General features: G+C 46.2%; 42 protein-coding genes (1 of these 42 running past the window's edge). 21 read left to right on the top strand and 21 right to left on the bottom strand.

All coding sequences use genetic code 11. The annotated features are described in order from the left end of the window. On the top strand, window positions 1–379 hold the 3' end of the coding sequence (gene guaA / locus HMPREF0670_RS02295) for a glutamine-hydrolyzing GMP synthase (protein ID WP_009229546.1). Its footprint begins 1166 nt before the window's first position; 379 of the gene's 1545 nt are visible here — the last part of the coding sequence; the start codon falls outside the window, past its left edge; its stop codon occupies window positions 377–379. A 703-nt stretch (window positions 380–1082) separates the two neighbouring features. Here the strand turns inward: guaA and HMPREF0670_RS02285 are convergent. Next, window positions 1083–1955 (bottom strand): RNA polymerase sigma factor RpoD/SigA, encoded by an 873-nt coding sequence (locus HMPREF0670_RS02285; RefSeq protein WP_009229544.1) that lies wholly within the window; start codon window positions 1953–1955, stop codon window positions 1083–1085. Window positions 1956–1979: 24 nt separating this feature from the next. On the opposite strand from HMPREF0670_RS02285, the gene HMPREF0670_RS16145 reads away from it, so the two are divergent. From HMPREF0670_RS16145 to HMPREF0670_RS02270, 4 genes are all read left to right on the top strand, one after another. After that, window positions 1980–2204: a hypothetical protein gene (locus HMPREF0670_RS16145; protein WP_157579527.1), complete on the top strand. Its 225-nt coding sequence runs from the start codon at window positions 1980–1982 to the stop codon at window positions 2202–2204. 215 nt (window positions 2205–2419) lie between these two features. Further along, the gene (locus tag HMPREF0670_RS02280; protein WP_009229543.1) at window positions 2420–3484 is read left to right on the top strand and encodes a mannose-1-phosphate guanylyltransferase; all 1065 of its coding nucleotides are present in this window, start codon (window positions 2420–2422) and stop codon (window positions 3482–3484) included. Between the two features lie 14 nt (window positions 3485–3498). Then, window positions 3499–4584 (top strand): GDP-mannose 4,6-dehydratase, encoded by a 1086-nt coding sequence (gene gmd, locus HMPREF0670_RS02275; protein ID WP_009229542.1) that lies wholly within the window; start codon window positions 3499–3501, stop codon window positions 4582–4584. A 27-nt stretch (window positions 4585–4611) separates the two neighbouring features. Next, window positions 4612–5784: a GDP-L-fucose synthase family protein gene (locus tag HMPREF0670_RS02270; RefSeq protein WP_009229541.1), complete on the top strand. Its 1173-nt coding sequence runs from the start codon at window positions 4612–4614 to the stop codon at window positions 5782–5784. A gap of 693 nt (window positions 5785–6477) precedes the next feature. Here HMPREF0670_RS02270 and HMPREF0670_RS02265 read toward each other — a convergent pair. Continuing rightward, window positions 6478–6939, bottom strand: a complete 462-nt coding sequence (locus HMPREF0670_RS02265) for a copper resistance protein NlpE N-terminal domain-containing protein (RefSeq protein WP_009229540.1) — start codon at window positions 6937–6939, stop codon at window positions 6478–6480. Between the two features lie 161 nt (window positions 6940–7100). Here HMPREF0670_RS02265 and HMPREF0670_RS02260 point away from each other — a divergent pair, with 161 nt between their 5' ends. The 4 genes from HMPREF0670_RS02260 (at window position 7101) to HMPREF0670_RS02240 (ending at window position 13213) form a co-directional block, all read left to right on the top strand. Beyond that, window positions 7101–7997 (top strand): DsbA family protein, encoded by an 897-nt coding sequence (locus HMPREF0670_RS02260; RefSeq protein WP_009229539.1) that lies wholly within the window; start codon window positions 7101–7103, stop codon window positions 7995–7997. A gap of 1446 nt (window positions 7998–9443) precedes the next feature. Next, on the top strand, window positions 9444–9764 hold the full coding sequence (locus HMPREF0670_RS02250; protein WP_232213842.1) for a hypothetical protein: 321 nt from the start codon (window positions 9444–9446) through the stop codon (window positions 9762–9764). A gap of 206 nt (window positions 9765–9970) precedes the next feature. Beyond that, window positions 9971–12133 carry a TonB-dependent receptor gene (locus HMPREF0670_RS02245; RefSeq protein ID WP_009229538.1) on the top strand — a complete coding sequence of 721 codons (2163 nt, stop codon included), beginning with the start codon at window positions 9971–9973 and terminating at the stop codon, window positions 12131–12133. Between the two features lie 45 nt (window positions 12134–12178). Further along, window positions 12179–13213, top strand: a complete 1035-nt coding sequence (locus HMPREF0670_RS02240) for a hypothetical protein (RefSeq protein ID WP_044077614.1) — start codon at window positions 12179–12181, stop codon at window positions 13211–13213. A 129-nt stretch (window positions 13214–13342) separates the two neighbouring features. Here the strand turns inward: HMPREF0670_RS02240 and HMPREF0670_RS02235 are convergent, their stop codons facing one another. The 4 genes from HMPREF0670_RS02235 to HMPREF0670_RS02220 all read right to left on the bottom strand — a co-directional run bounded on the left by HMPREF0670_RS02235 (window position 13343) and on the right by HMPREF0670_RS02220 (window position 19208). Continuing rightward, window positions 13343–14269, bottom strand: coding sequence for a hydrogen peroxide-inducible genes activator (locus HMPREF0670_RS02235; protein ID WP_009229536.1), 927 nt, complete (start codon window positions 14267–14269; stop codon window positions 13343–13345). A gap of 265 nt (window positions 14270–14534) precedes the next feature. Continuing rightward, window positions 14535–15950, bottom strand: coding sequence for a glycoside hydrolase family 57 protein (locus HMPREF0670_RS02230; RefSeq protein ID WP_009229535.1), 1416 nt, complete (start codon window positions 15948–15950; stop codon window positions 14535–14537). A 24-nt stretch (window positions 15951–15974) separates the two neighbouring features. After that, window positions 15975–17243: a glycosyltransferase family 4 protein gene (locus HMPREF0670_RS02225; RefSeq protein WP_009229534.1), complete on the bottom strand. Its 1269-nt coding sequence runs from the start codon at window positions 17241–17243 to the stop codon at window positions 15975–15977. An 18-nt stretch (window positions 17244–17261) separates the two neighbouring features. Next, entirely contained in the window at window positions 17262–19208 is a 1947-nt protein-coding gene (locus HMPREF0670_RS02220; RefSeq protein WP_009229533.1) for a glycogen debranching enzyme N-terminal domain-containing protein, read from the bottom strand. Between the two features lie 254 nt (window positions 19209–19462). Here HMPREF0670_RS02220 and HMPREF0670_RS02215 point away from each other — a divergent pair, with 254 nt between their 5' ends. Next, complete coding sequence (locus HMPREF0670_RS02215; RefSeq protein WP_009229532.1) at window positions 19463–20167, top strand: Crp/Fnr family transcriptional regulator; 705 nt, start codon at window positions 19463–19465, stop codon at window positions 20165–20167. Here the strand turns inward: HMPREF0670_RS02215 and HMPREF0670_RS02210 are convergent. From HMPREF0670_RS02210 to gap, 3 genes are all read right to left on the bottom strand, one after another. Continuing rightward, the gene (locus tag HMPREF0670_RS02210; RefSeq protein ID WP_009229531.1) at window positions 20164–21096 is read right to left on the bottom strand and encodes a diacylglycerol/lipid kinase family protein; all 933 of its coding nucleotides are present in this window, start codon (window positions 21094–21096) and stop codon (window positions 20164–20166) included. The two genes, HMPREF0670_RS02215 and HMPREF0670_RS02210, sit on opposite strands and share 4 nt — an antisense overlap. Window positions 21097–21100: 4 nt before the next feature. Beyond that, the gene (gene miaA, locus HMPREF0670_RS02205) at window positions 21101–22051 is read right to left on the bottom strand and encodes a tRNA (adenosine(37)-N6)-dimethylallyltransferase MiaA (protein ID WP_009229530.1); all 951 of its coding nucleotides are present in this window, start codon (window positions 22049–22051) and stop codon (window positions 21101–21103) included. An 82-nt stretch (window positions 22052–22133) separates the two neighbouring features. Beyond that, entirely contained in the window at window positions 22134–23153 is a 1020-nt protein-coding gene (gene gap, locus HMPREF0670_RS02200; RefSeq protein WP_009229529.1) for a type I glyceraldehyde-3-phosphate dehydrogenase, read from the bottom strand. A 196-nt stretch (window positions 23154–23349) separates the two neighbouring features. On the opposite strand from gap, the gene mscL reads away from it, so the two are divergent. From mscL to HMPREF0670_RS17415, 4 genes are all read left to right on the top strand, one after another. After that, complete coding sequence (mscL, locus tag HMPREF0670_RS02195; protein ID WP_009229528.1) at window positions 23350–23739, top strand: large conductance mechanosensitive channel protein MscL; 390 nt, start codon at window positions 23350–23352, stop codon at window positions 23737–23739. 194 nt (window positions 23740–23933) lie between these two features. After that, a complete protein-coding gene (locus HMPREF0670_RS02190; protein WP_009229527.1) occupies window positions 23934–26474 on the top strand; it encodes an endonuclease MutS2 in 2541 nt (846 codons plus the stop codon). 510 nt (window positions 26475–26984) lie between these two features. Further along, window positions 26985–27452: a hypothetical protein gene (locus HMPREF0670_RS02180; protein ID WP_009229526.1), complete on the top strand. Its 468-nt coding sequence runs from the start codon at window positions 26985–26987 to the stop codon at window positions 27450–27452. Between the two features lie 1378 nt (window positions 27453–28830). After that, a complete protein-coding gene (locus tag HMPREF0670_RS17415) occupies window positions 28831–28962 on the top strand; it encodes a hypothetical protein (protein ID WP_255346254.1) in 132 nt (43 codons plus the stop codon). 380 nt (window positions 28963–29342) lie between these two features. Here the strand turns inward: HMPREF0670_RS17415 and HMPREF0670_RS02175 are convergent, their stop codons facing one another. The 5 genes from HMPREF0670_RS02175 to HMPREF0670_RS02155 form a co-directional block, all read right to left on the bottom strand. Beyond that, on the bottom strand, window positions 29343–31274 hold the full coding sequence (locus HMPREF0670_RS02175; RefSeq protein ID WP_009229525.1) for an ATP-dependent DNA helicase RecQ: 1932 nt from the start codon (window positions 31272–31274) through the stop codon (window positions 29343–29345). Window positions 31275–31280: 6 nt separating this feature from the next. Then, window positions 31281–33029 carry a single-stranded-DNA-specific exonuclease RecJ gene (recJ, locus tag HMPREF0670_RS02170; protein ID WP_009229524.1) on the bottom strand — a complete coding sequence of 583 codons (1749 nt, stop codon included), beginning with the start codon at window positions 33027–33029 and terminating at the stop codon, window positions 31281–31283. A 149-nt stretch (window positions 33030–33178) separates the two neighbouring features. Then, entirely contained in the window at window positions 33179–34690 is a 1512-nt protein-coding gene (locus HMPREF0670_RS02165; RefSeq protein WP_009229523.1) for a DUF5687 family protein, read from the bottom strand. Window positions 34691–34732: 42 nt separating this feature from the next. Next, window positions 34733–35344 (bottom strand): LolA-like putative outer membrane lipoprotein chaperone, encoded by a 612-nt coding sequence (locus HMPREF0670_RS02160; RefSeq protein WP_009229522.1) that lies wholly within the window; start codon window positions 35342–35344, stop codon window positions 34733–34735. Window positions 35345–35430: 86 nt separating this feature from the next. Continuing rightward, window positions 35431–37914: an FtsK/SpoIIIE family DNA translocase gene (locus HMPREF0670_RS02155; protein WP_009229521.1), complete on the bottom strand. Its 2484-nt coding sequence runs from the start codon at window positions 37912–37914 to the stop codon at window positions 35431–35433. A gap of 112 nt (window positions 37915–38026) precedes the next feature. On the opposite strand from HMPREF0670_RS02155, the gene HMPREF0670_RS02150 reads away from it, so the two are divergent. The 5 genes from HMPREF0670_RS02150 to HMPREF0670_RS02130 all read left to right on the top strand — a co-directional run bounded on the left by HMPREF0670_RS02150 (window position 38027) and on the right by HMPREF0670_RS02130 (window position 43816). Continuing rightward, window positions 38027–38650, top strand: coding sequence for a 3'-5' exonuclease (locus HMPREF0670_RS02150; protein ID WP_044077611.1), 624 nt, complete (start codon window positions 38027–38029; stop codon window positions 38648–38650). 56 nt (window positions 38651–38706) lie between these two features. After that, the gene (locus tag HMPREF0670_RS02145) at window positions 38707–39894 is read left to right on the top strand and encodes a class I SAM-dependent rRNA methyltransferase (RefSeq protein WP_009229519.1); all 1188 of its coding nucleotides are present in this window, start codon (window positions 38707–38709) and stop codon (window positions 39892–39894) included. A gap of 35 nt (window positions 39895–39929) precedes the next feature. Continuing rightward, a complete protein-coding gene (tilS, locus tag HMPREF0670_RS02140; protein ID WP_009229518.1) occupies window positions 39930–41291 on the top strand; it encodes a tRNA lysidine(34) synthetase TilS in 1362 nt (453 codons plus the stop codon). A 246-nt stretch (window positions 41292–41537) separates the two neighbouring features. Further along, on the top strand, window positions 41538–42266 hold the full coding sequence (locus HMPREF0670_RS02135; RefSeq protein ID WP_009229517.1) for an SDR family NAD(P)-dependent oxidoreductase: 729 nt from the start codon (window positions 41538–41540) through the stop codon (window positions 42264–42266). Between the two features lie 125 nt (window positions 42267–42391). Beyond that, window positions 42392–43816 carry a threonine/serine exporter ThrE family protein gene (locus HMPREF0670_RS02130; RefSeq protein WP_044077610.1) on the top strand — a complete coding sequence of 475 codons (1425 nt, stop codon included), beginning with the start codon at window positions 42392–42394 and terminating at the stop codon, window positions 43814–43816. Between the two features lie 1083 nt (window positions 43817–44899). On the opposite strand, the gene HMPREF0670_RS02125 is transcribed toward HMPREF0670_RS02130, so the two are convergent. Genes HMPREF0670_RS02125 through HMPREF0670_RS02115 form a run of 3 tightly spaced genes read right to left on the bottom strand, consistent with a single transcriptional unit; the run spans window position 44900 to window position 46439 of the window. Beyond that, window positions 44900–45244 carry a DUF5056 domain-containing protein gene (locus HMPREF0670_RS02125; RefSeq protein ID WP_044077609.1) on the bottom strand — a complete coding sequence of 115 codons (345 nt, stop codon included), beginning with the start codon at window positions 45242–45244 and terminating at the stop codon, window positions 44900–44902. Then, window positions 45228–45779, bottom strand: coding sequence for an RNA polymerase sigma factor (locus HMPREF0670_RS02120; RefSeq protein ID WP_009229514.1), 552 nt, complete (start codon window positions 45777–45779; stop codon window positions 45228–45230). The genes HMPREF0670_RS02125 and HMPREF0670_RS02120 overlap by 17 nt, the downstream gene beginning before the upstream one ends. After that, window positions 45780–46439, bottom strand: coding sequence for a DUF6249 domain-containing protein (locus tag HMPREF0670_RS02115; RefSeq protein ID WP_009229513.1), 660 nt, complete (start codon window positions 46437–46439; stop codon window positions 45780–45782). 163 nt (window positions 46440–46602) lie between these two features. Between HMPREF0670_RS02115 and uvrA the strand changes: the two genes are divergently transcribed. Further along, window positions 46603–49434 carry an excinuclease ABC subunit UvrA gene (gene uvrA, locus HMPREF0670_RS02110; protein WP_009229512.1) on the top strand — a complete coding sequence of 944 codons (2832 nt, stop codon included), beginning with the start codon at window positions 46603–46605 and terminating at the stop codon, window positions 49432–49434. 400 nt (window positions 49435–49834) lie between these two features. On the opposite strand, the gene HMPREF0670_RS02105 is transcribed toward uvrA, so the two are convergent. Next, window positions 49835–50791: an NAD-dependent epimerase/dehydratase family protein gene (locus HMPREF0670_RS02105; RefSeq protein WP_009229511.1), complete on the bottom strand. Its 957-nt coding sequence runs from the start codon at window positions 50789–50791 to the stop codon at window positions 49835–49837. Between the two features lie 183 nt (window positions 50792–50974). Between HMPREF0670_RS02105 and kbl the strand changes: the two genes are divergently transcribed. After that, window positions 50975–52162 (top strand): glycine C-acetyltransferase, encoded by a 1188-nt coding sequence (gene kbl / locus HMPREF0670_RS02100; RefSeq protein WP_009229510.1) that lies wholly within the window; start codon window positions 50975–50977, stop codon window positions 52160–52162. Window positions 52163–52343: 181 nt separating this feature from the next. Here the strand turns inward: kbl and HMPREF0670_RS02095 are convergent, their stop codons facing one another. The 3 genes from HMPREF0670_RS02095 to HMPREF0670_RS02085 all read right to left on the bottom strand — a co-directional run bounded on the left by HMPREF0670_RS02095 (window position 52344) and on the right by HMPREF0670_RS02085 (window position 56254). Further along, window positions 52344–54017, bottom strand: a complete 1674-nt coding sequence (locus HMPREF0670_RS02095) for a peptide MFS transporter (RefSeq protein ID WP_009229509.1) — start codon at window positions 54015–54017, stop codon at window positions 52344–52346. Between the two features lie 104 nt (window positions 54018–54121). After that, window positions 54122–54868 (bottom strand): porin family protein, encoded by a 747-nt coding sequence (locus HMPREF0670_RS02090; RefSeq protein ID WP_044077608.1) that lies wholly within the window; start codon window positions 54866–54868, stop codon window positions 54122–54124. A gap of 3 nt (window positions 54869–54871) precedes the next feature. Continuing rightward, the gene (locus HMPREF0670_RS02085; protein WP_044077840.1) at window positions 54872–56254 is read right to left on the bottom strand and encodes a LysM peptidoglycan-binding domain-containing protein; all 1383 of its coding nucleotides are present in this window, start codon (window positions 56252–56254) and stop codon (window positions 54872–54874) included. Window positions 56255–57671 lie beyond the last annotated feature (1417 nt).

The following is a 57671-nucleotide window of genomic DNA, read 5'->3' as shown; positions in this document are numbered from 1 at the left end:
GCTTGCCGTCCGCATTCTTGGCGACATCACACGCGAAAAGGTACGCATACTACAAGAGGCCGACGACATCTACATTGAGAACATGCACAACTATATTTGCGAAGATGGAGAGGAACTATACGACAAGATTTGGCAGGCCGGAACTGTTCTGCTTTCTTCGGTTCGCAGTGTAGGCGTAATGGGCGACGAACGCACTTACGAACACCCTGTGGCCTTACGTGCCGTGACAAGTACCGACGCCATGACCGCCGACTGGGCTCACCTGCCCTACGACTTCATGGCTAAGGTGTCTAACGAGATTATAAATAAGGTGAAAGGCGTAAACCGCGTATGTTACGACATATCGTCGAAACCGCCTTCGACTATCGAATGGGAATAGAAATGAAGGCATTAGACTAACCTTTTACATACTCCAATAGAGAAGTCGTTTTGCCTTTTAATACTTTTCTTTAAATTGAGAGGAGTGTTTTATCTTTGTGTGTCAAAACCAAGATAAACACTCCTCTCCATGTATGCAGCACAGAACAAAGATGCGATAAAACCAGAGAGTTAGCCCCTTTTGTCCGTGGCAAAAGGCGGTTATGTATCAAAAAAGTACCCAGGCTGAAGTTATTCAATCTCTTTTCCATAAGCCGAAACAGTCTGCCAACGGCGGGTTACTTCTGCGTTTCTACAATTCTGTCGCCGTGGGTCGTGGGCTGCATGCCTTGCAACCGCTCGCGCAGATGGCAGTAAGCGCACGTGCTTTTCGTACCGTTTACCCACGTGCGTGTTTGCGATACAGTTGTTCTTTTGTATAGTTTTCGGCAAGAATTTTAACATTATGAGTGCCTTTCTCGTCCGCCAATCGTCCACTTGCCGCAAAAAATCGATTCTCGCGAGGGTTGTTTTTGATGCAAAAAGCGGTTAGTTGTAAATGCAGCCAAAATGAATTTTTATTAAAAAAAAACGCCATCTACCCCATTTGGAGAGCCATTTGTTGCTAAATGAAGTGCAATATGGGCAAATTGGCCACTGCTTATAAAAAAACATCCCACCAAGCAAATGGCGGGATGTTCGTAATCATTGTTAAGGGCAATGTGTTAGCCCAGATATTTCATTAAAATCTTTGCGTTGCCGCTGTCGCGCAGTTTGGCAATGCTCTTTTCACGTATTTGTCTTACGCGTTCGCGTGTCAGACCTAGTTGGTCGCCAATCTCCTCAAGTCCTTTTTCGTGGCAGCCTATACCGAAACACTCTCGGATAATGGTTATTTCCCTATCTTTAAGCACCTTTGCCAAAACGCTATTCAGTTCAAGTGCCATCGACTCGTGGTCGGCTTGCTTGTCTGTTCGGCTATCGTCGCCAGAAGCCATCACGTCGAGCATGCAATTGTCTTCGCCATCTTGGAAAGGCGCATCAATACTCACGTGGTGTCCGTCTGCCATCAGGCTCTGTCCGATTTTCTCCTCGTCGATGTTTGTTGCATCCGACAATTCCGAAACGGAAGGATGACGTTGGTTTTCTTGTTCAAACTTATTTATCTCGTGATTGATTTTGTTGAGCGAGCCAACTTGGTTGAGGGGTAGCCTCACAATACGACTTTGTTCAGCAATGGCTTGAAGGATGCTTTGACGTATCCACCAAACGGCGTACGAGATGAACTTGAAACCACGTGTCTCGTCGAACTTCTGTGCAGCCTTAATTAAGCCAATGTTACCCTCGTCTATCAAGTCGGTGAGCGTCAACCCCTGATGCTGATACTGTTTCGCAACAGACACAACAAAGCGTAGATTGGCCGTAACCAGCTTGTCTTTTGCCTTCTCGCCCTCGGGGCCACCCTTCCTTATCTTTTGGGCAAGCTCTATCTCCTCGTCAATTGAAATCAATGGAGCCCTTCCTATTTCAACAAGGTATTTGTCAAGTGCCTCACTAGAACGATTGGTAATGCTTTTTTGAATTTTTAATTGCCTCATTTTTTAACCTCACATCAATTTTAAATGTCCGTTAACTTGTTTTTAAAACATGCCGTAAAACCTTGCAAAGTTAATGAAAAAAAACTAGATATGCAAGTTTTTGCCAATGTATTACTACCAAGAAGTGTGCCAAGCCGTACATCTTGCAAAAAGAAATGCCAAAATGTTTTTGTTGGCTTAAAAAAAAACGCTAACTTTGCCTGCGGTGAAAGCTTGGAAAATAAGCACACAGCACTTAATGAACGATAAAAACGATTTGTCATTATATGGTCTTCACCGATAAAACGATGAACAACAGGCAAGAAGCGTTATGCCTTGTTTCAAACAATTAACAATCAGCACAATTCAAGGGAGCGTGCAGGCACAATAACCGCTCATCTACAAGCGTATGCCGCAAAACAAAACAAAGAATAGCCTGTTTTGCCTGCCGCCAAACCCTGCAAGGATATAAATATAACGATTTTATGAGCACGAACAATTTTAATCATCTCGTCATCATGGCAGGTGGAGTTGGCAGTAGGTTTTGGCCAATGAGCACCGAAGAGAAACCCAAGCAATTTATCGACGTGCTTGGCACTGGGCGTTCGTTGTTGCAACTCACGCTCGATAGGTTCGCAACAGTATGCCCTCCGTCGAACGTATGGATTGTAACCAACAAGAAATACCAAAGCGTGGTGGCCGAGCAGCTGCCAGAAATCGACCCAAGCCACATCTTACTCGAACCATGCAGGCGCAACACTGCCCCCTGCATCGCATACGTCAGCTGGCGAATAAAAAAAGAATGCCCCGGAGCTAACGTCATCGTCACCCCTAGCGACCATGTGGTAACCGACGTACAGGAGTTTAGACGCGTGGTTAATTCATGCCTTAAATTCACAAGCGAAACAGATGCCATACTCACATTAGGTATGAAACCCACACGCCCCGAAACGGGATACGGATACATTCAGGCCGACCTCAGCGTCAATTCGGCACGCAATACCGAGGTGTTCAGAGTCGATTCTTTCCGTGAAAAGCCCGACTTGCCCACGGCAACAGAATATATCAGCAAAAACAACTACTTCTGGAATGCAGGCATTTTCATTTGGAGTGTTCACACCATTGTTAACGCTTTCAGGGTTTACCAGCCTGCAATGAGCAAGCTTTTCGAAGGATTGATGCCCTATTATGGAACCCCTGAAGAGCAAGCGAAGATTGACGAGACGTACCCTCAGTGCGAAAACATCTCGGTAGACTATGCCATCATGGAGAAAGCAGAAGAGATTTTCGTTTGCCCTGCCGAGTTCGGATGGAGCGATTTAGGCACTTGGGGCAGTCTTTGGGAACAGTCTAAGCGCGACCTTTACGGCAATGCCTGCATCGGAAACAACATTAAGCTCTTCGATTCGCACAATTGCATCGTGCACACCACCCAAGAACAACGTGTGGTGATACAAGGGCTTGACGATTGCATCGTGGCCGAACAAGATGGCATTTTGCTTATTTGCAAGCGAAGTGAAGAACAACGTATAAAACAATTCAGTGAATAACAAACATAATTAACATGGAAAGAAAAGTTGCGCTCATCACAGGCATCACCGGTCAAGACGGCAGTTACCTGGCTGAGCTCTTAACTGAGAAAGGCTACGACGTACATGGATTGCTCAGGCGTTCGTCGTCGTTCAACACGGGGAGGATAGAACATCTCTACCTAGACGAATGGGTTAGGGACATGAAAAAGCAGCGCCCCGTCAACCTGCACTGGGCCGACATGACCGATTCGTCGTCGCTTATCCGCATCATTGGCGAAGTTCGCCCCACCGAAATATACAACTTGGCTGCACAAAGCCACGTGAAAGTGTCGTTCGAAGTACCCGAATACACCGCCGATGTTGACGCGACGGGCGTGTTGCGACTGCTTGAGGCCGTGCGTATCTGTGGACTAGAAAAGCAATGCCGCATCTACCAGGCCTCCACTTCCGAACTTTATGGCAAGGTGCAAGAGGTTCCGCAGAAAGAAACCACACCCTTCTACCCACGTTCGCCCTATTCGGTGGCCAAACTATACGGCTATTGGATTGTGAAAAACTATCGCGAAAGCTACGGCATGTATTGCTGCAACGGCATCTTGTTCAACCACGAGAGCGAACGAAGGGGCGAAACCTTCGTTACGCGCAAGATAACGCTCGCCGCATGCCGCATCAAACAGGGATTTCAAGATAAGCTTTATTTGGGTAACCTCGATGCCAAGCGCGATTGGGGATATGCCAAAGACTACGTGGAATGTATGTGGATGATGCTGCAACAAGAGCAACCCGAAGACTTCGTTATAGCCACGGGCGAAATGCACACCGTACGCGAATTTTGCGAGTTGGCCTTTAAAGAGGTGGGAATAGACATCCGCTGGGAAGGTCAGGGCGTGAACGAGAAGGGTATCGACGTTCAAACCAACCGTGTACTCATAGAGGTAGACCCCAAATATTTCCGCCCATGTGAGGTAGACCAACTTCTTGGCGATCCCACAAGAGCAAAAACGAAGTTGGGATGGAGTCCTACCAAAACGTCTTTCAAGCAATTGATTGAAAAGATGGTGGAACACGACATGCTGTTCGTTAAAAAACTATATATCAAGGCGCAGATGCCCGAATAGGCCTCACAACCCCATTAAACCTGCGAAATGCTACATAAAGATACGAAAATATATGTGGCCGGACACCGAGGACTTGTTGGGTCGGCCATTTGGAAGAACCTCCAAACAAGGGGGTACCACAACCTTGTGGGGCGCACACACAGCGAACTAGACCTTACCAACCAAGCGCAAGTGCGCGCCTTCTTCGACGAAGAACAGCCCGAGGCCGTGGTTTTGGCCGCTGCACATGTGGGAGGCATCATGGCCAACTCGCTATATCGGGCCGACTTCATCATGCTGAACATGCAGATGCAATGCAACGTAATTAGCGAATCATTTCGCCACAACGTTAAAAAGCTACTCTTTTTGGGTTCAACATGTATATATCCTAAGAACGCAACCCAGCCAATAAAGGAGGATGAGCTGCTTACTTCGCCCTTGGAATACACCAACGAAGAGTATGCACTAGCCAAAATATCGGGCCTAAAAATGTGCGAGAGCTACAATTTGCAGTATGGTACGAACTATATTGCCGTGATGCCCACCAACCTATATGGGCCAAACGACAATTTCCACTTGGAAAACAGCCACGTTATGCCTGCCATGATGCGAAAGATTTACCTGGCCAAGCTTATCAACGAAGACAATTGGCAGGCTATTCGCGCCGACTTAAACAAACGCCCAGTGGAAGGTGTTGACGGCACTGCCCAAGAGCAACGCATTTTAGAAGTGCTCTCTAAATATGGTATTGCCGACAATGCGGTGCAACTGTGGGGTACGGGCAAACCACTTCGCGAATTTTTGTGGAGCGAAGACATGGCCGATGCCAGCGTACACGTACTGCTTAACGTGGATTTCAGCGACATCATCGGCATTGAGAAATACTCTTCGGTGTTCTATGGGGCTGAAACCAACGGCCAAAACGACCGAAACTCGAACGCAGGACGTGGTGGTGCCATTCCCGCATTGGGCGAAATAAGGAACTGCCACATCAATGTTGGTACGGGAAAGGAGATTACAATCAAACAATTGGCGCAACTTATAGCGCAGGCTGTCGACTTTAAGGGCGACATTCAGTTCGATTCCACCAAACCAGACGGCACTCCACGCAAACTCACCGATGTTACAAAGCTGAACAATCTTGGCTGGAAACACAAGGTGGAGATTGCCGATGGTGTTGCAAAACTCTTCGCTTGGTATCAAAACGACCTGAAAGCATAGCGACAGACATTCCCTACGTTCAGTTGCGCAGAAATGATGTTTTCTTAGATATCTATTTGTAGACATTTGAATGAATGTTGCATTTTAGCATTACGACAAACGGGTTACAATTGGACAACTCTCCCAATTGTAACCCGTTTTTTATCCCTAACACGGTTATCAAGACATTTATTAATCTCTTTCAAACGCACCCTCTCCGTTAAGCCCCAATCAGTCTTTAGGGCATGTTCAGGTTTTGTTTGCTTGCCGGCATGTTGTCTGTCTTATCCTTGAAGGCATGGTGGTCTACGTAGAGCGAATAAGACAGACAACATGCCGGCAAGCAAACGAATGATGAACCCGAAACGATGGAAACAACCTAAAATAATTGATAAGCGGTGTGACTACCGATTGGGGTTAAAACTTTCTTCGTCAAGAACTGCTGAATTCAATCCGTGTTCCAGCCGAAGACCACTTACACGGAAGAACTTTTAGGGTGGATGATGGTCTGAAAGGGGCTTACCTTTCGAAAACAAAATCCGCAATGCCTATTCAAGAGCATTGCGGATAGAGCAATCGAGCCGATTTGAAGTTTGCAGTCAGCGAGATAAAAAATAACATAAGCAATATGGCTAAACGAATTCATCCCGCACGGAGAGGCATACGCCCCAACCGTACGGGATGATAAAATTGTTTTACTTCTTAATGCTGTAATTACTTAACCAGCTTCAAGGTGTAGTCGTTGCCACTGGCAGCCTCTTCCAATTGGTCGTTAACAACGCTCAAAGTAGCGTCGTCTTTAACGAGCAGATAAAGAGCGTTATCCTTGTCCATAGGTAACTTGTAAGCCGTTACAGCCTTGCCCTTAACGTCTTTCTTAATCATTTCAACGTTGCCGGTGTAGGTCTTCACGTCGTCTTTGCCGTCCTTAGCCTGCAAGTAAACCTCTTCCATCGTGAAGGTCTTTGCAGAGTCGCCAGACAAAGTTACAGTATACTTGATACCAGGACCGTCTGCTGCGGGGATAGTTCCGCTATAAGTCATGCCTGTTGCAGCATTTGTTGTGTCAACAGCCATAACCGAGTCCTTAGGATTTTCTGCCTTAGCGTTCTTGCCCGTTTGGTTACAAGAAGCGATAACTGCGCAAGCAGCTACCATCATAAATAACTTTTTCATGTTTCTCTTTTTATGTTTTAATTAAATCGGATGCAAACTTAGAACAAAAAACGCATAAAACAATGATTTGTATTCATAAAAGAGTTTAAAATGATGGATAAAAGTTGTTTTATGAGTAACTTTGTGCTTAACAACATAAACCAAATCATAAAGACAACACAATGAGCAAAGTAATCATAACCAACGTTACCGACCCAGTTTGCCCTTGGTGCTGGGGCGAAGAACCCTTTTTCAGAAAGTTAGAGACCCATTTCCCAAACCTTATAAATTGGCGAAACGTTATGGGCGGCCTTGTTGAGGATATGAATAAGAACAAACCAGCCGACATGGACGTCCGCTCCTATTATAATAAGGAGAACAAAGACTTCATAGCCCACTGTTTGGAAACGGCCGATAAACACCACATGCCCATCAAAGCGGAAGGATTCAACCTCTTTTCTGAAACAGAAAACTCATCTTTCCCCCTTTGCATCGCCTTTAAAGCGGCGCAAATGGCCGACACAGAAAAGGCCGATCTCTTTCTGTATAACTTGCGTGCGGCAGTTATGGCCGAGGCCAGACAAGCTATATCCGAAGCCGAACTTATTGCCATTGCCGACGAAAGTGGCATCGACATCGCCGCTTTTCTCGACCCATTGAACGATGGTTCGGCCGAAAAAGCTTTTTGGCAAGACGTAGAAGAGGCCATAAACCTCAAAGTTGAGGTGTTTCCCACCTTTGTTTTCGAGTACGAAGGCAAAAAGATGGCTCTTAAAAGTTTCCGTGATTACAACACGATGGCTGCCATGATAAAGGCTGTTAGCGGTGGAAAGCTATTGTCACAAGACGTTAGTTTCTCGCCAGAGACTTTGTTCGAGCTAATGGAAACGCATCCCCGACTAGCTGCCGAAGAGGTGAAAGAGGCTTTCGACTTTGCTGACTTGCAAACTATGGAGGATGCTATTGCTCCACTTTTGGCCACGGGTGACCTGATAAAACAACCTGCCGACAACAGCTATTTCGTAAGAAAGCCTGCCAAAGGCATGGCATGCGACCTAACAACAGGCATCTGTAAATAATATCATTCGGCGAGGAACGTATCCTTGTTTGCAGGAGATAAGAGAACAGGGGGGAGTATTGCATAGGTAATACATCCCCTCTTTCTTGCTGCGAACAAGCTCTCACCCCACTCCACTCCTACAACTAGGAGTAGAAACGGCAAACCGCATATCCGCTATTAACTGCTTAGATAAAACTCCTAACCTCCCCAAACTCACAAACACCATCAACCCACAAACTAACCAACTCCATTAACTCACAACTAGTCAACTCACAAACTCATTAACCCACAAACTAACCAACTCCATTAAATTACAACTAGTCAACTCACAAACTCATTAACCCACAAACTAACCAACTCCATTAAATCACAAACTCATCAACTCATCAATTCATCAACCCATCAACTCACAAACTCGCAAACGCATCAACTCAAAATCTTAAAATATTATCTTTTATTTTGCAAAACCGCTCTTTTTCTCGCTCTGTTCTAGCGAAAATCAGAGCCATAAAGTAGGTAAATCGCCCCTTTTTCTAACCTTTCACGCTATTTAATTTGTCTATTTTTAAGAATAAAACCTGCATTTTGCACCATTTAGCCTTTCTAGTTTGGTTGCCGGCGCGTAATTTTTCAAGCTCAATTACCCACTTTTAGCCCCTAAAATCACACTTTTGGACGACTATTTCGCACTTTCGGGTCATATTTTAATGCCTCAAAAACGGTTTGTTTATACCATTGCGACGTATATTTATGCTTTTTGCCCTACATTTTGTACTGCGTTTAGCCCCCCTTTACCTTGCATTTTGCACCAAAACGCAGTGTATTTTGCACCAAAACGCACTGCGTTTTGCACCATATTGCACTACATTTAGCACCAAATAGCCCCAAAATGGCTGCAAATGGCGGTTCTTTATAATAAATATTCATCTTGCCAGCATTTACAACTACCCCCTTTTGCACCAAAACCAACCTTCGCGAGAATCGATTTTTTGCGGCAAGGTGAGCGATTGGTGAACAGAAAGGGCACTCATAATGTTAAATTTAATACCGAATAGTTTACAAATATTCGGGGACCGAGTTGCCTTTTAAACAAGACAAAGTTGGAATGGACATCGTTCCCACCAACTAACACCGTAGCAGTTGTTACACAGTAAGCGGCAAAGGGAGTGGTCTAGGCAATTGCAGGAATGACTCCTACCAAAAGACCTGTGAAAAGGAAAGCACTAATCTCAAAACCATGTTGGCCTAGGCACCCCATCACTTACAGAACGGCGGTTATGGTGGGCTGCAACAACTAGCATAAACCTCATGAAGATTGTGGTTAAGCGTTAAATAAAACTAACAATCAGGGTGTTTAGAAACAAGGTTCGTTCTTTTGTCGTATTTTTGCAAGGTGAATAGTTGTGCGCCGTAAACAGGGGTGCACATACTTGGTTGCCGGTAGGCACAATCAATGGTTTAGCACATGAACAAAAACAAACACATCAGACGTTTTCTTGCATGGATGTTCATCGTAACATTCATGTCGGTGTTTGTTATCAAAGACTTTCATGCACACGAAGACCATTCTTCGAAGGTGCATCTCGCATGCGACGGCACGACAAAAGCCCTAAAATCATCGTGTTTCATCTGCGACTTTGTCATGCACAACGCTGGCGCGCCCATACTACAGGTCTATCAGCCAGCAGTGTTTGCCACCATCCTCACACCTTACATTTTCACCCAACAAGTTGTTTACCGCCATGTTGAAGCGGTAAATAGCCACTCGCCGCCTACACGCGCTTAACTTTTCCAGCCATTACACCCCCATTGCATCCATATCAGTGGGACAAATGCGCCTTTTCGGATAGGGTATAATGGGCTGCATTTACATTTTAATCACTGGCGGCCGAACAAGGTTCGGCCGACTCCTCCAATCAGTAATTGTACACTGTTTGCTTGACGTGCCGAAACGATAAATCGCTATGCACGCAAGCTAACACACATTGACGTATGGGTAAAAGAACTTTTCTTTGCGTCGCACTCGTTGCGAACATTGCGCTATGGGCTACAGCAAAGGTGCAAAGCACCGCACAACCCAACTTGTTAAGCCAACAAACCGACACGACGACAAACATAAACAAAAAGAGCAACAAGTCGGTTTTTGGCAAGGAACACAACATCAAGGAGGTTGTTGTAACAGGCGTGCGCCAACAAGCCAGCATCAACAGCGTAAGCGACAGGATAGGCGAAAACCTTATCGATCGCTCTATGGGCAAATCGCTTGCTTCCATTCTCGAACATGTTAGTGGAGTAAGCTCCATTCAGACAGGGACAACGGTGGCCAAACCCGTTATCAACGGCATGTATGGCAACCGAATACTCATCGTTAACAATGGGGCGCGGCAGACTGGACAGCAATGGGGAGCCGACCATGCACCCGAAATTGACCAAAACAGCAGCGGTTCTATCGAGGTTATCAAAGGGGCAGAGTCTGTAAGGTATGGCTCTGAGGCTTTGGGCGGAATAATCGTGATGAACCAAAAGGCACTGCCTTATGGGCTAAGTGGCGTTTCAGGCCACTTACGAACGCTCTATGGCAGCAATGGCAAGCGCTATTCTGTTGTGGCACAAGCAGAAGGGACGATGCCTTTCAACAATAGTTTGGCTTGGCGACTGCAAGGGACCTACGCCAATTCGGGCGACCAAAGCGCAGCCAAATACTTGCTTAACAACACCGGCTATCGCGAACACGACTTCTCCGCATCATTGGGCTATAAGTACAACAACCTTAAATTGGAAGGCTATTACAGCATGTACAACTTAAAGTTAGGTGTTATGCTAAGCGCACAAATGGGTAGCGAAGACTTGTTAAAGCAGCGTATAGAACTGGGGCAACCCGTGGAAGTATCGCCATACACCAGGCATATCGACTACCCTTTCCAGCATGTCGTTCACCATACGGCCATTGGTAAGGCCTTTTTCGATGCAGGCAAGTATGGCAACTTTCAATGGCAGACTGCCTTTCAGTACGATGACCGCAAAGAAAACCGCATCCGAAGGATGAACCTTTCGGATATTCCCGCCGTTAGCCTGTTCCTTACATCATTTCAAAACCAACTGAAATGGAATTTGGCCTACAACAGATGGAACACCGAGGCCGGCGCATCTTACTTGCACATTCGTAACCGCAACCAAGCGGGAACGGGCGTTGTGCCCCTTATCCCGAACTACACCGAGTACGACTTAGGCATTTATGCCATACAGAAGTATCGCCACGAGAATTGGACGGCAGAGGCAGGCATACGCTTTGACAACCAAGAAACGCATGCATCGGGCTACGACTATACGGGTAAGCTCTATGGCGGGCACCACATTTTCAGTAACTTCTCGTACAATCTTGGTACGAGCTATCGTTTGAACGAGCAGTTGAAACTAACTTCTAACTTAGGTTTGGCGTGGCGTGCACCACACGTGCACGAGCTTTACAGCAACGGAAACGAGCTGGGTTCGGGCATGTTCGTCATGGGCGACTCAACCATGCACTCGGAACAGAGCACAAAATGGGTCACTTCGCTATCCTACCGCTCTGCCTTTGCAGAGGTTAGGGTAGATGCCTACCTGCAATGGATAAACGGTTACATCTACGACGAACCAGAAAGAGGCAAGTATGTCACAGTGATTTCAGGTTCATATCCGCTTTTCCAATACAAGCAAACCGATGCCTTCCTCCGAGGGGTAGACTTCGATGTGCGGCTAAAACCCATGCAACACTTGGAATACCACCTGCTTTCAGGCCTTATCTGGGCCAACGAAAAGCGGACAGGCAACTATCTGCCCTATATCCCATCGGCGCGTTTCGACCACGACTTGACCTGGGAAGACATTCGCGTGGGTAAGGGCAACGCATGGTTACAATTAAAGCACAGGCTGGTTTTAAAGCAGACGCGCTTTAACCCCGCAAGCGACCTCATCGACTTTACACCTCCCACATACAACCTCTTCGGGTTTGAGGCTGGCATAGAATGGCCGCTTAGCGATCGGAATAAATTGCGTGTGCTGTTGGCTGCCGACAACCTCTTTAACAAAGAATATAAGGAATACACCAACCGCTCGCGTTATTACGCCCACGATATGGGGCGCGACATACGGCTCTCCCTCGGCTGGTTCTTCTAAAAAAACAACAAACATTGACAATTAAACAACAAAACTAATAAGGTTATGAAAAAGAATTTTTTCAAATCAATGTTGGCACTATCTTGTGCTGCATTATTCGCACTAGCATTCACCGCTTGCGACAACAAAGTGGACACACCGGTTGACGAAACGAAAAACAAGTTACACGAAGACCCCGTGAAGGTAACTGTGCAGCTGGTTCAAGGCCACATGCACGCCAATTGGCTTTACGTTGACACGGAGGGAGGATTCCACCAAGACTCTGAATCGAAAGCAAAATACCTGAAACGCATCCAAGAAATAACCTACGAGGTAAAGCCCGGCAAAGGTTGGACGCTAGCAGAAGGCAGTGCCGACAAGTTTTATGTGGTGAAAGCCCACGATTATAGTACAGAAAAAGGGTTCGAAAATCCCGCCCCTGTTTATCTCTTGTTCATCAAATACTATAACGCCAAAGGCGAATACATAAACGGACAATTTGTGAAAAATGGTCAGGACGCCATTCACCAGCACTTCTTTACGGTTGAAAACGTGAAAGAACTGATGAGCGGAAGGGACGTATCCAGTAAGCCCAACACCCCAGATTACATCGCTTACAAATACACAGACACCACACCCTGGGACAAAACGGTGAAATACGACGGTGCCAAACTGACTGGCACCACCAATCCCATCGGGCTTAAAGGGGTGATGAAATTTTTGAAAGACGATGTAACGATGGACCTCCGCATTAGGCTATATCATGGATTTCAAGGAAAGAAGGACCCTCGCACGGGTAAATTCAGTCCCTATTATCGATTCTCGCCCATGCAGTTGCAACAGGGAACCTGGGACATAAACTTCACCGTTCCTGTGGTGGTGTATGCAGATAGGGAAGATTACATCGGAGAAGATACCTTTAAGGAGGACATGGACATTGACAATTTCCCAGAAAATGGTTTTAAAGAAGATGTAAGCAACAAACTGATTCACCGCATTATGAAAGCCCTTAACCTTTCATGGACAGAGGCTCTTCGCGATTATCACAAGTCCATCTTCACAACAGCACCACACGACTTAGGCAAAGGTATTTGGTTGTAAGGCTTTTACAAGGGGCCATACAGAACTGTCCATTAAAACGAACAACGTGCGTTTCGATACAAGCGAAACGCACGTTGTTCGGTTATTGTTCTCCGCTACATCAGAACATGCAATCGGGAGAAACGTATTCTAGATCTTTTTCTGCGTCTGCCTCAACGTCAGCATGTCCTTAGGTACGCTCGCTTGTATCTCTTCAACAAGCAGGCTGCGCAGTGTTTTGCGAATAAAGTTCTTGCCGGTTATCATCACAATCTCGCGTGTTGGCACAGGGATGGCAAAGGGGCGCACAAGGCGTTTGTGGGTTTCGTCTAGCTGGTGCACGGCCAATTCGGGTATGAAGGTGATGCCCTTGCCGCTTTCAACAATACGCATGAACGTTTCGATGCTGCCTAAGGTATAGGCTTTCTTGGCAGCCGATGCTGCTTTAAGGTGGCAAAACTTCACCAATTGGTCGCGAAAGCAATGCCCTTCATCAAGCAACCACAGATATTCGCCCGTTAGGTCGGCTGTTTTTATGCTCTCTTTGCTGAACAACGGGTCGCCATCGGCCACGTATGCAAAGAACTGTTCGTAGAACAACGGCAGGCTATCAAACTCGTCCAATCCCTCTAATTGTGCCAATATGCCCGCATCTACATCGCCCCGAACCAAGGCCCGTTTCAAGTCTTCGGTCTTCATCTCCACGATGCGCACATCCATATCGGGATATTTGTTCATTAGTTGAGGGAAGAAACGTGGTATAAGATAGGGGGCGATGGTGGGTAAGATGCCGATGGTGAAAGTTCCGAGCAAGGAATGTTTCTCCTCTTCCACCGTCTCTTTGAGCTTTCGCGCACGCAGCAACACTTTCCATGCCTGTTCCACAACCAATCGTCCAGTGGAAGTTGGGGCGATGGGCTGACTCTTTCTGTCGAATATTTTCAGTCCTAACTCGTCTTCTAACTTCTGCACCATCGAGCTTAATGTTGGCTGCGTAACGCCACAATATTCGGCAGCCTTGGCAAAATGGCGGAACCTAAACACCGCCATCACATATTCTAGTTGTTGTAAAGTCATTCTATCTATATTGTTTTGCGTGATACAAAGTTACAACATTAAAGCAACAACACCAAAGTTTCTTGATAATTAAGATTTGCAGATGGGCAATGGCGTAAACAAGTAAGTGCCAACCGTATTACATCTGGCAGTAGACAGAATGCAAACGCGAGCCTAGGCTAGGGCCTAAGCTCGCGTAACTAATAATTTACCTGGCAATTGGGAACATAAAAATAATTTGTTGCACCAACAACACTTGGTAAAAAGTATGTAGGAAGAATGTAGGCTATCCTATTGCCCTTTTACTTGCCTTCTGTTTTTGGGCAACCTTCTTGGCAGTGGCACGCTTTGCCTTTGGTTTCACCTCTCCCTTATCCAGCATGGCGCGGAGCTTATCGTCTTCGGCCTCAATCTTGGCAATTTTGGTTTGCAAACGAACAATCTCCTTTTCTTTCATTTCTATTTCATCGCCTTGGTTCTTAATGGTTGTGAGTAAGCCATTCAGTTCTTCGTTGCCGATGTCTTCGGGATAAAGGCTGTTTACCCTGTTGATGAAGTCGCCAAGGATATTCATATAATTGGTGAAAGCGTCGAACGGACTGCTGTAAATGCCGCGGTCGATAGCCACTCCCGTATTCTTGGTGGTCATAAAGCGGAAGTTGTTAGAGGCTTGCAGATAGTCCCAATCTTGATTGATGCGCGAGTCGTTGGCAATTCTCACCCTATCAGCCACGCTATATAGCTTGTTGAAAGCCTCGCGTTGCATGGGATTACCCAGCCAACTGCTCACATCGCGTTCTTCGTCAATCCACGACAGGGCATACGGAACGTCTAAAGCGGCCACGCTTTTCATCTTTGCACATATCTCGGAGGGTGTTGAGAAGTTTATTCCTGCTTGTTTGGCACAAACGGGTATGGCTTTCAGGAACTCTAAGATGTTGCTTGATAAGGGCTGCGCAATACCCAAAGCCGAAAGTTCCATAAAGATGTTGATAACTTGTTCCTCTTCGGGCAAAGCTGCTATCTTGCCAACATACCTGTCTGCGAAGAGTGGATACTCGTCCCACTCGCTGTTGTTAAAGCGCAACGACACGTCATCGCTTAAACGGATGTCGCGCAAAAGCAGTTTCAGATTGGGTGCCATGTTGCAATGGTAGAGGTAATGGGGCGACTTCCAACCCAATACGTGCTTAGCTCCCTCGGTTAACATGCCCTTAAAGCCCATGTGCGAAGCCTTCAACCCAATGTCGTCGTTATAGATGAGCGAAGAGTTTCTCAACACCTTGGGCACTTGTCCGAAATATTCCTTTATCTTTTGGCATTGTTTCTTCACTTCGGCCTCAAAACTGTCTTCGTTGATGAGTGATGCCAAACCATGCGAATAAGGCTCGGCCAAGAATTCGACACAGCCTGTGTCGTTTAGTTCTTGCAGCTTGTCCAACACTTGCGGTGCGTGCATTTCCAATTGTTCGATGCCCACGCCCGAAAGTGAAAAGGCCACCTTGAAGTACTGGTCGTTGGCCTTAATCATGTCGAGTAGCGCATTTAGCGCAGGCATGTAGGAGCGTTCGGCAATGTCGGTTATGGTTCGTTCGTTCTCGAAGTCATCGTAATAGTAGTGATCTGTACCGATATCGAAGAATCTGTACCGTTTGAGATGGATAATTTGGTGTATCTCAAAATATAAACATATCGTTTTCATCGTTTTATTGTTTTAAAGGCTGCATTAGTTCTTGTTAATTGTTCTCTCGTAAAGCGTGCGTATCCAAAGTCCAACTTTCTCCCAAGTAATTTGGTCTACCTCGTTTTTTCCCTCTTCTTGAAGGTAATGGAACAGGCTATCGTTGTGGCAAATGGAGTAAATGGCGTCGGCCATGGCGTGTATGTCCCAATAGTCTACCTTGATGCAATTGGTCAATATCTCTGCGCAACCGCTTTGTTTGGAAATGATTGAGGGCGTGCCGCATTGCATGGCCTCGAGAGGCGAAATGCCAAAAGGTTCGCTTACAGACGGCATCACATACACATCAGAGGCTTTGAGGCACTCGTAAACCTGCTTGCCGCGCATAAATCCAGGGAAGTGGAACCGGTCGGCAATGCCGCGGTTGGCAGCCAGATAAATCATTTGGTCCATCATGTCGCCCGAGCCAGCCATACAGAAACGCACGTTTCGGGTGCGGTGCAACACCATAGTGGCCGCCTCAACAAAGTATTCGGGTCCCTTTTGCATGGTGATACGTCCAAGGAAGGTAACAACCTTTTCCTTATTATCGTGATTAGGGCGTGGAATGTCTTGCAGTTCTTGCGCCAAGGGATATACGGCGTTGTGCACGGTAAAACACTTACGCGGGTCTTGATGGTACTGGTTGATAACCGTTTGGCGAGTAAGTTCAGACACGCACATAATGCAGTCGGCGTTGTCCATACCATCTTTCTCGATTGAATAAACCGTTGGGTTTACCTTTCCGCGCGAACGGTCGAAGTCGGTGGCATGTACATGGATGCAAAGCGGCTTGCCCGACACCTGCTTGGCATGAATTCCCGCGGGATAAGTGAGCCAGTCGTGTGCGTGAATGATATCGAACGACTGCTGCCTAGCCACTACGCCTGCAACGATTGAGTAGTTGTTAATCTCTTCGTGCAGGTTGTCGGGGTAGCGTCCGGAAAACTCCACGCAACCCAGGTCGTTCAAGTTCATGTAGTTGAAGTCGGCATATATGTGGTCTCTCAATTCATAATAGTATTCGGGAGACATTACGTTGCCTAACCTTTCTTTAAGATAATCGTAGTTTACGTCGCGCCATGCCACGGGAACGCAGTTCATGGCCACGATGTTGGCGGCGTTCTTGTCTTCGTCGCCCCAAGGTTTGGGCAGGCAGAAAGCTATTTCCATGTCGCCTTGGGCATGCAACCCTTCGGTGATGCCAAAGCTTGCCGTACCAAGACCGCCTAAGATGTGAGGAGGATACTCCCAACCAAACATTAGTACTTTCATTATTCAGTTCCTCCGTTGTTATTGATATGAGTATTTTTCAAGTAGTTCTAAAGTTCTCAGTATTTCGCCTACGTTCATGGCGAACGATATTGCGCCACGACCATGGAAAGGAGGGTTGCCATCGAATAGTTCGGGAATGGTTCCGAGACAATGGTAGAACATCTCATCTTCGTAGCCAACCATCTGTCTTTCGATAAAGCTTAGGCGCGTACGCTTATAGAGTTTGAGGCACGCTTCCATGTAAAATCCGCCCAACCAAGGCCATGCGGTTCCCTGATGGTAGGCATAATCGCGTTGCAGCTGCGACCCTACGTACATGGGATTGTATCCTCCACTCTTGGGCGACAAGGTTCTAAGTCCCTTGGGGGTGAGCAACTCCCGCGTGCAGACATCAAGAACGCTCTTCTTTTGGTTCAACTCTAATGGCGAATAGTCTAACGCAACGGCGAAAATCATGTTCGGACGCACGCTCCAGTCTACCATATTGCCGTCAACAAAGTCGTAAAGGTAGCCGTATTCGTTCAAGAACGTGTCCACAAAGGCTTTCTTACACCGTTCGGCCATCTCTTCCAAGTTCTCTGTTTCGTGGGGTTCGCCCATGTCGGTGGCGATGGTTGCAGCGAATTTCAGTGCATTATACCACAGGGCATTGAACTCTACGATGTATCCGGAGCGAGGAACTGCGGGCTTGCCATTGATGGTTGAGTTCATCCAAGTTACGGCTTTGTCTTTTCCGTTGGTCCTAATAAGTCCGTTGTCGTCGAGTGTAAGGTTTGGATGCTTGTTACTCCTTATATATATAATGATGTCTTTAACCAGCTGTCCATACTTTTCAATGCACCGTTCCTTGCCAGTTTCTCGTCCATATTGCTGTATGGCCCAAATCGCCCACAACAAAACGTCGGGCTGTTCTATCTCTGCAATCTTGACAGTTAGGGGCTTGTCGTCCATAAACTCGCGCAATCCTCTTTCCGCCGTGCGCATAACCGCCTCGAAATAACTTTCTTCTTCAATGGCTAATGTTAAACCAGGCAAAGCGACGAAGGTGTCGCGTGCCCTGCACTTGAACCAAGGATATCCGGCTAGGATGTACTCGTCACCATCTCCCTCACTGATATGGAACTGGTGAGCAGCATTTATCAAACAGTGGAGAAAGTTGTCGCGAGGGCTTCTCTCATTCACCTCATCTTCAAACAATTGACAGAGGCCTTTTGTTGTAAACTCTTTGATGGAGGCAGAGAACACGATGCTTTCGCCCTTTTTGATGTTCATCTCGAAGTAACCAGGCACATAAAGATCCTCGTTGGCATCGTAACCGCGTTCTTGTTCCTTTGGATATTCTAAGCCACGATACCAATTTGGTTCGAACACAAACGTATTCTTCTTACTGAACTGCATGAACAAATCAGGATAACCTGCATACATGCAAGTCTTTATGCCGTTCTCCACTTCGTGGTACTCGCGTGACGCCACGGTGTTTTCGTGAGTGTACTCTCGCACGCTCCTAAATGCGAGGAAGGGTTTGAAACGCAGAGTGGTGGCTGAGTGCGCATCTTCTAAGGTGTATCGAATAAGTATCCGGTCCTCGAAGTGCTGGAAAACCATTTCCTTTCTCAGCAGCACTCCCCCAACCCTATACAAGGTTGTGGGCACTTTATCGCAGTTGAACTCGCGGATGTATTTGTGTCCGTTAGGACTGTACGTGTTTCCGCGGTACTTATGCACCCCAAGATTGAACACTGCGCCGTGTTGAACCACAGAGACATCGAGTGCAGAGAGCAGCACATGATTGTCGTCATCGATTTCAGGAATTGGCAGAACGAGTAAGCCATGATACTTCCTCGTATTGCAATCCAGTATAGACGAACAAGCATACGCTCCCGACCTGTTAGTCCGCAGCAACTCTTTAGGTAATGTTTCCTCAAGATTGGTCATGAGGGATTTTTCAAATCGTATATAACCCATATAGCTATACTTTAAGGTTTAATTGTTAGTCATCAAGTTCAGAAGATTGGTTAGGATGTCAACTCTTCATCCGCCAAAAGTACAAAAATATCGGCTTTAACACAAATAAAAGCCGATGAAATTGCAAAAATAACCTTTTTTCTACTTCATTCAGATAAAAAAGAGAACAACAAACCCGCTCCTTAGAAGAAAAATGTGTAATTTTGTATGCAATTCTGTTAATCACTACAAGACTGAGTAAAGCCAGGAAAATTATGACAGCTAAAATTCTAGTATCAAGGGAGGAAGTGATTGGTATCATTTCCGAACACTGGGCTCCCCTTTCGAAAGCCCAACAAGAACTGTTGGCCGACAATGTGCGGATTGTTACATTTACAAAGAACGACATCATATATAGAGGAGGTGAATCTCCACACGAAGTGATGTGCCTTGTGTCGGGTAAGGTTAAGGTATATAAGGATGGCGTTAATGGTAGAAGTCAAATTATCCGCGCTATTAAGGCTGTGGAATTTTTCGGTTATCGGGCTTTCTTCGCAGGCGAAGAATATAAAACTTCGGCTATGGCCATCGACACGTGCGTCGTTGCTTTCATACCTATCAAATTGGTGGTGAAGTTCATTCACGAAAACACGGCCGTCTCGTCTTTCTTCATTCGGCATTTGGCAAGATTGCTAGGCTCGTCTGATGAGCGAACGATAAATCTTACACAAAAGCACATACGAGGGCGACTAGCCGAGACGCTGTTGTTCTTAAAAGACAGCTATGGAGTGGAAGAAGACGGCTACACACTAAACATATATCTCAGCAGAGAAGATATCGCGAGCATGTCAAACATGACAACAAGCAATGCCATACGCACATTGTCCTCGTTTGCTGCCGAAAACATGGTTGCAATAGATGGCCGCAAGATACGCATCATGCAAGACGAAGAGTTGCGCAAAGTTAGCAAACTGGGTTAATCGGGTATCAAAAAGTTTATCACTTCTTGCTCTACCAAAATCTTAAACTCGCCAACGGGCGTGTTCATCGGCCTTCCATCAATGCCAACCAAGGCGTGATTGGCATCCATGAATTCAACCATGCGTGTGCGATAAGGGTGCACGCTACGATGATTTAAGAATTTACCACGCAAAAACAAGTAAATACCTTCAAACAATTTCATCATCTTAGGATGATACACCACCGACACATCCAATAATCCGTTGTAGGGAACTGCATTGGGCGTTTGACCGTACCCCAAAGCGTTTCCAACGCAGATGGTCATTATCTTGCGGTTCAGCACTTCTTCATTAATTTTCAAACGCATCTTATATTCTAGTCGTTGGAAGGCCAGAAGTACGAAAGAAAAAAGGAAAGACAAGGTACGCGACCCAAAAAGGCGTCGTGTTTGCATGCGCAAGTTCATGATGGTGGCAATCAGCCCAACGTTTACACAATTCAGAAAGTACCGCCGGCAGTTCTTCCCCTCCTTATTAATATAGCGAATGAGACCCAAATCTATCTTCCTTACGCGTCTTTTCTTCAACCATTTCACGATAGAGTCCACATCGCCGTCCTTCATTCCCCAGAAATGAGCAAAGTCGTTCATCAGCCCGTTGGGTATAACGCCCAACGCTATGCCGTCTCTCGTTTCTTTGTCAGCGCGCATCAGACAGTTTACAGCATCGTTAAGAGCCGAGTCGCCCCCAACAACAACAATGGTTTGATAACCATTCTCAATGAACATGGTTATCAGTCGCTCAACGCTATTGGCGTTTTCGCTCTGCACATAGTCAAAGTCGATTCCGTTGTCCATCAGGCTTCGCTCCACCCTACTCCAACGCACTCCCCTGCTGTACATCCCTTTCTTGGGACAGTACAATATTGCCCATTTCTTGTTTGCTGCCATACTATTATCTTCTCTTTCCGTAAATAGTTTCGTCTTCTTGTTCCATCCACCTTTCAATTTGCGCTAGCTTGTCGGCCATTGGCATGCTAGCGTTTAACCAGTGGATGTTAAACCCACGCCGTTCCATGCCTCTAAACCACGTCATCTGCCGTTTGGCAAACTGGTGAATGGCTATCTCCAACTGCTTGAACATTTCATCGTACGACATTTCTCCAACCACAAAGGCCGTAACGTACTTGTATTCCAGTCCATAGTACATCAGGTCTTCTTTCGCAATGCCGTTCTTTTCAAGCAGTCCACGCACCTCTTCTACCATCCCTTCTTCCAATCTGGCTTTCAGTCGAGCAGTTATTCGCTCTCTGCGTACGTCTCTGCCAACGTCTAATCCCACGATGAGCGAACTCACGGCTGGCAGCCTTCGTGTATCAACGGGACGGCGTAAGTTGTGAAATTCAATTTCTATTGCCCTTATGGCACGACTTACCGTATCAACATCCGTTTCGTTGTGCATTACCGAACCGTTCCTTGCCTTCAACCATACCAACAGCTCTTTTAACTCGGTTAACGTTCGTGCGGATAGTTTTTTGCGCAAGTTGTCGTCTTGCGGAACAGGCGACAAGGCGTAACCTTTCAGCACCGCCTCCATATAAAGACCCGTTCCGCCGCACAATATGGGCAGCACTCCCCTATGGGTAAGGTCTTCGTATGCGGCGTTGAAGTCTTCTTGAAACCTAAACAGGTTATACTTCTGCCCAGCATCCTCTATATTTATAAGGTGGTAAGCAATTTGTTTGCCGTCCACATTATATTCAGACAGGTCTTTACCTGTACCAATATCCATGCCCCGATACACCTGTCTACTATCCGCGCTGATAATCTCGCCACCCGTTTTGGCGGCAAGATTAACAGCCAAGGCAGTTTTGCCACAGGCAGTTGGACCCAATATCGTTATCATCTTCACAAAGGCAAAGGTAATAAAAAAAGCCGTCCTAACTTATAGGACGGCTCGTTTTTGTTCAGTTTAACGCTAAAAATAATTAGCCGTTAACCTTTGCCATGTGCTTAATCAGCTCAACAACCTTGTGCGAGTAGCCAATTTCGTTGTCGTACCAAGAAACAACCTTCACGAAGGTATCGGTAAGAGCAATACCTGCTTTGGCGTCGAAGATAGAGGTGCGAGGGTCGCCCAAGAAGTCAGAAGAAACCACAGCATCCTCGGTGTAACCCAGAACACCTTTGAGTTCGCCCTCAGAAGCTTCCTTCATGGCAGCACAAATCTCCTCGTACTTAGCAGGCTTAGCCAAGTTAACGGTAAGGTCAACAACCGAAACGTCGAGTGTAGGAACACGCATAGACATACCCGTGAGCTTGCCGTTCAATTCGGGGATAACCTTACCTACGGCCTTAGCAGCACCAGTAGAAGAAGGAATGATGTTACCCGAAGCGGCACGGCCACCACGCCAGTCTTTCATAGAAGGACCGTCAACAGTCTTTTGTGTAGCAGTGGTTGAGTGAACCGTCGTCATCAAACCATCGGTGATACCCCATTTGTCGTTCAACACCTTAGCGATAGGAGCCAAGCAGTTGGTGGTGCAAGAAGCGTTAGAAACGAATTGCGTACCCTTTACGTAGGTCTTGTCGTTTACACCAGTTACGAACATGGGCGTATCGTCCTTAGAAGGAGCCGACATAACAACATACTTAGCGCCTGCATCAATGTGTCCTTGCGACTTTTCCTTAGAAAGGAACAAGCCGGTAGATTCAACAACATATTCTGCACCAACCTCGCCCCACTTCAAGTCGGCGGGATTGCGCTCAGCGGTTACACGGATAACGTTGCCGTTTACGATGAGTTGCGACTTCTCAACGTCTGCCTCGATAGTGCCATTGAAGATACCGTGCATCGTGTCATACTTCAGCATGTATGCCAAGTAGTCTACAGGGCAAAGGTCGTTGATAGCAACAACTTGCACTTCTTTAGCGTTAGCCTCTTCGAGAGAAGCGCGGAAAACGAAACGACCGATACGGCCAAATCCGTTAATACCAATTTTAATCATCTTTGTTCTTATTTTTAATGGGTTAAAAATATGCGTGTGGGGGCATTTAGCAAGTTGACATTACAAAATGGTTTAACAAATCAAAATGTTAGCCTAAACAATGCTTTTTTTCCTCAATTGCACCGCAAAGTTACGAATTTATTTCTATATTTGCATTGGATTTCACAAATAATTATTATCAACAACAAAAAAAACAATGAGTAAATTTTTAAACGAGTTTAAAGACTTTGCCATGCGGGGTAACGTGTTGGATTTGGCAGTCGGCGTTATCATAGGCGGAGCTTTCGGCAAAATCGTCTCTTCTGTCGTAGACGACTTGCTGATGCCCGTTATCGGAATGCTAATCGGAGGGTTGGATTTCAAGGGGTTGTCTATCACCATTGGTGAAGCTAAAATCATGTATGGCAATTTCATCCAGAATGTTATCGACTTCACGATTATAGCTTTCTGCATCTTCTTGCTCATCAAGGGCATCAATTCTCTCTCGCGAAAGAAAGAAGAACCTGCTGCTCCAGAGGCACCAGCAGAGCCCAGCAACGAAGAAAAACTGCTTTCAGAAATTCGCGACTTGCTCAAAAACAAGTAATAATCACAGTTTCAACAAACCCACAAAAGCACCTGTCGAACATTCGTCGGGTGCTTTTTTATTGGTGAAATGCGACAAAAAATCCATAACGACGCTATGCTAAACCTGAGTCCTCACAACATCCCACCTAACTTTAAAGCAGTATTTTCTTCCTTTGGTTTTGCCAATTCGATAATGTGAAGTAATTTTGCAGTATGATTTATCCGAATAATTTTGAGCAGAAAATTGGCTTTAACGAGGTTAGAACCTTATTAAAAGGAAAATGTCTGTCTACACTTGGCACCACCAAGGTAGACGATATGACCATGAGCCACAATGCCGACGAGATACAAACATGGCTTACGCAAACGCGCGAGTTCAGGCTTTTGCAAACCCAAGCCGAAGATTTCCCCCTTCAATACTTCTTCGACCTGCGCCCCACCCTTTCGCGCCTGCGCATCGAAGGGACACATCTCGATGAGCAAGAACTCTTCGACCTGCTACGTTCGCTCGACACCATCCACCAAGTAGTGCGGTTTCTCAACCGTACCACCGAGGGCCAAGTGGCTATCGAGGGTCAAAACGCGCGCTTTCCCTATCCTTCACTCCAACTGCTAACCGTAGATGTGGCCACCTTTCCCGACATTGTGCGCCGCATTACGCAGATTGTAGACAAGTTTGGAAAGATAAAAGACAGTGCATCGCCCGAACTGGCGCGCATCAGGCGCGAGCTGGCGCAAACCGAAGGAAGTGTTTCGCGTATCCTCAACTCTATCCTCCGCAATGCTCAACAAGAGGGATTGGTAGAGAAAGACGTTACGCCTGCCATACGCGAGGGGCGACTTGTGATACCCGTTTTGCCTGGAATGAAACGCAAAATCGGCGGTATCGTCCACGATGAGTCGGCCTCTGGGCGTACGGTATACATCGAACCGACCGAAGTTGTGGAGGCAAACAACAAGATAAGAGAATTAGAGGCAGACGAAAAAAAGGAGATTGTACGCATATTAAAAGAGGTGTCCAACGACATTAGGCCACACATCGCCCCCATGACGGCCTCTTATCAGCTATTGGCGCACATCGACTTTATACGTGCCAAGGCAGAGTTGGCCCGAACCTTCAAGGCCATCGAACCGCAGATAAGCAACAAACCGCTCATCGATTGGGGGCAAGCCGTACATCCGCTATTAAGGCTTTCGTTAGAGAAACAGGGCAAAAGGGTTGTACCTCTTGATGTTACACTCACTCCACAAAAGCACATACTCATCATTTCTGGCCCCAATGCAGGTGGCAAGTCCGTGTGCCTTAAAACCGTAGGTCTGCTCCAATACATGGTTCAATGTGGCTTATCCGTACCCCTGGGCGACACTTCGCGGGTGGGCGTGTTCCAAAACGTGATGATAGACATTGGCGACGAGCAAAGTATCGAAAACGATCTCAGCACCTATTCGTCGCATCTGCTCAACATGAAGATGATGATGAGGCATGCCAACGATAAGACCCTCATCCTCATCGATGAGTTCGGAACGGGCACCGAACCGCTCATCGGTGGTGCCATAGCCGAGTCTGTGCTTACCCAGTTTTGTAACAAGGGTGCGTTTGGCGTCATCACCACCCACTATCAAAACCTAAAACATTTTGCAGATACGCACGATGGCGTGGCCAATGGAGCCATGCTCTATGATAGAAAGGAGATGCAGGCCCTCTTTATGCTGTCTATCGGACAGCCAGGAAGTTCGTTTGCCATTGAGATTGCACGCAAAATAGGATTGCCCGAAGAGGTAATACAAGATGCATCGCGCATTGTGGGCGAAGATTATATACAGAGCGACAAGTACTTGCAAGACATTGTGCGCGACAAACGCTATTGGGAAAACAAGCGAGCCACCATACACAAGCAGGAAAAAGAATTGCAGGCTGCTATCGAACGTTATGAAAAAGACATCGAGGAGATTGGAAAAACAAGGAAAGATGTACTGAAACGGGCGAAAGAACAGGCCGAAGAACTGCTCCGCGAAAGCAACAAACGTATAGAAACAACCATTCGTGAGATTAAGGAGGCACAAGCCGAAAAGGAACGCACTAAACGTATTCGCGAAGAACTGAGCGAGTTCCGCACCTCTGTTGAACAAGTTGATGCGGCTGCCAACGACGAATTTATCGCCAAGAAGATTGAACAGATAAAGCGTAGAAAGGAAAGGCACGAGAAACATATTAAGGAAAAGGCCGAGAAACAGAAGAAAGCTGCCGAGCAAATAAGGGAGGCTGTAAGCAAGAAACAATCGCCCACGGGCGAGATTAAGCCTGGCGATGCAGTAAAGATGAAAGGCCTTTCAACCGTTGGACGTGTAGAATCGCTCGACAATAACGGCATGGCCTTGGTGGTGTTCGGGGGTATGCGCTCTAAAATGGATGTCAAACGACTTGAATTGGCCACCCCCGCGGAGAAAGAGCAAGCCCAACAATACACCATGAGTAAAGGAACGCGGCAAACCATCGACGAACGTAAGAGCCACTTTCACCAAGACCTCGACATCAGGGGCGAACGTGGCGACGATGCACTTAATGCCGTGATGCACTTCATCGACGATGCCATTCTTGTGGGCATGCCCCGTGTGCGCATCCTCCACGGAAAAGGAAACGGCATTCTTCGCCAACTTATCCGACAGTACCTAGCCACCGTACCCAACGTAACATCATTTAAAGACGAGCATGTGCAGTTCGGCGGTGCAGGCATTACGGTGGTCGACCTATAAGTTGAATGTTCTCATCGCGCATAAACGCCCAAGGCTACGTTTACTTGAACATGGCTGTGGCAGTAAACATATCTTTCGCGAAACAAGAAAAGAGTTGGCTGAAATCACACCATAATCATATTATGGCCATTGATAAAAATAAAATGAATGCCTGCATCAAGCAGCAATTGCAAAGGACGCCTTATATATAAAAGGTGTCCTTTTCTTTCAACCCCCTTTTAAAGTAAACATATAATGCGGTGACTTTCCATTTCTACTACAATCAGAAGACGTTCATCCATAGTTCTCGTTTAAATTGAACAATAAATAGGACAAAGCGAAGAAGATTGAAGATTATTGTAAAATAAAGTTGCTTTTATGATGAAGATGTAAAATTAAATCACTAATTTTGCAGCGTAAGTTGTGGCGGATTTCCAGACAAATCACCATGGGGATTGGCGCAGAACTCCTCTACAATATCATGATTCAACATTAACATTAATACACCATGGAAAAACTAAAAAAACATTTATGAAAACAACATTTTCTAAAACATCCAAGCTCATTGCATTGACAATGATGCTCCTCGCTTCGTTTACTGTTTTCACCGCTTGCGGCAGTGATGACGACGATGAATCTAACACTGTAAAAATTGATGGTCAAGAAACTAAGGTGGTCAGCATGACTGCCCAAGAAACTGATGAAGATGCAATCATTGTATTGGGAATAGAATCAATAGAGAAGAATGAAAGACCGTTAGAAACGCTTAACTTATCGCTCTCCACCAAGGATTATGGTAAAACTGTTCATTGCGAATCTAGTGGTATTACTAGTTCTCTTTTCGATAATACGGCTAAGTTAGATAGAGGAAGTCAATTTACGGTAAGTAAGAACGAAGATGGCGTTTACAAAATAACGTTCCAGTTAGCGCAAACTTTGGGAAAAAAGACAAGGACCGTAGCAGGAAAGTACGAAGGAAAGCCCAACACAGCCAAATAATTCAAGGAAAGCAGCTTAATATGCAGCGTTAGACAACTATTTGTAACATATTCATAAGTGGTGGTGTTAGCTAGGGCAGTGATTTAAATCCTGCGCAAGCTACATCACCACGAATTAAGGCCGTGTCCCTCCCCACTATATTATAGGGCCTGGAACACGGCCTTTTGGACTTATTTTGCAACTTAGTGGGTAAAACATGCCCTTTTGAAAGGTCAATAGACAAACCAATGCGCACTTTTAACTACCACTCACTAAAGCTCCGTAAGTGCAGAACCACAAGCATATATTAATGAAAGTCTGAAACAAAAAGGTTCTTAGATTGGCATAACTAACTGAAACATGAGTATCTTTATGTATTGAAGTCGTCTTGGTTTCTAATGTTTTATAAATTGAGAAAAGTTTGCCGTCTTTGTGATGCCAACACAAGATAAACACTCCTAATCATATACGATGTGCAGGACAAATCAACCATCGGCATGTCAACTCTCAGACTTATCAACTCACAAACTTGTCAATTCAAGAAATCATCAACTCAAGAAATCATCAACTCAAAAACTTATCAACTCAAAAACTCATCAGCTCATCAACGTACAAACTCATATCAACTCACAAACTCACCAAATCACCAACTTATAAATTCATATCAACTCATGAACTCACAAACTCACCCAACCATCAACTCAATAAGTCACCTACTCATCAACTCAAAAACTTAAATTCTTATCTTTAATTTTACAAAACCTTTCTATTTTTCACTCCGTTCTAGCGAAAATATAGGCTATAAAGTTGGTAAAAAGCCGCCTTTTATAGTCTTTTACGCCTTTTCCATTGTCTATTTTTGAGAACAAAAGCTGCATTTTGCACCATTTAGCCTTTCTAGAATGGTTGCCATCTCGTAATTTTTCAACCCCAATAACCTGCTTTTAGCACCTAAAAACCTACTTTTTAACGACTATTTCACCCTTTTCAGCCACGTGTTTCATGGTTCGAAAGGGTTATATTTATACCTTTGCCGTGTATGTTTATGCTTTTTGCCTTGCGTTAAGCACCATTTTGCACTGCATTTAGCACCATTTTGCCTTGCGTTTTGCAGCAAAACCACTGCATTTAGCACCATTTTACCTCGCATTTAGCATCAAAACGCACTGCATTTTGCGGCATATTGCAGTGCATTTTGCTGCAAATAGCCCAAAATCTAGTACAAAGGGTGGTTCATTGGAATAAATATCCAGTTTGTTAGCATTCACATAACAACACTTTTTGCATCAAAACCAACCTTCGCGAGAATCGATTTTTTGCGGTAAGGTGAGCGATTGGTGAGCAGAAAGGGCACTCACAATGTTAAATATCTTATTAAAAACTAGACAAAAAAAAGATAATGCTGTATACACGCGCATGGGCCAGCACTGAAAACGCGTATGTTTACTATCAGCCTGCGCAAACGGTTGCAGGGCATGCTGCACAAGTTGACAAGCTGACGGGTAAACAAGTAGACAAGTTGACAAGCTGACGGGTTAACAAGTAGACAAGTTGACAAGTAGACGAGTTGACAAGTAGACGAGTTGACAAGTAGACGAGTTGACGAGTGGACAAGTGGAAGAGTGGACAAGTGGAAGAGTGGACATGTTGACAAGTAGACGAGTTAACGAACTAATGTTGACTTAAAACTATAACTCGCAATGTGATGAACTTATAACTTTATAAACTCATAAACTTATAAGTCCTTAACCTCACAAACTCATAGCCTCACAAGACTCATAACCTCACAAACTCATAACCTCACAAAACTCACAACTCACAAAACTCACACAACTCACAAAACTCACAAAACTCACAACCTCACAAAACTCACAACCTCACAAAACTCATAACCTCACAAAACTCATAACCTCACTCTAAAATATAAAGGAAACTACCATCAAGGCGTACTTCCTCTTCGTGAATGAGGTATTCGAGTGCCACATCTAAGCCCTTTTGGGGTAAGTTTAGCTTGTGAAGTTCGGTTATGTGGTGTCGTTCGCCATCTTTCAACAAATTTAGTATGGCGTTACGAGCCGTGGTTGTTTGTTCGTTGCTAGGTTCGGGCGAGGCATGTTCCAAACAAACATCGCATTGTTGGCAGTCTTTGTGTCGCTCTTCGCCAAAGTATATAAGTAGTTGGCGACTTCGGCAAACATCGCCATTTGTGGCGTAAGCCTGCATGGCATTGATGCGAGCAACATATTGCGCCTTGCGTTCTTCGTATATTTCCTTGCTTAGCACAACCCGTTCGCCGTCTACCCTATCGCGCAGATAGGTAATAAAAGGCGTTTTGCGTTGCGGAATAAAGTTGATGATGTTGCGTTGGGCTAGATTTTTAAGTATCACATACACTTGGTGAGTAGTCAGTTCTGCCTCTTGGGCCAATAAACTTTCATCAATATAAACGTAATTGCTGAACAGTCCGCCGTAGTTTCTTAGCAAGGCAGTAATCACAGCCTCTTCAAACGCACTCCCTTCGTCTAAGCGATACAAGTCGTTACGTCCCAGTTTAAACATCACTCTTGCCCTTGCTTCTGGGTCCATTTCGTAATGTATGTAGCCTGCCCGCTCCAAAATCTGCAATGCCGAATGCGTTTGCACGGGGAAATGCTTAAACGTTCGGCAAAACCTGTCTATCTCGAATACGAACGAATAGCCTGCACCGCTGGCCACACCTATTTGATAATAGTAGGCTAAATCCTCGTACACCTCTTTTATATACTCTTTTTCGGGAAAGGTTTCAGCCACGCGCTTGTTCAGTTTCCTGCGGTCGCTATTGTTCCATAGCAACACGGCATAAGCCTTTTTGCCGTCGCGCCCTGCCCTACCCGCCTCTTGAAAGTAGGCCTCAATAGAGTCTGGGCAATCCATATGCACCACTAGGCGCACATCGGGCTTGTCTATGCCCATGCCAAAGGCATTAGTGGCCACCATCACTCGCACCTCGTTTTGCTGCCAGCTGTTCTGTCGTTGGTTCTTTACAGCAGGTTCTAGGCCTGCATGATAGAAGGTTGCAGAGATGTTTGCCGAGGAAATGTGGGAGGCGATGTCGCTGGCGTGCTTGCGACTGCGCACATAAACGATGGCCGAACCAGCCACGGCGTTGAGAATATGTATCAGTTCGGTGTGCTTGTCCATCGTGTCGCGGACGATGTAGGCCAAATTTGAACGTTCGAAACTCATTCGGAACACGTTCTTTTGCCTAAAATTCAATCGCTCCTGAATGTCGTCTACCACCTTGGGAGTGGCTGTAGCTGTTAAGGCAAGCACCGCAACATCGGGTTTAAGCTTTCTAACCTCGGCAATGGCCAAGTAAGAAGGGCGGAAATCGTAACCCCATTGGCTGATACAGTGGGCTTCGTCTACCGTGACGAAACTCACTTCCATGTGTTTGAACTTGGTTTTGAAGATGTCCGAAAACAATCGTTCGGGCGACACATAAAGGAGTTTTACACCACCAAAGACGCAATTTTCGAGCGTTGTGATTATCTCGCGCCGGCTCATTCCCGAATAGATGGCGGCCGCCTGTATGCCTTTCTGCCGCAGATGGTCCACTTGGTCTTTCATCAGGGCTATCAAAGGGGTTATCACCACGCAAACACCAGACATCACCAAGGCAGGCACTTGGAAGGTGATAGACTTACCACCGCCCGTGGGCATCAGTCCAAGCGTATCCTTTCCTTGGGCGATACTCTCGATGATGTCTCGCTGAATGCCACGAAAATCGGGGTAGCCCCAATACTCGCGCAACGTTCGTTTAAACGCGTCGTGGGCGGTTTGCGTGCCGTTAGTTTCTTCCATAGGCGGTTAAAGGGCGTTGTGTTCGTCGTTCTCGTCGCTTTCGGTAAGCCTAATATCTTCTATTTGCAGTTGTACGTTGTTGTGTCTAAACACATTGTCTTCGATGGTATAGGCAATATCAAAGCTGCGTTTCGACTTGATATAGCGTGCCGAGGCACTCTGCCCAAAGGCAATGCCGTTTACCACATTGCTCGATTTAGAATCGATAAGTTCGAGTTTGATGTGTTCTTGCTCACGACCCACCACCTTACTTGTGCCATAATCGTAAACATTGTTGGTGCAAAAGCGCGGTTTGAGGTTGCCCGGACCGAAGGGCGAGAACTTTTTTAAGTCGTGGTGCATCTTCTTGGTGATGTCCTTAAAGTCTATAATCTCATCAATGTGCAATATGGCCTCGGTCTGTTCGGGCAGTATATGGTTGTCTACGTATTGGTGAAAACGTTCTACAAAACGCGGAACGTCGTCCCATCTCATGGTCAGTCCTGCGGCATAGGTGTGTCCGCCGAAGTTGATGAGCAAGTCGCGGCAACTCTTAATGGCCGAATAGATGTCGAAACCCATGACGCTGCGAGCCGAACCTGTGGCAAAATCGCCATCGCGAGTGATGACAACGGTGGGCCGGAAGTAAATTTCGGTGAGTCGTGAAGCAACGATTCCAATCACGCCTTTCTTCCAATTCTCATCGTATAGCACGATGCTCGACTGCTTTTTCTGACTTTCCAGGCGTGCAACAATTTGGTTTGCCTCCTCGGTCATTTGCTTGTCGATGTCTTTGCGTTGCTCGTTGTATTCGTTAATGTGCTTGGCACTTTGCAAAGCCACGTTATAATCTTTCTCTACCAGTAGCGACACACTTTCTTTTCCACTTTCCATGCGCCCCGATGCGTTAATGCGCGGGCCTATTTTGAAAACGATGTCGCTCATGGAAATCTCTTTACCCGAAAGTCCACAGATGTCTATGATGGCTTTTAAGCCCAAACTGGGGTTTTGGTTGAGCTGTTTCAGCCCGTGAAAGGCCAATATGCGATTTTCTTCTTCCACCTGAACCAAGTCGGCTGCTATGCTAACGGCGCATAAGTCGAGCATGGGAATGAGTCGCGAGAAGGGAATGCCGTTGTTTTTGGCAAAGGCTTGCATGAACTTAAAGCCCACACCGCAGCCCGAAAGGTGCTTAAAGGGATAATGGTCGTCGGGGCGTTTGGGGTTAAGAATGGCCACTGCTGGCGGCATCTCTTCGTCGGGAACATGGTGGTCGCATATAATGAAGTCGATGCCCAGCGATTTGGCGTAAGCAATTTCTTCGATGGCCTTAATTCCGCAGTCGAGGATGATAACAAGCTTTACGCCCGATTGGTGGGCATAATCAATGCCCTTACGACTAACGCCGTAGCCTTCTTCGTAGCGGTCGGGTATGTAATACTCGATGTTTGAGTAGAATTGTTGAAGGAATTTATACACGAGGGCAACCGATGTGCATCCGTCTACATCGTAGTCGCCATACACCATGATGCGCTCTTTACGTCCCATAGCATCGTTGAGCCTATCTACGGCCACGTCCATGTCTTTCATCAGAAAGGGGTTGATGATGTCGTTGAGCTGCGGACGGAAGAAACGCTTGGCCGCACTTTCGGTTGTTATGCCCCTACGTATGAGCAATTGAGCTAGAATAGTGCTCATATTGAGTTTCTCGCCCAATTCCTTTGCCGCAGATTGCATTTGTGGCGAAAGCGGTTCGTATATCCATTTAAAGTGCATTATCGTGTTGGTTTATTGATTCTTATCCTTAATGGCGGTTCAGTAAACGAACCGCATAATATGCTGTAAAGTTACTAAATATCTATGACATTTGCAGTGGGCTGGCTGAAAACCTTTGGTCCTTTTGCCCTGCAATGCCATGCGCGCTATCATTTGGAAGTCCTAAATCCTTCCAAATTTTCATGCCGCCGTGCCATCATTCGCACATAAACGTTCCTTATCCATAGGCGGTGGGTGGCAATACCGATAAGCCCCACGACACTAAGGCATAAGTAACAGACCGTGGGTGAGCAGAACATGGAAAGCGTACCTACGAATATCACTGGGGTAAGTAGTGCCAAGAGACAAACAAATATGTACAGATAGTTACGTTCCACGTTTCGGCTTGACATGAGCGAGACGTTAAGTTTTTGAGTCCGCTTGTTGTAAACGGCCGATTGGAAGAAGACAAGGAACTGGAAACCTGCCGCAAAAAGAGCGAAACTTAACAACATAAGCAAACTGGCCTTGCCCACAAACACCATAGGCAACATTAGCATAAACGGCACTATAAGCAAGCCACAATACACGTAGTACTTGGCTCGCAAAAGCGAATAGATGCTGTTGGGGTGTACCATAAGCATGTCGATATAGTTGCCTTCCATGCTTAACAGTCGCGACAGGAGTGTAAGGCCGAGGATAACAAAGTTGTACGAACACCAAAAACGCACCATTCCATCGCCATTATAGGCTTGTGTGAAAGTGATGAGAACACTTAAAAGCGCTATCAAGAAAAAGCTATAAATGAATGTTTCGCGCGGAAACTTGTTGCGCGAAATCAATTTCCACTCCAAATGAGCGTATTCGCCAATCTCACCGTGCTGCCTGAGAAAGGCCAATCGGTCTTTTCCGTTGACCTTGGTTGCAGCTTTCTCGCTTGTCAACTCGCGCCAAATGGCATGGAATTGCACTTCTCTGTTCAGCCAAACCACCGCTATGAGTAGGGATAGAACAATGAGTAACGGCCATATTTCGCCTTGCGATAGGGCTATACCTAGGTGTGAATAAATGAAAAGTGACGACGCAAACGAGCCGTTTCCACCAAAAATCATGGGTATTGCCAAAAGGCTATACACGGCTAAAAGCCCCAATATCCATAATAAAGACTGCGAAACGAGGGTTCGAAAAAGCACATACAGCTGGCTGTTAAGCAATATGGCTAAGCCGATGAACGCCAAAAGCAAGATGGTTGCAAACAAACCATAACTGAACACCACCGACATAACGCAATAGGGAACAAACAATACATACCACCATGCGTTGCCTAGATTAAAGAGCGAGGCACCTATAAAGCTTTCGATGCAAACCTTTCGAGGTAACGGCAGCAGTGCATAGCACTTGATTATCTGTGCTGGCGTTTGCTGATAGGTGAAACGTATAAAGAGGTCTACCAACAGGATGATAGGCAAAATGCCCACTATTAGGCCGGCCGCGTTGGTGTCGCGCATGTTGTTAACCTTCAAAGAAAGCAGCACTGCAATAAACAACATATACGCGAAACCCATTATATAGCCTATATAAAATAGGTATTTGGCCGAACGATTGTGCTCGTAGTCCAAGGCGCGGCGCATGGACAACGAACGATGTCTGTATAAAGTGCGGTATAATTGCAGGCGATTCATCGGCATAAACGTTACGAAAGCGAAGGTGTTAATGGGTTTGGCTTACCTCAAATCCACCACTTCGGCACTGGGAAAGTCTTTTGAATTAAAGCTGAAAAGATGGTCGGAGAGGTTTTTATGCAGGAAATTGCTTATCGTTATGGTGGTCCATTCGCCGCCACGTTTCATCTTTACTTGTTTCGGTTTGTACGTAGCATCTACCAAAACATAGAGTTCGGGAATGCCTTTGTTGCCTTTTTCGGCCACAAGATGCACCTGATAGTCGCGCCCCACCTTGTTCATAGACAGGTTGTAGCCGCTCTTATACATATTAATGAAGGTGTAAGGGTTCATGGCTGCCTGCTGACTCTGGTTAGGATTGCTAACATTTACCTCGTTGGTTGAGGGCAGATAACTCCATTGTGTCTTGCCATTGAACCATACTGTGGCCTTCGATGTGCGGGCATAGAACTTGTTTCCCTTGATGGAAATGGTTCCGCTGATGGCTCCCAGTTTGCCATTCGACAGCTTAAAGTTGGCCAATGCCCCACCTTTATTGCCTACAATGGCGGCCGTTTTGTCCAACACTTTACGCGCATCGTTATCCTTTTGTGCCTTTGTGGCATTGAAAACGAACATCGAAAGGCAAATCAATAATAATACTTTCTTCAACATAGCTGTGTTACTTTATATCTATAGCTTAAAGTGATAATTATTTTTCGTTGTGTCAATTGGCACGATATGGCCGGGCAATAAGTGGCTTATCCAGCCCCACGCAGCTTAGCCAACAGGGCGTTAAGCGTGTTTTCGTCGGTGATGAGCACCTCTCGGGGCTTGCTGCCTTGTGCTATGCCCACGACGCCAGCCACCTCCAACTGGTCCATCAGTCGCCCTGCGCGGTTGTATCCAATGGAAAAACGCCTTTGAACCATGCTTGTTGAGCCTTGTTGCGAGATAACGATGGCGCGAGCTGCTTCTTCAAAGTAGGGGTCAAGGCTGTTCATGTCGGCCGTTCCGCCGCCAATGCCCCCCTCTTCGGTGTTTGGTTCGGGCAGTTCCATTGGCTCGACGGGACCGGGTTGGTCTGCAATAAACCTGTTGATGCGCTCAACTTCGGGCGTATCAACAAATGCACACTGCACACGAACAGGCTCGTTGCCGTTAAGGAAAAGCATATCGCCGCGCCCGATGAGCTGATTGGCACCTGGGCGGTCGAGAATGGTACGCGAGTCAATCATTGCGCTCACCTTGAAAGCCATTCTTCCTGGAAAGTTTGCCTTGATGTTACCTGTGATAATGCTTGTTGTTGGGCGTTGGGTTGCTATCACCATGTGTATACCTACGGCACGCGCAAGCTGTGCAATACGTGCTATTGGCAACTCTATTTCTTTGCCGGCAGTCATGATAAGGTCGCCGAACTCGTCGATAATCACCACGATATAGGGCATGTACTCGTGTCCCTTGGTGAGGTTCAGCTTATGATTGACAAACTTTTCATTGTATTCCTTGATGTTACGAGCACCAGCTGCCTTCAACAAGTCGTAGCGCGTGTCCATCAGTTTGCAAAGACTGTTGAGCGTACGAACCACTTTTGTAACGTCCGTTATGATGGGTTCATCATCTTCTTCGGGCACTTTGGCCAAGAAGTGGTTAACGATGGGCGAGTAAATGCTGAACTCAACCTTCTTCGGGTCTATCAAAACAAGCTTTAATTCGTTGGGATGTTTCTTGTAGAGCAAAGAGGTGATGACGGCATTAAGGCCAACCGACTTACCTTGACCCGTTGCACCAGCCACAAGCAAGTGTGGAATCTTGGCCAAGTCTACCATAAATACTTCGTTGGTGATGGTTTTTCCCAAGGCCAAAGGCAAGTCCATCTTTGTTTCTTGGAACTTCTTTGAATTGAGAATGCTTTCCATCGACACGATGTTGGGCTTGTTATTGGGCACCTCTATGCCGATAGTACCCTTGCCGGGGATGGGTGCGATGATACGAATACCCAGTGCTGCAAGGCTCAGAGCAATGTCGTCTTCTAGGTTTCGTATCTTATTGATGCGCACGCCCTCGGCTGGCGTTATCTCGTAGAGCGTAATAGTTGGGCCAACCGTTGCCTTAATCTCCCTTATTTCAACGCCAAAGTCGCGCAATACCTTGATAATTCGGTCGTTGTTGGCCTTCAATTCGGTCATGTCCACATAGGGCTTACTGTCGTTGTCGTAGGCTTTCAGCAAGTTGAGCGTGGGGTATTTGTAAGATAAGAAAGGCTCTAAGGGGTTGATGGGCGTGCTCAACACCTCGGCAGCGGTTAGTTCTCGGCCACTAGCTGTTTCTTCGCCTTGTGGAATCTCCACTTTCAGCTGCGCCGAAGGGTCGCCGTTCGCCTGCTGTTCTTTATGGGAATGTGCACCGCCAAACGGTTTGTCGCCGCCTAATCCCATTGTTCCGTCGGTAAGATCCACAACCGTTGGCAGCCCGTTTTCTTCATCTTTCAGACCTTCATCGTCGTTTGCCTGGCCGTTTTCTTGGCGCGTTTCAACCTCTACTTCCTCGTCCTTGTCGGCAGGGACGGTCCTACTGCCATTGTTGGCAATGGTGAATTTCACCTTGCTAGTGATGTATTTAACGGGATTTATAGCTTTGCGAACAAACGAAACAGTCTCTGCACTAAGGTAAGTTAGAAACGCCAAAGCCACGATGAACAACAAGGCAGTAAGCCCAGGAGGACCTATCATGTTCTCAATATTCTGCACACAAAACAGGCCATGATTGCCACCGGGGTTGAAAGTAAGGCTACCAGTAAGCGGTGTAAGGAACTTAGCGAAGGCCACCGAACACCAAACCATGATAATGGCAAGGTAAAAGAAGGTTTTCCAAAGGTTCACCTTGTAAGCGCGCGTTAGCTTAGCGCCCGCTAAAAGTATGAAGACGGGAATGGCAAAAGCAGCAAAACCGAAGTTGAGCGTTATGAGCGTGTAGGCCAAAATGGCTCCCAACGAACCGCAATAGTTGGAAAATTCCTTGCCTGTATTGAGCCATTCGCCGGGTCGAAGGTCTTCTAATATGCTTTGATCAGCCTTTCCTGTGGTGAAAAAAGAGAACATAGCTAAGCCCACATACACAGCCAAGAGGATGAGTACAATACCTAAAACGAAGTCGGTTCGTTCGTTGCTTATCTTGAATATGCCGCTAAGTGAGAACGTTGAGCTTTTCCTTTTTGGCTTACTCTCTGTCTTTCTTTTTACCATCGTTGCTTTTTTATCTGAAAATCAACTGCAAAATTAGCGTAAAAAACCAAGAAAGGCCTATAAAGTCACAACTTTTTTCTAATTTTGCAACACGTTATAACTCGAAGTGGAAATGAGAAAGATTATATATAACAAATTCGATAAGAAAAGCATTGCACAACTTCCAACCGTCACCTTCCCCGGTAAAACGGTGGTGGTGATGAGCGAAAGCGAGGCAGAAAAGGCAGTGGACTTCCTTCTTAGCCGAGACATCTTGGGCGTAGATACCGAGACGCGCCCCTCGTTTAAGAAGGGGGAGACGCACATGGTGTCGCTCTTGCAGGTGTCAACAAGCGACGTTTGTTTCCTTTTCAGGCTCAACCACATTGGCATAACCCCTGCTATCTTGCGCCTTTTAGAAAATAAGGCGGTGCCGATGGTGGGCTTGTCACTTCACGATGACATGCTCTCCTTGCACAAGCGCGTTGCGTTCACGCCTGGTTTCTTTATCGACTTGCAAGACCTTGTGGGCGAATTGGGCATCGAAGACCTAAGCCTGCAAAAGCTCTACGCCAACCTCTTTCACCAAAAAATAAGCAAAAGGCAACGGCTAACAAATTGGGATTCGGATGTTCTGAACGACAAACAGAAAGCCTATGCCGCACTCGACGCATGGGCTTGCATCAACTTATACAAGGAAATTTTACGCCTAAAACAAAGTGGCGACTACGAATTGGTGATTAACGAGCAAGACTAACGCCAGGTCATTTGCAACCAAACACTTATCCAACATCATCTGGCAATATTAACAGTATGTACAAATCAATATATCTTAAAAAGGGAAAGGAAGAAAGTTTAAAGCGTTTTCACCCCTGGGTGTTCTCTGGGGCCATCAGTCATTTTGCCGAAAAGGGCGACATTGACGAGGGGGAACTGGTGCGCGTGCTCACAAATGGGGGCGACTTTATCGCCGTGGGGCATTATCAAATCGGCTCTATCGCCGTGCGTGTGCTGTCTTTCAGGGATGTGGAAATTAACGCCGACTTCTGGAAAACCCGCCTAACCTCGGCACTAAACGCTCGTTTGGCCATCGGCATTGCCAACAAAGCCGACAACGACACCTACCGACTAGTGCATGGCGAAGGCGACAATCTGCCAGGACTAATCGTTGATTGCTACGGAAAAACGGCCGTAATGCAAGCCCATAGCGTGGGTATGCACCTTGCCCGACACGAGATTTGCAAGGCATTGGTTGAGGTTATGGGCTCTCGCATAGAGAATGTGTATTACAAAAGTGACACTACCCTACCCTTCAAAGCCGAGTTGGGACAAGAGAATGAGTTTATCTATGGCGACAGCGAGAACAATACGGGCATGGAAAACGGCTTGCTTTTCCACGTTGATTGGCTGAAAGGACAAAAGACAGGGTTCTTTATCGACCAGCGCGATAATCGTTCGCTGCTCGAAAAGTACGCAATGGGAAAAAGCGTTCTCAACATGTTTTGCTACACAGGAGGCTTTTCGGTGTATGCTATGCGCGGCAACGCCAAGCTCGTTCACTCGGTAGACAGCAGCGCAAAGGCCATCGAACTGACCAACCAAAACGTGGAACTGAACTTTCCCAACGACAATAGGCACGAGGCTTTCTGCGAAGACGCATTCAAATTTCTAAACGCCAACGAAAACAAATACGACCTCATTGTGCTAGACCCCCCTGCATTTGCCAAGCATCGCGCCGCACTTCACAATGCACTTAAAGGCTATACGCGGCTCAACGCTAAGGGGTTCGAGTGTATTAAGCCTGGCGGTCTGCTCTTCACATTCAGTTGTAGTCAGGTGGTTACCAAAGACCAATTCCGCAATGCCGTGTTTACGGCTGCCACACAAGCTGGTCGCAAGGTCCGCATCATGCACCAATTGCACCAGCCTGCCGACCATCCCATCAACATTTTCCATCCCGAAGGCGAGTATTTAAAGGGACTTGTGCTATACGTAGAATAATAGGCCTGCGCCACCCAACAACACCCAAAGTGCGCATGAAGAAGATTGAACGAGAGGTAAGCCAATACATTGACCGCCATAACTTGCTTTCGGCAAGTGGTCGATACCTCGTTGCCCTGTCGGGTGGAGCCGACAGTGTGGCGCTCTTCCGCATGCTCTTACGCCTGGATTATAAGGTAGATGCTGTGCATTGCAACTTCAAACTACGCGGCGAAGAGTCGTTTCGCGATGAGGCCTTTTGCGAAAACCTATGCCGAGAACATGGCGTAGCTTTCCATACTGTGCACTTCGACACCGCCGAATACGCCGCCTTGCACAAGCTTAGCATAGAAATGGCAGCACGCGAATTGCGCTACAACCATTTCGAGAAACTTCGCAACGACCTAGATATGGATGGAATTTGCGTGGCCCACCATCAAGACGACAACGTTGAAACCATGCTCATCAACCTTATAAGGGGCACGGGGCTAAGCGGCCTTACGGGTATGAAACCTCGAAACGGGCACGTGCTGCGCCCTCTACTCGCCGTTTCGCACGCCCACTTGCTTGACTATCTGCAAGCACTGGGTCAACCATACGTAACCGACAGTACCAACCTGACCACCGATTTCACACGAAACAAAATCAGGCTAACACTTGTCCCCCTGCTAACAGAAATCAATCGCGTTTCTACAAACAACATCGCAAAAACAATAGAAAGGCTTGCCGAGGCAGAAAAGATATTTAATCCTGCCATTGAAAGACATGCAAACGATGCTACGGTGGTGCGCGAAGATGAACCAAGATGGCGGTTGGGCATCTCGATAGACAGGCTAAGGCAAACACCTTCGCCCGAATATGTGCTCTTCCAGCTAATACACCCTCTTGGCTTTGCGCCTGCCCAAATAGAACAGATAGCGCAAAATCTTGATCAACAAACGGGTAAGCAGTGGCAATCGCCCACGCATACACTTGTTATTGATAGGCAAATGCTCTTGGTTGAGCAAACGCTGCCTGCCAGCAAACTGGCCAAAACAATGCGCATACCCGAAGAAGGAACCTATGTTTTCTCGCCAAATGTGCGCATAAAGGTAAGTAAAGGCGTAAAAAACGAACGTTTTTCACCCAGTAAGGCTCCTCATTGTGCACATCTCGACATGGCCAACATCGCCTTTCCGCTAATGGTTAGGCACATAAAACCAGCCGACCGATTTGTGCCTTTCGGCATGCGGACCTCTAAATTAGTAAGCAATTTTCTAACAGACAGAAAGCGCTCGTACTTCGACCGACAACGACAACTAGCCGTTTTCGATGCCAACGATGCGCTTTTGTGGCTCGTGGGCGAACGCACAGACAACCGTTTTAGGATAACGGAAAGAACAACCCGCTTCTTACAACTCGACTATATGGAGATTTAAATTCCTTAGTTTGCAGGTTCGTCGGTGTCTGAGTTCTTTGGTCTTTGTACTCTCCACAAGGCTTATAAGTTTGTAATTATTTTACTTGAAGTGAGAGACAATATCGTTCAGCACTTCAATAACTTATAAGCTTAAACTCTCTAAAGTGGGCATTTGCCCAATTCGTAACCCCCCAACAGCACAATCCATGCGGCGTACTTGTCGCTAAAAAATGATTGTAAGAAACAATTATCAAACCAAAAGACAATGAAAAAGGCTATTATTATGGGCGCATCGTCGGGCATTGGCTATGCCGTTGCCAAGCGTCTTATTGAAGAAGGTTGGATGGTGGGACTTTCTGCTCGCCGACTAGAACCGCTAGAAACATTAACACAACTGGCTCCCGAACGGGTATTTACACAGCGCATTGACATTACCGACACCGAGGCGACAACGTCTTTATCGCAACTTATCGTCCGCTTGGGTGGTATCGACCTCTATTTTCATGCCTCAGGCATTGGTAAACAAAACACTTTGCTAGACGAAAGCATCGAGCAAGCCACGCTAGCCACCAACGTGATGGGCTTTGCACGCATGGTAGACTTCGTGTTTAACTACATGGCCGACAACGGCGGCGGACATATTGCCGTTATTTCATCGGTTGCAGGCACTAAGGGTATTGGTAGCGCGGCCTCGTACAGCGCGTCAAAAACATTCCAAAACGCTTATATTCAAGCACTCGACCAATTGGCTGTGAAACGCAAATTGCCCATAATCTTCACCGACATAAGGCCTGGTTTTGTAGACACTCCCATTCTTACGGGCGACAACTACCCCATGTTGATGACGGTTGAACATGTTACCGAACGTATCATGTGGGCGTTAAGGCGCAAAAAACGTGTGCGAATTATCGACTGGCGTTATCGACTGATGGTTCGCATTTGGCGCATGATACCCAACTGTTGTTGGCGAAAGATAAATATTGGCAAAGCCTAATGCGGCCATCCATCGCTTCGCAAGTACGATAAAGCCCCAAAATGTTCGTACGTTTCGTTAGTTTTTATTAATTTTGTAGATGCTTTCAAGAGACATTATTATAAACATTTAGTTCAATATAAACGATGAACATTGAAGAAAATCAACAGGTTGAGTCCAGAAAACTATTGCGAAGAAAACTAGATTTATTACTTCGCACAGGCAAAATTCTCGTTGAAAGTTCGGCAGACACGAGTCGCATTATGCGTAACATGAAAAGAACTGCTGCCTATTTGGGGCTTAACGAAGAGCATCTGCACATCCACATCACCTACAACATGCTGATGGTAAACCTCAGCGATGGTACACATTCGTTTTCAAAATTTCAGCGTTGCGACAAACATGGCATTGAAATGCGCGCCATTTCCGACATCAGCAAGCTGTCGTGGAGTGCCATTAGAGAAGACTATTCGCTAGACCGTTACGAAGAAGAACTCAACAAAATTGGCAGTCGCAAGCGCAGTTACACCCCTTGGCAGGTTGCCATTGCCGCAGGTTTTGCCTGTGGAGGGTTCTGCATTCAGTTTGGTTGCGATTGGACGGCCTTCTTTTACGCATCTTTTGCCGCAGCCTTGGGTTTCCGCTTGCGTACAAAACTCAACGAGATTGGCTCTAACGGCTATGCCAACATTGCCGTTGCTGCCTTTGTTTCCACCATCATCGCGTGGCTATTGGGCACCTTTGCCAACTCGCAGTTGGTGGCCGACATGCCCCAATGGCTTGCCTGTGCACTACAAACCGTCACTCCCTGGCATCCGCTGATGGCCTGTGCGTTGTTTATTGTGCCGGGTGTGCCCATCATCAACTTCGTTAACGACGTGCTAGATAACAACATCGAAGTGGGCATTATCCGTGGAATTAACACCATACTTATTGTTTCGGCCATGGCCTTCGGCATTGTATTCGCCATTCGTGTGTGCGGTATAGACAACTTCGTAAAGGACCTTAGCATGATTCCCCACCACAGTTATTGGGAGTATGCCATAGCTGCCGCCATCTCGGCGATGGGCTTTGCCACCATTTATAACTTCCCACCAAAACAATTGTGGGTACTTGCTCTGGGCGGAATAGTTGCTGTATGCACCCGAAACTACATCAACTTTGGCGACAGTTCAGGGAACATCGGATTGGATTTGGGGCCTGTTATCGGTTCGTTAGTCGGCGCATCGCTTATCAGTATCATCTATATCAAGGTGGTTCATTGGGTCCATCTGCCCCATCAATGCCTTTCCATCCCCACAGTCATCCCTATGGTGCCTGGTGTTTTGATGTATCGTTGCCTCTTTGCCTTGCTCGACATGCACGGCGTTGTGGGCGAACTAACCACAGCCATGACAAATGGCATCCGTGCATCGCTCATTGTTTTGTGCATTGCCATTGGTGTGGCCATCCCCAACATCTTTGCTAGGAAATGGATTGCACCCAATAGACAACGCAAACTAAAACGTTTGATTGAAGAACGAAAGGCTCGCGGTAAGTTTGTAGACCTTGCCGAGATAAAATCTAACTGAGATTATGAGTTGGTGAGTTGGTGAGATTATGAACTCACCAACTCATAAACTCACAAACTCATAAACTCACAAACTAAAAATCGTTTTTTTATTTTACAAAACCACTCCAATTTTCACTCCGTTCTAGCGAAAATCTAGGTCAGAAAGTAGGCAAATATCCACTATTTCTAACCTACCGCGGTTTCCAGCCTATCTTTTTTTAAGAAGAAAACCTGCATTTTGCACCATTTTGCCTTTCTAGTTTGGCTGCCAGCTCATTATTTTTTATGCTGAAATACGCACTTTTAGCCCCTAAAAACCTGCATTTTAATGGATATTTTGCCCTTTTGAGCCATGTGTTTCATGTCTCGAAAGGGTTTTGTTTATACCATTTCAACGTATCTTTATGCTTAATCGCCTTGCATTTGGCACCATTTTGCCTTGCGTTTAGCACCAAAACGCATTGCATTTAGCACCAAAACGCACTGCATTTAGCACCAAAACGCCTTCCATTTAGTACCAAAACGCATTGCATTTAGCACCAAAACGCATTGCATTTAGCGGCAAAACGCACTACATTTTGCTGCTAATTGCCCAAAAACTGGTGCAAAAGGTGCTTTAGGAGAATATAAATTCATTTTGCCTGCATTTACCACTAAGCCCTTTTTACATCCAAACAAACCTTCGCGAGAATCGATTATTTGAGGCAAGGTGAGTGTTTGGTGGATTGAGAGAGCTCTTTTAATGTTAAATTACAAGCGTAAATATTGACATCTCCCCGTAAAGAAACGACATGAATGGCATGAAAACCTTACAAGGATGCCTGTTAGCTCGTTCAGGCTAAAAAGAAAGTATGGCGTTACTCGTATCCTGACACAAAACAATAAACATGACCAAAAGGTTAAACTTAGTAAGGCCAAAGCTTATCATAGGGACAAAAAGACAGTTTATGTGTGATTTATAACATTAGATTCTTGAAGACGTACAAGCTTATAAAACCGTTTAGAACGACATCAATGCCCAACAAAAAGGGCATACGATGAACTCGCCTGCCCCTTTTGTTATTCTAGTGCAAGATAATGAATGTGAACAATTATCCCAATGCTAATCTTTCGAGAGATTGAGATTGTAAACCGTTACGCCGATGAACGTGAGCATGGCAACAAACAGAACAATGGGCGTGAAACTCATTAGGTTTAAGCCATACAGTGCATCATAGAACTGCGAGCTTAGGATGTGGCCAATGCGTGCCACCTGTTCCCAACCCCGCGTAAGCAGAATAAACGCCAAACCCACCATGCAACAGAAGAGCGTCCATACCCTGTTGTAGGTGCGGATGGCCGAACGGGGCAGCTTTTGCATCACGCGTTCAGAAAAGCCGTTGTCGAATATTTCTTGTTTATGCTCCGAAAAGAACTGCATCAACAATTCGTCATCTCTTTCTGTCATATCCATTTTCTTTTAAGTATCGGGTCATTTTTTCTTTTCCTCTGAACAAATGCGACTTTACAGTTCCTGCGGCCATGCCCGTTATCTCGGCTATTTTGTCGATGGGCTGGCCCTCCATGAGTTGTAAAGTAACGCATGTTCGTTCGTAGTCGCTCAGCTTGTTCAATGCGTCGTAAATGTCGAGCGAAACGGTTGTGTCGGAAACCTCTGCGTTTCGCCGTGCTACCTCCGTCGTTTCCAAATCTTCGGTGTGCTTGTTGCTGCGTGTATAGTCGTAGAAAACGTTGTAGGCGATGCGATACAGCCAAGTGGAAAAGGCCGAGTCGCCCCTGAATTTGGTGATATTGAGGTAGGCTTTTACGAATGTGTCTTGTGCCAAGTCGTCGCTCAACGGCTCGTTTCCCAACGTTTGGTTGAGAAAGAATCGCCTGATGGGCGACTGATACCTCACAACCAGCTCGTTAAAAGCTTTACGGTTGTGTTGTTCAGCCGCCAAGGCAACCAGTGTATTATCGTTGAGCTGCGTCACGTTCATTTAGAATTCGGGATGGTTGTTTTCGTCTTTATTTTCGCGTTTCTTGCGAGATGCGCGTGCCATGTACACCTGTCCAAGTCCGTAGCACAACACCAACAGACCCACACCAGCAAGGCCTTCTGCATCGAACATGAGGAACATCAAGGCCAGTCCCAAGCCAAGAGCCGAGTTCTTAACACCTTTTTTCCACAGCATCTCATCGCTTTCGGCAAACGCGGCATCGGCCTTTGCAGGCGGCAATTGGCCCATTTCCATGGCCTTCATCGACAATTTTACGCGGTCGTTGTGTCGCTTTACCATATAATAGATAATTAAACCAAAGATTAGGAAGGGCGCACACGCAAGAATAAAACCGAGAAAGACGATAATAATGACTGCAATCGTGGCTCCTGGGCCATGGCCAGCAACTCTATTAATGAAATGACCAAAATCTTCGTGGACGTCATCGTCGTCGTCCCACGAGCTGGATACATAGGCACTATCCGAACCCGAACCGTTGGCAGAAGCAGTGTCTGAATATACCTCAATGGCCGCAGATGTGCTGTCGGTCTTTACCGATACGGTTGTTGTTTTGTGGCGATGTCGGTGTTTTGGGGTGGCATCCACGGCCGTAACTCCGACCAGAAACAGCATGGAAAATGCCAATAGATATTTTTTCATTGTGTTGTTGTTTATCGTTTTTACGTATATAAGACGCAAACGAATGCGATTTAGTTGCAGAAGATGCGTAAAAATGTATCGTAAAAGTGACGGAAGTGATGATGTAAGTCGGATTTTATTTGTATTTTTGCACGTCAACGCATTGATTGATATTCGTACAACTATGATAAATGAAATAGATAAACATATAGAGTTAAAGGGAGTCAGGGTAAACAACCTCAAAAACATCAGCCTTAACATACCTCGAAATAAGTTCATTGCCATTGCTGGCGTTAGCGGGTCGGGCAAGTCTTCGTTGGCCTTCGACACGCTTTATGCCGAAGGACAGCGCCGTTATGTGGAGTCGCTCTCTTCATACGCACGCCAATTTCTCGGCAATATGAGCAAGCCCGAATGCGATTTCATCAAGGGATTGCCGCCTGCCATTGCCATCGAACAAAAGGTTAATACGCGAAACCCACGTTCAACAGTGGGCACTTCTACCGAAATATACGAATATATGCGCCTGCTTTTTGCGCGAATAGGCAAGACCATATCGCCCGTTTCGGGACAAGAAGTGAAGAAACACAGCGTGGAAGACGTGATACAATGCACCAAACAATACTCCAACGGAACAAAGTTCGTGGTGCTTGCGCCCATACACATACCAGAAGAAAGAACTTTTGAGAAACAACTCAACATGTTTGTTCAGGAGGGTTACACCCGATTGTGGCACAAAGGCGACTTTGTACGCATCGACGAGCTTGTGGAAGACGAGGAAAGGCTGAAAGCAGCCAACGCCGACGAATACCTATTGCTCATAGACCGACTTGCCGTAGACGATAGCAAGGAACACCTTTCGCGACTAACCGACTCGGTAGAGACTGCCATGTACGAAGGTCATGGCGAATGCAGGTTGGTGTTTCTTCCTTCCAACATCACCTACGAATTCTCTTCGCGATTTGAGGCCGATGGCATGACCTTCGAAGAGCCATCGGACAACATGTTTGCCTTCAACTCTCCCCTAGGTGCTTGCCCCACATGCGAGGGCTTTGGCAAGATTATCGGCATAGAAGAAAGCCTTGTTATACCCAATTCCACGCTTAGCGTGTACGATGGTTGCGTGCAATGCTGGCATGGCGACAAGATGGGCATTTGGAAAGAAGAGTTTTGCAGGCGTGCCGCACAAGATAACTTTCCCATCTTTAAGCCTTACTTCGAGTTGTCGAGAAAGGAAAAAGACATGCTTTGGCACGGACTTCCATCCGAAAAGGGGCGCGACATCAGCGAGCAGGTGTGCATTGATGCTTTCTTTCAGATGGTACGCGAGAACCAATATAAGATACAATACCGCGTGATGCTGAATCGCTATCGCGGCAAAACAACTTGTCCCGAATGTCATGGAACACGCTTGAAGAAAGAGGCTACATGGGTTAAGATAGACGGAATGAGCATTGCCGACCTCGTGGAAATGCCCATCGGCAAGCTTAAAACATGGTTCGACAACTTGCAACTAAACGACTATGACGCCAAGATTGCTGCCCGTTTGCTCACCGAAATAAACAACCGACTACAATTCTTGCTCGACGTAGGGTTGCATTACCTCACACTTAACCGCCAATCAAACACACTTAGTGGCGGCGAAAGCCAGCGCATACAGCTCACCACATCGCTAGGCAGCTCGCTAGTAGGCTCGTTATACATTCTCGACGAGCCCAGTATAGGCCTACATAGTCGCGACACCGACCGCTTAATAAAGGTTCTGAACGACCTCGTGCAAATAGGAAACACTGTAATTGTGGTGGAACACGACGAGGATATACTGCGAAAGGCCGACCATCTCATTGATGTTGGCCCAGATGCAGGACGTTTGGGCGGCGAAATTGTATTTAATGCCCCTGCATCCTACATCACAAAGGATGCCTTAGAGAAGTACCCCAACAGCCATACCGTTGCTTATCTCACGGGAGCAGAGAAGATTGACACGCCAACATCAAGGCGCAAGTGGAACCAGTCGATACTATTGAAGGGCGCTCGCATGAACAATCTCAAAGGCATTGATGTTACCTTTCCGCTCAATGTGCTGACAGTTGTAACGGGCGTAAGCGGTTCGGGCAAGTCATCGCTCATCAAAGGCATACTTCATCCTGCCCTTAAACGCAGCATGGGCGACGTTGCCGACGCACCAGGAGAGTTCATTGCGCTGGAAGGCGACCTTAAACGGGTGAAACATATCGAGTTCGTAGACCAAAATCCCATCGGCAGAAGTACGCGTTCGAACCCTGCCACCTATGTTAAAGCATACGAACCCATACGCCAACTCTTCGCAAATCAGCCCTTAGCCAAGCAATTGGGGTTTTCGGCTCAATACTTTTCGTTCAATGCCGAGGGCGGACGATGCGAGGAATGCAAGGGCGCAGGCGTGATAACAGTGGAGATGCAGTTCATGGCCGACTTGATTTTAGAGTGCGAAACATGTCATGGCCAACGCTTTAAACAAGATGTTTTGGACGTTCGCTACGAGGGAAAGAACATTAACGACATTCTAGACCTAACCGTTTCGGAGGCCATTGAGTTCTTCGCCGCCCATAAACAAACAGTTATTGTCAATAGATTACAGCCACTTGAAGACGTTGGCTTGGGCTATATTAAGCTAGGTCAAAACTCGTCTACCCTTTCAGGAGGTGAAAATCAGCGCGTGAAACTAGCGTATTTCATTGGGCAAGAGAAGGCCGAACCTACGCTTTTCATCTTCGATGAGCCAACGACAGGACTTCATTTCCATGATATTAAGCGGTTGTTAAAGGCTATGGGCGCGTTGATAGAACGCGGTCACTCTGTCATTGTGATTGAACACAACATGGATGTGATAAAGTGTGCCGACCATGTTATCGACCTTGGACCCGATGGAGGCGACCGCGGAGGTAAGTTAGTGTTTGCCGGAACACCCGAAGAGCTGGCCAATTGCAAGGAGAGTATTACCGGAAAATACTTGAAAGCGCAGTTGGAAAGCTAACAAACCACGCCCCACCCTATCCCAACAATAGGCAAAATGCTAATGGCAGTTGGCAGAACAGCATATAACATTCGTTCAACCAACTGCCATTAAGCATCTGTGTTTAAGAGAAACTCCTCTTTAATAATGCGCATTAGTTTTGTTTTTGATGTTGTTTTCAGCAGATTGTCATTGGGCAAGCATAGTGTTCTTTTCTCACCAAGGCAATGTACAAGCAAGCTTGGCATTGTTCGTTTGGCTTAACAAAAGCATTCGCCTAAAAGGTCAATCCGTTGTTTGCGGCAAGTGTGTATCTTATTTTAGGTAGATTGCAGACCTCTTTGTGTCTGCGCCACATTGCAGTGCGTAGTTGTCGCCACACCAACGCATGTATATCAAGAGAGGCGTTTCAAAGTGTTTTTTACTTCAACAGTTTCTCAGTAAGTTTCTCCAACATGTCTTTGGTCATCGAGTCGAGGTCGTATTGCGGCATCCAGCCCCACTCTTTCCTTGCAGCCGAATCGTCCATTTGGTCGGGCCAGCTGTCGGCGATGCTCTGTTTCAAGGGGTCAACTTCGTAAACCATTTCAAACTCAGGCTTGTATTTCCTAATGGCTTGGTAGATGGTTTCGGGGTCAAAGCTCATAGAGGCGATGTTAAAACCGTTGTGATGTACCAGTTTATCCTTGTCTGCCTCCATCAGTTGGATGGCAGCATGCAGGGCATCGGGCATGTACATCATATCCATACGCGTACCCTTACCGATGGGACAAACAAACTTTTCGCCTTTAACTGCCGAGTAATAGATGTCTACGGCGTAGTCGGTTGTTCCACCTCCAGGAGGTGTTACGTACGAGATAATGCCAGGGAAACGCACCGAACGCGTGTCAACGCCATACTTCTTTTGGTAATAGTCGCTCAACAATTCGGTTGTTACTTTCGATACACCATAGATAGTAGCAGGGCGTTGGATAGTGTCTTGCGGTGTCATTACGTGAGGCGTGTCGGGTCCGAACGAACCAATCGAACTAGGCGTAAACACAGCACAACCATTCTCGCGTGCCACTTCCAAGATGTTCCACAAACCATCAATGCCGATTTTCCATGCCAATCGTGGCTTGCTCTCGGCCACAACAGAAAGCAAAGCGGCCAAGTTGTAGATGGTGTCGATGTTGTACTTGCGCACCACTTCGGCAATCATCTCCGGATTTGTCACGTCGGCAATGGCACAAGGTCCTGCATCTTTCAGCTCGCCTTTGGGCTCTGCGCCCTGAATGTAGCCTGCCACCACGTTACTGTTACCGTAACGTTTCCTTAATTCACCAGTAAGTTCAGAACCTATCTGGCCCGTAGATCCAATGACTAAAACATTTTTCATAACTGTTTTATCTGTTTTTTTGTTTTTCAGATGCAAAGTAAACGCTTTTTCTTATATGTATAAAAAGTTAATATTTAAAGAAGTTTAAAATTTCACGAGTTCGCAAAAAAAACTCCATTTACGACCTTTGTATCAAAAAAAATGATTTACTTTGTCCTTTGTAACTTAAATTTAAGGATCATTATGTATGGCAAAATGAAAGAACATCTCAGCAAGAGCATCGCTGAGATTAAAGAGGCCGGACTCTATAAGGAGGAAAGGCTCATTGAGAGTGCTCAACAAGCTGCTATCACGGTGAAGGGAAAAGAAGTGTTGAACTTCTGCGCCAACAACTACTTAGGCCTATCTAACCATCCTCGCCTTATCGAAGGTGCAAAGCGCATGATGGACCGCAGGGGATTCGGCATGTCGTCTGTTCGCTTTATCTGTGGCACACAAGATGCCCACAAAGAGCTGGAACAGGCCATATCCAACTACTTCCAAACCGAAGACACCATTCTTTATGCCGCCTGTTTCGACGCTAACGGAGGCGTGTTCGAACCACTTTTCACCGACGAAGACGCCATTATCAGCGATGCACTTAACCACGCGTCCATCATCGACGGCGTTAGACTCTGCAAAGCAAAACGCTATCGCTACCAAAACGCCGACATGGCCGACCTTGAACGCTGTCTGCAAGAGGCGCAACAACAGCGTTTCCGCATCATTGTTACCGATGGCGTGTTCTCAATGGACGGCAATGTGGCGCCTATGGATCAAATATGCGACTTGGCAGAAAAATACGATGCGTTGGTAATGGTAGACGAATCGCACTCGGCAGGCGTGGTTGGCGCAACGGGACATGGCGTTAGCGAACTTTGCAAAACCTATGGTCGCGTTGACATTTACACAGGAACATTGGGCAAGGCCTTTGGTGGAGCCTTGGGCGGATTTACTACTGGCCGCAAAGAAATTATCGACATGTTGCGCCAAAGAAGTCGTCCTTACCTCTTCTCAAATTCACTTGCGCCTTGCATCATTGGCGCCAGCATCGAAGTTTTCAAGATGTTGGCCGAGAGCAACGAACTTCATGACAAGCTAGTAGACAACGTTAACTACTTCCGCGACAAGATGATGGCGGCTGGTTTCGACATCAAACCCACTCAGAGTGCCATCTGTGCGGTGATGCTTTACGACGCTAAATTGTCGCAGGTATATGCGTCGCGCATGCTCGACGAAGGCATTTACGTAACAGGTTTCTATTATCCCGTTGTACCCAAAGAGCAAGCACGCATCAGGGTGCAAATTTCCGCAGGTCACAATCGCGAGCAACTAGACAAGTGTATTGGGGCTTTCATTAAGGTAGGTAAAGAACTTGGAGTGCTAAAATAAGCCCTCCCACCTTTTATATATACGCTCCCGAAGGATTGCATCTACCCTTCGGGAGTTTTTCTTTATCAACTCTTCAAAGATAGACTTTATTAACTTGCGTACCCTTTTCTTTCAATGAGAAAGGGGACACAACCTCTTGGTTGCATCCCCTTATGATTTGATAAGTTAACAGAACTAAGTCTTAGCAAACCTTTTCCAACCGCTTGATGATGGAGAAGATAAACAAGGCAGACAGCAAACAGCAAACGATAAGCACGCTCCATACCATCCACAATTGCATGTCGCCCCATAGATAACCAATGATGGCAACAAGATAGTTACCAATGGCCGTAGCCACAAACCATCCACCCATCATCATTCCCTTATACTTAGGAGGTGCAACCTTAGAGACAAACGAGATACCCATTGGCGAAAGAAGTAGTTCGGCAAAGGTTAACACGAGGTAAGTAGAAATAAGCCAGTCGGGAGAAACGAGCAAACTGTCGCTGATACCGGAGTTCTTAACCTCTGTTGGTGTGGGCAAGCCAAATGATGCAATAGCCAAAACGAGGAAACCGCAGGCAGCGATAAGCATACCATAACCAATCTTTCTAGGTGCAGTGGGCTCTTTACCCCTGCGACCCAGATAGCCAAACACAGCCAAAGATACTGGCGTTAGGGCCACAACGAAGAAGGGATTGAACTGCTGGAAGATCTGAGGTAAAATCTTAATTTCGGCTTCAAGCGATGAATAATTGGCCACTATGCCAATAATGGCGCCTGCCAATACCAACGCTGCTATGGTTTTGCCTTTGGTGGTTTTAGACTGGAATAGCGAGAAGGCACTATAAACAGACACTACTATCAGTACCAAGTTAAGGATGTCGAAACCTAAGCGGTTAAGTCCAACAACCGACTTGGCGGTGTAGTCGCGCGCAAAGAAGGTCATCGTCAGTCCGTTTTGGTGGAACGCCATCCAGAAGAAAATAACTACCGCGAAAACCAACAGCAAAGCAACAATGCGCTGTTTGGTTTCAGCAGGGCTCAATTCGGGTTCGGCAACGGCATCGTTACCAGCCTTGGCCGCTTTCTGTTTGTTGTTTACATCGGCATGCTTGAAGGTTGAACGGAACACCACATAGATAATCATCGACACGACAAGTGATACGCAAGCAACGGCAAACCCATAGTTGTAAGCACGTGAAAGCTCTGAGATGTAAGTGGTACAGAAGCTGGTCATGTCACCTGCATATCCTTGTGCAGCCTTTAATTGTTCGAGCAGCACACTACCATCGGCTTTGATTGTTCCATCCAAGAATTGGTGTGCCAATGAAGGAATCTGCGGTTCATAGGTGAAGTTGGAGCCTGCCAGCACGTAGTTGGTAATCTTGGTGGCAGCCGTGGGAGCGAAAAGCGCACCGATGTTGATGGCCATGTAGAAGAGACTGAAAGCAGTATCGCGCTTGGAACTTAATTGGGGATTGTCGTAAAGGTTGCCCACCAACACTTGAAGGTTGCCCTTAAACAAGCCCGTGCCGCACGATATCAACGCCAACGCACCGAACATCATGGCCTTGCCAGAGAAGTCGGCGGCTGTGGGGATGGCCAGCAGCACGTAACCCAAAAACATAATGACAATACCCGAGGTTACCATCTTGCCATAACCGAACCTGTCGGCTAGGATTCCGCCGATAAGCGGCATGAAATAGACAAACCCGAGGAAACTAGCGAAGATGGTAGACGTCTCTGTAGCCGTGTAACCAAACTTGGCCTGCAAGAAGAGGGTAAAGATGGCAAGCATCGTGTAATAACCAAAGCGCTCGCCAGTATTGGCTAATGCCAATGCATAAAGTCCTTTCGGTTGACCTTCAAACATAATCGTTAATTTTTAGTTTTTAATGAATGATATTTTGTTTAATGTATTTTTCCTAGCAAAATGAAAACTTGTCTGGGTGAGAATGTCGCCATCTACATGGTTTGTCATTTCGATGTGTGGGTAAGGTCGAACAGGTATGCCATCTTCACAACAATGTTGCCGAAGTTAGAGCGGCCAAAGTAGTCGCGCTTGCTGTCGCCATAAATGTTGCCCAACCCATAATAATAACGTCCTTCTAAAAGGAAGTGTCCCACACGAGGTATGCTGTACTCCATGCCCAAGCCTGCTGCTATGCCATAGTCGAGCGTTCGTTCAACGGGCATGGCCTCTTGTTCCGTCACCTTATTAGCCCTGTCGGTTAGGTTTCGGGTAGACACATCGTAATTTGTTTTAGTACTCTCACCAAGGTAGAAACCCATTTGTGGGCCCACCTGGAAAAAGAATTGTGCGCCACGCGTCTCCCTACCCCATGCCAAATGCGCGAATATTGGCACCTGTATGTAGTTTATCGTGCGACTATATTCCTCGGCCAATCCCGTGGTTGCATTCACTACGGGGTTGCGTTCCAAGTCGCGAATGTCTTGTTTCCACCCCAATGAGGCGTAGTTTACCTCGGCATAGATGGAGCAGATGGTATTGAAGTATTTCTCTGACACGTATCGAAAAGACAATCCGCCTGTAATGCCACCATGATAGCCTTGGTCAACACGAGGGTTAAACCCAACATTGCTCAACACATATCCGCCATTGAAACCTATCGAGAAGTTGTTGCGGTAGGCCCCTATCTGCGCTTTGCACATATTGTTAGCTATCAAACACGCGGCGACAATTGCCAATGTTCTTGTTTTCATGCGTTAATAACTGATTAGTTCTATCCGTTTATCGTTGGTATAACGCACTAACATGAATGCTTGGTTCTGCATTCCGCCGCTACCTACTCGCTTGAAGTTGAGCGGTGTTTGCACAGTTGCGTACGCACTTTGTGCCTTGCTGCCATTAAATGCCTTACCATATTTATGCAATCCGCGCAAGAAGAACTGGGCATGGTCGTAGCCCATCAGCGCAAACTTGGGCAAAGCGTATAGCGGTTCCACACCAAACCAACGACGATAGCCTGCTTCCAGCTGCTGTGTTCGCGTCGAGAGTGGATTGTAATAGAAGGTTGTGGGGATGTGGGCGTTGAACTTAAAGAAGTTGTCGAGGTTGTTTCTGGTGTACATCAACCACTCTGTATAGCCGTAAAGCGACACCACAACACTTGGATTGCTGGCTACAAGCCCTTTAAGTTTGGCCATAGCCACTGTTAGTTCGGGCGAACGGCCTGTGTTAAGCACAACAACGTTAGGCTGCGTGCGACTGAATGCCTTAGCAAAAAGTTCTTCGCTCGACTTCAAGTTGGTAATGCTGTACTTTACACCTCGAGCATTCAAACGGTTACGAAGGCCAAAAGTAAAGATTCCTTTCTTACTTGTAGAGTCGTTACAGTCGATAAACACTGCGTGTTGGTTTCCGAAACGTGAGATAAAGGCATCTATTGCGGCATTGTTCAGTTCGTCGGTAGATTGATAAACTTGAAAAATCTCAGGGTTACGACTTACTTCGTCACCCCAAATGGAGAAGGGAATAACCAGCTTAATTCCAGCCCCTTTGCAGAAGTCGGACAGGGGCTTCACCTGCTTTGTGTACAACGGGCCGAATATAATGTCGCAATTACGAATGCTTGCGTTTTGAAGTGTGGCGCGAATGTCAGCGTCTATCGGCACGTTCCATGCGTGTATGTCGATTGAATAGCCTTGTTGTTTCAGGCTGTCGCATCCCATTAGAAAACCCCTGTAGTATTCTATCATCCTCTTTCCGTCGCCATCCACGTCGTGCAAGGGCAACACGAAACCAACCTTGATGGTTTTAGCATGTTGCTCTTGTGAAGTGGAACGGGCTGTGTTTTGCGATTGCAGCTTGACAGCAGGCACCGTGTTCGTGGGTTTCTCGGTGGCGTTCGAAGGATAAGGGATAAAAATGTAGTCGCCTTTCTTCAACTCATATCCAGCCACTTTCATCTCTGGGTTGGCGTTGATAAGTTCTTCCAACGTTAGCCCAAAGTTCTTGGCAATGCCGAAAAGAGTGTCTTTTTTCTTCACCTGATACATGTCGCGCCACTTTAAGTTCTGGGCATCTACAGGTATGCAAAGAAAAGCCACGAACAGCACGAACAGGTATCTGATAATTGCTTTTGTCATTGTTCTTCCAAAATTGGTTACTGCAAAGATAACGATTTTGAAAGAATGAGCAATGAATTTTAAAATTAATTGCATACTATTCTGTATTTCTTACGTATCAATAAGCCATTGACACCATCGCAGAGACCTAATTCATATATAAGCCTGTTTAGAATGAGAACATCTATAATGCCAAAACCTTGGATACGATTGTTTGATTATAGGTCTGTTTAAGAAAGTACCGCTGCTCACTTTGTAGGTTTTATCTAAGCGAACATTGCTTGCATTTTGAGAGTACATAATGAAGTAAGAAACCTAAAAGGCAAGTGAGCTTATGATAGATAAAAACAAACGACAATGTGACGTGTTGCTTAAAATGGGATTCACAGCGTGGATTTAATAGACCGAAACTAGATATTGCACGCTCCACAAAAGGAATTAAAGCATCAACTATCGCGAACCAGTTAAGCACCACTGCTATTACTTTCGTAGGGTTTTGTTCAAGGTAACATGGTTGCTTGTTCCAAACAATCGTATCTTTACAAAAGCATTTACTTTCGACAAAAACTTAGCAGCTCAGCAACTTGTCCACCCATAAAGTTATCAACTCGTCAACTTGTCTACTCGTTAGCACCTCCCTCTTGTCTACTCCGCGACTCAAACTTTGTCAGCTTTTCAGCAAGAAATTTAACATTATGAGTGCCATCGTAATTCACCAACCGCCCACCTTGCCCCAAATAAGCGATTCTCGCGAAGGTTGGTTTTGATGTAAAAAAGGTTTAGCCTGTGAATGTAGCAAAATGAATTTTTATGTGGAAAGACAGCCATTTGCACCAGATTACAGGCTATTTGCAGTAAAACGGAGTGCGTTTTGGTGCTAAATGGAAGGCGTTTTGGTGCTAAATGCAATGCGTTTTGGTGCTAAATGCAATACGTTTTGGTGCTAAACGCAAGCTATTTTGGTGCTAAACGCAAGATGAAAAGTATAACCATCCGCTTAAATAGCATAAATAAAACCTTCTTAAACCATGAAATATGTGCCCCACAGGGGCAAAATGTATATCGAAAAGTGGGTTTTTAGAGGTAAAATGGGTGCATTTGGGCTTGAAAAAAATCGAACCTCCAACCAAACTAGAAAGGCAAAATGGTGCAAAACGCAGGTCTAATTCTCGAAAGTAGACAACAAGAAAGGCGTGAAAGGATAGAAACAACGGCTATTTACCTACTTTATAGCCGTTATTTTCGCTAGAAGGGAGTAAAACCTTGAACGTATTTGTAAAATAAAGATAACAAATTTAAGCTTTTGAGTTGGTGAGTTTGTGGGTAGACGAGTTGACATACTCGGAAGTTGGTGTGTTCGTAAGTTGATGAGTAAATGTATTCGGCAGTTATTGGGCTTTTATGAGTTTATAGGTTTATGGGTTGATTTGTTCTTCAC

The sequence above is a fragment of the Prevotella sp. oral taxon 317 str. F0108 genome (assembly GCF_000162415.1).
Classification (GTDB): Bacteria; Bacteroidota; Bacteroidia; order Bacteroidales; family Bacteroidaceae; genus Prevotella; species Prevotella conceptionensis.
This window is presented reverse-complemented; position numbering and strand designations above follow the sequence as displayed.

Coding starts and splice junctions, on each gene's coding strand:
- miaA (WP_009229530.1), bottom strand. CDS start 22,051: ATGATAACGATATTGGGTCCAACTGCCTGTGGCAAAACTGCCTTGGCT.
- HMPREF0670_RS02210 (WP_009229531.1), bottom strand. CDS start 21,096: ATGGCAGCAAACAAGAAATGGGCAATATTGTACTGTCCCAAGAAAGGG.
- gmd (WP_009229542.1), top strand. CDS start 3,499: ATGGAAAGAAAAGTTGCGCTCATCACAGGCATCACCGGTCAAGACGGC.
- HMPREF0670_RS02120 (WP_009229514.1), bottom strand. CDS start 45,779: ATGAACGTGACGCAGCTCAACGATAATACACTGGTTGCCTTGGCGGCT.
- HMPREF0670_RS02280 (WP_009229543.1), top strand. CDS start 2,420: ATGAGCACGAACAATTTTAATCATCTCGTCATCATGGCAGGTGGAGTT.
- HMPREF0670_RS02225 (WP_009229534.1), bottom strand. CDS start 17,243: ATGAAAGTACTAATGTTTGGTTGGGAGTATCCTCCTCACATCTTAGGC.
- HMPREF0670_RS02220 (WP_009229533.1), bottom strand. CDS start 19,208: ATGGGTTATATACGATTTGAAAAATCCCTCATGACCAATCTTGAGGAA.
- HMPREF0670_RS02270 (WP_009229541.1), top strand. CDS start 4,612: ATGCTACATAAAGATACGAAAATATATGTGGCCGGACACCGAGGACTT.
- HMPREF0670_RS16145 (WP_157579527.1), top strand. CDS start 1,980: ATGTCCGTTAACTTGTTTTTAAAACATGCCGTAAAACCTTGCAAAGTT.
- kbl (WP_009229510.1), top strand. CDS start 50,975: ATGTATGGCAAAATGAAAGAACATCTCAGCAAGAGCATCGCTGAGATT.
- HMPREF0670_RS02265 (WP_009229540.1), bottom strand. CDS start 6,939: ATGAAAAAGTTATTTATGATGGTAGCTGCTTGCGCAGTTATCGCTTCT.
- HMPREF0670_RS02180 (WP_009229526.1), top strand. CDS start 26,985: ATGAAAACAACATTTTCTAAAACATCCAAGCTCATTGCATTGACAATG.
- HMPREF0670_RS02115 (WP_009229513.1), bottom strand. CDS start 46,439: ATGAAAAAATATCTATTGGCATTTTCCATGCTGTTTCTGGTCGGAGTT.
- HMPREF0670_RS02215 (WP_009229532.1), top strand. CDS start 19,463: ATGACAGCTAAAATTCTAGTATCAAGGGAGGAAGTGATTGGTATCATT.
- uvrA (WP_009229512.1), top strand. CDS start 46,603: ATGATAAATGAAATAGATAAACATATAGAGTTAAAGGGAGTCAGGGTA.
- HMPREF0670_RS02240 (WP_044077614.1), top strand. CDS start 12,179: ATGAAAAAGAATTTTTTCAAATCAATGTTGGCACTATCTTGTGCTGCA.
- HMPREF0670_RS02150 (WP_044077611.1), top strand. CDS start 38,027: ATGAGAAAGATTATATATAACAAATTCGATAAGAAAAGCATTGCACAA.
- HMPREF0670_RS02155 (WP_009229521.1), bottom strand. CDS start 37,914: ATGGTAAAAAGAAAGACAGAGAGTAAGCCAAAAAGGAAAAGCTCAACG.
- gap (WP_009229529.1), bottom strand. CDS start 23,153: ATGATTAAAATTGGTATTAACGGATTTGGCCGTATCGGTCGTTTCGTT.
- HMPREF0670_RS02130 (WP_044077610.1), top strand. CDS start 42,392: ATGAACATTGAAGAAAATCAACAGGTTGAGTCCAGAAAACTATTGCGA.
- HMPREF0670_RS02160 (WP_009229522.1), bottom strand. CDS start 35,344: ATGTTGAAGAAAGTATTATTATTGATTTGCCTTTCGATGTTCGTTTTC.
- tilS (WP_009229518.1), top strand. CDS start 39,930: ATGAAGAAGATTGAACGAGAGGTAAGCCAATACATTGACCGCCATAAC.
- HMPREF0670_RS02105 (WP_009229511.1), bottom strand. CDS start 50,791: ATGAAAAATGTTTTAGTCATTGGATCTACGGGCCAGATAGGTTCTGAA.
- HMPREF0670_RS02095 (WP_009229509.1), bottom strand. CDS start 54,017: ATGTTTGAAGGTCAACCGAAAGGACTTTATGCATTGGCATTAGCCAAT.
- HMPREF0670_RS02175 (WP_009229525.1), bottom strand. CDS start 31,274: ATGGAAGAAACTAACGGCACGCAAACCGCCCACGACGCGTTTAAACGA.
- HMPREF0670_RS02085 (WP_044077840.1), bottom strand. CDS start 56,254: ATGACAAAAGCAATTATCAGATACCTGTTCGTGCTGTTCGTGGCTTTT.
- HMPREF0670_RS17415 (WP_255346254.1), top strand. CDS start 28,831: ATGCTGTATACACGCGCATGGGCCAGCACTGAAAACGCGTATGTTTAC.
- HMPREF0670_RS02260 (WP_009229539.1), top strand. CDS start 7,101: ATGAGCAAAGTAATCATAACCAACGTTACCGACCCAGTTTGCCCTTGG.
- HMPREF0670_RS02235 (WP_009229536.1), bottom strand. CDS start 14,269: ATGACTTTACAACAACTAGAATATGTGATGGCGGTGTTTAGGTTCCGC.
- HMPREF0670_RS02090 (WP_044077608.1), bottom strand. CDS start 54,868: ATGAAAACAAGAACATTGGCAATTGTCGCCGCGTGTTTGATAGCTAAC.
- HMPREF0670_RS02250 (WP_232213842.1), top strand. CDS start 9,444: ATGAACAAAAACAAACACATCAGACGTTTTCTTGCATGGATGTTCATC.
- mscL (WP_009229528.1), top strand. CDS start 23,350: ATGAGTAAATTTTTAAACGAGTTTAAAGACTTTGCCATGCGGGGTAAC.
- HMPREF0670_RS02145 (WP_009229519.1), top strand. CDS start 38,707: ATGTACAAATCAATATATCTTAAAAAGGGAAAGGAAGAAAGTTTAAAG.
- HMPREF0670_RS02245 (WP_009229538.1), top strand. CDS start 9,971: ATGGGTAAAAGAACTTTTCTTTGCGTCGCACTCGTTGCGAACATTGCG.
- HMPREF0670_RS02190 (WP_009229527.1), top strand. CDS start 23,934: ATGATTTATCCGAATAATTTTGAGCAGAAAATTGGCTTTAACGAGGTT.
- recJ (WP_009229524.1), bottom strand. CDS start 33,029: ATGCACTTTAAATGGATATACGAACCGCTTTCGCCACAAATGCAATCT.
- HMPREF0670_RS02135 (WP_009229517.1), top strand. CDS start 41,538: ATGAAAAAGGCTATTATTATGGGCGCATCGTCGGGCATTGGCTATGCC.
- HMPREF0670_RS02285 (WP_009229544.1), bottom strand. CDS start 1,955: ATGAGGCAATTAAAAATTCAAAAAAGCATTACCAATCGTTCTAGTGAG.
- HMPREF0670_RS02165 (WP_009229523.1), bottom strand. CDS start 34,690: ATGAATCGCCTGCAATTATACCGCACTTTATACAGACATCGTTCGTTG.
- HMPREF0670_RS02230 (WP_009229535.1), bottom strand. CDS start 15,950: ATGAAAACGATATGTTTATATTTTGAGATACACCAAATTATCCATCTC.
- HMPREF0670_RS02125 (WP_044077609.1), bottom strand. CDS start 45,244: ATGACAGAAAGAGATGACGAATTGTTGATGCAGTTCTTTTCGGAGCAT.